This window comes from Parachryseolinea silvisoli (assembly GCF_021190955.1).
In the GTDB taxonomy this organism is placed as follows: domain Bacteria; phylum Bacteroidota; class Bacteroidia; order Cytophagales; family Cyclobacteriaceae; genus Ohtaekwangia; species Ohtaekwangia silvisoli.
In genome coordinates, this window is sequence record NZ_JAIOAO010000005.1 from 461,127 (window position 1) to 518,797 (window position 57,671).

General features: G+C 53.6%; 38 protein-coding genes (2 of these 38 cut by a window edge). 15 read left to right on the plus strand and 23 right to left on the minus strand.

Going from position 1 to position 57,671, the window contains the following annotated elements; genetic code table 11:
* The 8 genes from K7P01_RS27220 to K7P01_RS27255 form a co-directional block, all read right to left on the minus strand.
* A protein-coding gene (locus tag K7P01_RS27220) for a TlpA family protein disulfide reductase (protein WP_267297758.1) crosses the window boundary here: on the minus strand, positions 1 to 878 show its 5' end (the start). Its footprint begins 1,114 nt before the window's first position; only the first 878 of its 1,992 coding nucleotides appear in the window; it begins with the start codon at positions 876 to 878; its stop codon lies beyond the left edge, outside the window.
* Between the two features lie 31 nt (positions 879 to 909).
* A complete protein-coding gene (locus tag K7P01_RS27225; protein ID WP_267297759.1) occupies positions 910 to 2,466 on the minus strand; it encodes a PKD-like family lipoprotein in 1,557 nt (518 codons plus the stop codon).
* A gap of 14 nt (positions 2,467 to 2,480) precedes the next feature.
* Positions 2,481 to 3,236 carry a DUF4843 domain-containing protein gene (locus K7P01_RS27230; protein ID WP_267297760.1) on the minus strand — a complete coding sequence of 252 codons (756 nt, stop codon included), beginning with the start codon at positions 3,234 to 3,236 and terminating at the stop codon, positions 2,481 to 2,483.
* 18 nt (positions 3,237 to 3,254) lie between these two features.
* Complete coding sequence (locus K7P01_RS27235; protein ID WP_267297761.1) at positions 3,255 to 4,688, minus strand: RagB/SusD family nutrient uptake outer membrane protein; 1,434 nt, start codon at positions 4,686 to 4,688, stop codon at positions 3,255 to 3,257.
* A gap of 17 nt (positions 4,689 to 4,705) precedes the next feature.
* Positions 4,706 to 8,086, minus strand: a complete 3,381-nt coding sequence (locus K7P01_RS27240; RefSeq protein WP_267297762.1) for a SusC/RagA family TonB-linked outer membrane protein — start codon at positions 8,084 to 8,086, stop codon at positions 4,706 to 4,708.
* 216 nt (positions 8,087 to 8,302) lie between these two features.
* Positions 8,303 to 9,265, minus strand: a complete 963-nt coding sequence (locus K7P01_RS27245; RefSeq protein ID WP_267297763.1) for a FecR family protein — start codon at positions 9,263 to 9,265, stop codon at positions 8,303 to 8,305.
* Positions 9,266 to 9,449: 184 nt separating this feature from the next.
* Entirely contained in the window at positions 9,450 to 10,040 is a 591-nt protein-coding gene (locus K7P01_RS27250) for an RNA polymerase sigma-70 factor (RefSeq protein WP_267297764.1), read from the minus strand.
* 133 nt (positions 10,041 to 10,173) lie between these two features.
* The gene (locus K7P01_RS27255; RefSeq protein ID WP_267297765.1) at positions 10,174 to 11,172 is read right to left on the minus strand and encodes an AraC family transcriptional regulator; all 999 of its coding nucleotides are present in this window, start codon (positions 11,170 to 11,172) and stop codon (positions 10,174 to 10,176) included.
* Positions 11,173 to 11,319: 147 nt separating this feature from the next.
* On the opposite strand from K7P01_RS27255, the gene K7P01_RS27260 reads away from it, so the two are divergent.
* Complete coding sequence (locus tag K7P01_RS27260; RefSeq protein ID WP_267297766.1) at positions 11,320 to 11,703, plus strand: hypothetical protein; 384 nt, start codon at positions 11,320 to 11,322, stop codon at positions 11,701 to 11,703.
* Between the two features lie 165 nt (positions 11,704 to 11,868).
* Positions 11,869 to 14,100 carry a GH92 family glycosyl hydrolase gene (locus tag K7P01_RS27265; protein WP_267297767.1) on the plus strand — a complete coding sequence of 744 codons (2,232 nt, stop codon included), beginning with the start codon at positions 11,869 to 11,871 and terminating at the stop codon, positions 14,098 to 14,100.
* 159 nt (positions 14,101 to 14,259) lie between these two features.
* Here the strand turns inward: K7P01_RS27265 and K7P01_RS27270 are convergent, their stop codons facing one another.
* Both K7P01_RS27270 and K7P01_RS27275 read right to left on the minus strand, forming a co-directional pair.
* Positions 14,260 to 16,797, minus strand: coding sequence for a glutaminase family protein (locus K7P01_RS27270; RefSeq protein WP_267297768.1), 2,538 nt, complete (start codon positions 16,795 to 16,797; stop codon positions 14,260 to 14,262).
* A gap of 107 nt (positions 16,798 to 16,904) precedes the next feature.
* Complete coding sequence (locus K7P01_RS27275; RefSeq protein ID WP_267297769.1) at positions 16,905 to 17,657, minus strand: SGNH/GDSL hydrolase family protein; 753 nt, start codon at positions 17,655 to 17,657, stop codon at positions 16,905 to 16,907.
* A gap of 394 nt (positions 17,658 to 18,051) precedes the next feature.
* On the opposite strand from K7P01_RS27275, the gene K7P01_RS27280 reads away from it, so the two are divergent.
* Positions 18,052 to 18,714, plus strand: a complete 663-nt coding sequence (locus K7P01_RS27280) for an ATP-binding cassette domain-containing protein (RefSeq protein WP_267297770.1) — start codon at positions 18,052 to 18,054, stop codon at positions 18,712 to 18,714.
* Positions 18,715 to 18,722: 8 nt separating this feature from the next.
* On the opposite strand, the gene K7P01_RS27285 is transcribed toward K7P01_RS27280, so the two are convergent.
* Positions 18,723 to 19,595, minus strand: coding sequence for an SDR family NAD(P)-dependent oxidoreductase (locus K7P01_RS27285; protein WP_267297771.1), 873 nt, complete (start codon positions 19,593 to 19,595; stop codon positions 18,723 to 18,725).
* A 77-nt stretch (positions 19,596 to 19,672) separates the two neighbouring features.
* Between K7P01_RS27285 and K7P01_RS27290 the strand changes: the two genes are divergently transcribed.
* A complete protein-coding gene (locus tag K7P01_RS27290; protein ID WP_267297772.1) occupies positions 19,673 to 20,017 on the plus strand; it encodes a winged helix-turn-helix transcriptional regulator in 345 nt (114 codons plus the stop codon).
* A gap of 67 nt (positions 20,018 to 20,084) precedes the next feature.
* Here K7P01_RS27290 and K7P01_RS27295 read toward each other — a convergent pair whose 3' ends face one another.
* Both K7P01_RS27295 and K7P01_RS27300 read right to left on the minus strand, forming a co-directional pair.
* Positions 20,085 to 21,506 (minus strand): NHL repeat-containing protein, encoded by a 1,422-nt coding sequence (locus K7P01_RS27295; RefSeq protein ID WP_267297773.1) that lies wholly within the window; start codon positions 21,504 to 21,506, stop codon positions 20,085 to 20,087.
* Between the two features lie 381 nt (positions 21,507 to 21,887).
* Positions 21,888 to 23,360: an aminotransferase-like domain-containing protein gene (locus K7P01_RS27300; RefSeq protein WP_267297774.1), complete on the minus strand. Its 1,473-nt coding sequence runs from the start codon at positions 23,358 to 23,360 to the stop codon at positions 21,888 to 21,890.
* An 87-nt stretch (positions 23,361 to 23,447) separates the two neighbouring features.
* Here K7P01_RS27300 and K7P01_RS27305 point away from each other — a divergent pair, with 87 nt between their 5' ends.
* The 3 genes from K7P01_RS27305 to K7P01_RS27315 all read left to right on the plus strand — a co-directional run bounded on the left by K7P01_RS27305 (position 23,448) and on the right by K7P01_RS27315 (position 27,275).
* Entirely contained in the window at positions 23,448 to 23,849 is a 402-nt protein-coding gene (locus K7P01_RS27305) for a DoxX family protein (RefSeq protein ID WP_267297775.1), read from the plus strand.
* Positions 23,850 to 23,852: 3 nt separating this feature from the next.
* The gene (locus K7P01_RS27310; RefSeq protein WP_267297776.1) at positions 23,853 to 24,644 is read left to right on the plus strand and encodes an MBL fold metallo-hydrolase; all 792 of its coding nucleotides are present in this window, start codon (positions 23,853 to 23,855) and stop codon (positions 24,642 to 24,644) included.
* Between the two features lie 99 nt (positions 24,645 to 24,743).
* The gene (locus K7P01_RS27315) at positions 24,744 to 27,275 is read left to right on the plus strand and encodes a beta-L-arabinofuranosidase domain-containing protein (protein WP_267297777.1); all 2,532 of its coding nucleotides are present in this window, start codon (positions 24,744 to 24,746) and stop codon (positions 27,273 to 27,275) included.
* A 27-nt stretch (positions 27,276 to 27,302) separates the two neighbouring features.
* Here the strand turns inward: K7P01_RS27315 and K7P01_RS27320 are convergent, their stop codons facing one another.
* Positions 27,303 to 29,723 carry an ABC transporter permease gene (locus K7P01_RS27320; RefSeq protein ID WP_267297778.1) on the minus strand — a complete coding sequence of 807 codons (2,421 nt, stop codon included), beginning with the start codon at positions 29,721 to 29,723 and terminating at the stop codon, positions 27,303 to 27,305.
* A 127-nt stretch (positions 29,724 to 29,850) separates the two neighbouring features.
* Complete coding sequence (locus K7P01_RS27325) at positions 29,851 to 30,807, minus strand: glycosyltransferase family 2 protein (RefSeq protein WP_267297779.1); 957 nt, start codon at positions 30,805 to 30,807, stop codon at positions 29,851 to 29,853.
* Positions 30,808 to 30,945: 138 nt separating this feature from the next.
* On the opposite strand from K7P01_RS27325, the gene K7P01_RS27330 reads away from it, so the two are divergent.
* Positions 30,946 to 32,502: an ArnT family glycosyltransferase gene (locus K7P01_RS27330; RefSeq protein WP_267297780.1), complete on the plus strand. Its 1,557-nt coding sequence runs from the start codon at positions 30,946 to 30,948 to the stop codon at positions 32,500 to 32,502.
* On the opposite strand, the gene K7P01_RS27335 is transcribed toward K7P01_RS27330, so the two are convergent.
* Both K7P01_RS27335 and K7P01_RS27340 read right to left on the minus strand, forming a co-directional pair.
* Entirely contained in the window at positions 32,464 to 33,165 is a 702-nt protein-coding gene (locus K7P01_RS27335; RefSeq protein ID WP_267297781.1) for a phosphatase PAP2 family protein, read from the minus strand. The genes K7P01_RS27330 and K7P01_RS27335 overlap by 39 nt on opposite strands.
* A 185-nt stretch (positions 33,166 to 33,350) precedes the next feature.
* Positions 33,351 to 33,980, minus strand: a complete 630-nt coding sequence (locus K7P01_RS27340) for a lipid-A-disaccharide synthase N-terminal domain-containing protein (protein WP_267297782.1) — start codon at positions 33,978 to 33,980, stop codon at positions 33,351 to 33,353.
* A gap of 356 nt (positions 33,981 to 34,336) precedes the next feature.
* Between K7P01_RS27340 and K7P01_RS27345 the strand changes: the two genes are divergently transcribed.
* Complete coding sequence (locus K7P01_RS27345) at positions 34,337 to 37,273, plus strand: PKD domain-containing protein (RefSeq protein ID WP_267297783.1); 2,937 nt, start codon at positions 34,337 to 34,339, stop codon at positions 37,271 to 37,273.
* 164 nt (positions 37,274 to 37,437) lie between these two features.
* A complete protein-coding gene (locus tag K7P01_RS27350; protein ID WP_267297784.1) occupies positions 37,438 to 40,353 on the plus strand; it encodes a ligand-binding sensor domain-containing protein in 2,916 nt (971 codons plus the stop codon).
* A 103-nt stretch (positions 40,354 to 40,456) separates the two neighbouring features.
* Here K7P01_RS27350 and K7P01_RS27355 read toward each other — a convergent pair whose 3' ends face one another.
* From K7P01_RS27355 to K7P01_RS27370, 4 genes are all read right to left on the minus strand, one after another.
* On the minus strand, positions 40,457 to 42,400 hold the full coding sequence (locus K7P01_RS27355) for a sialate O-acetylesterase (RefSeq protein ID WP_267297785.1): 1,944 nt from the start codon (positions 42,398 to 42,400) through the stop codon (positions 40,457 to 40,459).
* Position 42,401: 1 nt separating this feature from the next.
* The gene (locus K7P01_RS27360; RefSeq protein ID WP_267297786.1) at positions 42,402 to 44,030 is read right to left on the minus strand and encodes a GH35 family beta-galactosidase; all 1,629 of its coding nucleotides are present in this window, start codon (positions 44,028 to 44,030) and stop codon (positions 42,402 to 42,404) included.
* 84 nt (positions 44,031 to 44,114) lie between these two features.
* Positions 44,115 to 45,947 (minus strand): RagB/SusD family nutrient uptake outer membrane protein, encoded by a 1,833-nt coding sequence (locus K7P01_RS27365; RefSeq protein WP_267297787.1) that lies wholly within the window; start codon positions 45,945 to 45,947, stop codon positions 44,115 to 44,117.
* A 17-nt stretch (positions 45,948 to 45,964) separates the two neighbouring features.
* A complete protein-coding gene (locus K7P01_RS27370; protein WP_267297788.1) occupies positions 45,965 to 49,090 on the minus strand; it encodes a SusC/RagA family TonB-linked outer membrane protein in 3,126 nt (1,041 codons plus the stop codon).
* Positions 49,091 to 49,315: 225 nt separating this feature from the next.
* On the opposite strand from K7P01_RS27370, the gene K7P01_RS27375 reads away from it, so the two are divergent.
* On the plus strand, positions 49,316 to 51,523 hold the full coding sequence (locus K7P01_RS27375) for an alpha-glucuronidase family glycosyl hydrolase (protein WP_267297789.1): 2,208 nt from the start codon (positions 49,316 to 49,318) through the stop codon (positions 51,521 to 51,523).
* A 3-nt stretch (positions 51,524 to 51,526) separates the two neighbouring features.
* Here K7P01_RS27375 and K7P01_RS27380 read toward each other — a convergent pair whose 3' ends face one another.
* Positions 51,527 to 52,537 (minus strand): glycoside hydrolase family 43 protein, encoded by a 1,011-nt coding sequence (locus K7P01_RS27380; protein ID WP_267297818.1) that lies wholly within the window; start codon positions 52,535 to 52,537, stop codon positions 51,527 to 51,529.
* Positions 52,538 to 52,716: 179 nt separating this feature from the next.
* Here K7P01_RS27380 and K7P01_RS27385 point away from each other — a divergent pair, with 179 nt between their 5' ends.
* Both K7P01_RS27385 and K7P01_RS27390 read left to right on the plus strand, forming a co-directional pair.
* Positions 52,717 to 53,739 (plus strand): LacI family DNA-binding transcriptional regulator, encoded by a 1,023-nt coding sequence (locus K7P01_RS27385; RefSeq protein ID WP_267297790.1) that lies wholly within the window; start codon positions 52,717 to 52,719, stop codon positions 53,737 to 53,739.
* Positions 53,740 to 53,843: 104 nt separating this feature from the next.
* Positions 53,844 to 55,493 carry a M28 family metallopeptidase gene (locus tag K7P01_RS27390; protein WP_267297791.1) on the plus strand — a complete coding sequence of 550 codons (1,650 nt, stop codon included), beginning with the start codon at positions 53,844 to 53,846 and terminating at the stop codon, positions 55,491 to 55,493.
* Between the two features lie 40 nt (positions 55,494 to 55,533).
* On the opposite strand, the gene K7P01_RS27395 is transcribed toward K7P01_RS27390, so the two are convergent.
* Positions 55,534 to 55,776 (minus strand): hypothetical protein, encoded by a 243-nt coding sequence (locus K7P01_RS27395; protein WP_267297792.1) that lies wholly within the window; start codon positions 55,774 to 55,776, stop codon positions 55,534 to 55,536.
* 274 nt (positions 55,777 to 56,050) lie between these two features.
* On the opposite strand from K7P01_RS27395, the gene K7P01_RS27400 reads away from it, so the two are divergent.
* Both K7P01_RS27400 and K7P01_RS27405 read left to right on the plus strand, forming a co-directional pair.
* A complete protein-coding gene (locus K7P01_RS27400) occupies positions 56,051 to 57,031 on the plus strand; it encodes a hypothetical protein (RefSeq protein WP_267297793.1) in 981 nt (326 codons plus the stop codon).
* Between the two features lie 12 nt (positions 57,032 to 57,043).
* Positions 57,044 to 57,671, plus strand: the 5' end (the start) of a protein-coding gene (locus K7P01_RS27405) for a M64 family metallopeptidase (RefSeq protein WP_267297794.1). 1,484 nt of this gene lie beyond the right edge of the window; 628 of the gene's 2,112 nt are visible here — the first part of the coding sequence; the start codon lies at positions 57,044 to 57,046; the stop codon falls past the right edge of the window.

Sequence of the window (57,671 nt, forward strand, 5' to 3'; positions counted from 1 at the left end):
TCGTAATCGAATGCTCGGTCTGCCTGCGTTTCGGGATAGTCGCGCAGGAACGTATGGCACATCGCGCACTTCTTCGCCACGTCGCGCTCTTGCTCAATCTGTTTGTAAATTTGCAGCTTGGCCTGATTTCCTTTCGGGAATTTGGCGACAACCGCTTTGCGCACGGAGTCGGCATGCACTTGATCTTGCAATTGCTGCTGATACACCTTCGCCACCTGGATCATCTCTTGTTCGGTTACGTCCGGCTGCGAAAGAATATAGTCCACCTCTTGCTGTATGCGGGGCTTCTTCGCATCGCCCTCTACTTTCGCCAGCAGCACCATGGCCGGGTAAAAAACGCGGCGGCGGCTTGTCGGGTGATGCATCAGTTCCTGCCTGATCCAGTACAAAGCGACCTCATCGGCAATGGCCGCCTCCGGATTGTCATAGCCCGGCAAACCAAAACTGCCGCCCGTGGGATTACGCAGGAATGCCCATCCAATGAATGCGCTGGGCATCTGCCCTCCTTTCGGGTCGGTGATCATATAAGCATAAGTAGTCTTTCCACCGTAGTCGACCACCGTATCGGCCTGAAACACGCAGACGGTCAGCGCACCGTCCGCAGGCACTGTATACGAAGAGGTCCATTCACGGCCGTTCTTGCGCAGCGTCAGGTCGTTGCCCTCCCATTGAAAATCATGGAATAGATACAAACGGCCGGTAACACCGTCTTTTCCTTCCAGGGGGGTGCCCGCCGGATTGTAGTGTACGGTAATAGTCGTGCCCGGCGTTGGGAGCTCGGGTGTAATGTAAAATGTTTTGGTGGAGTCCTGTCCCCAGGCAATACCGTGTAAGAGCAGGAACATAAATGTTCCTGCTAATAGTGTTATATACTTCATGAAATAGTTGGTTGTTTTTACTTTCTCTCCGTCATCCTCTTACCTTCCGGCACATGTCCATGATCTTACCGTCGAAACCTTCGAAGACATTCAGCGGCGTTGGTGTGATCGTCCCGCCATTGGCGTCGATGGCAAACTCATAGAGCTTCGCCGTCTGACTCGCCTCGTCCCACGTCGCTACATACAGCAGCCGGTTGTTGACATCTTGTAAGTTGTTGAACAATTTTGGTTTGTAAATCTTCATACTGGTGATAACCTCACCACCGGCAAAGCCGTCGTAGGCCACCCGGGTCAGACCCGAGCCACTATAGTCAAACGAGTAAATCGTTCGGTCTGTGGCATAGTATAGCAGGTTGCTAAGGTCACCGCACTGGTAGAACTTCGCATTGGCAATATCGGGCAGACCGGTCATATCATAGACTGCCTTGCCAACGACGCCGGCATCGCTGTTGTAAAAGTCAGCGATATACAGCCAGCGGCCATCGCCCGTCACATCCCGAAAGAATGCGTAGGTCCGGTCCTGGTACGCGCGTTCCATATAAAGCAAATCTTTGCCGACATTGTTCACGTCGAAAGCAGCGCCCACTTGTGTTGTGAAGGCGGTAATGACCGGCTGCGAAAACGCTAATGGCACACGCACAAACTTCCGGTTCTGGGTATCGTAAAATACACCGCCATTGGCGCCCGACGCTCCCGTTGTGCCGGCGGCCGTCGTCAGATCGACCACAAAGGGAGCCAGCGTGCTGGCATACGCCACGGGCGCATAGTACCCGATCGTCGCCGGCGCTCGGATGGCGCCAATGCCATAGTGAATCATGTACAGCGACCCGTTGGAAATATACCCTTCAAAATAACCGTACGCCGCGTGGGCCTGCGAGCTCACCGCCATCGGGCCGCGCAGGAAAATATCCGACGGGTCGTTGACCTTAAACAGGTCGGTACCCGATGCGCGTACGAACGACGACGACGTGCCGATGTTGACGTAATTCAGATAGTAAATCGAGTTGCGCGTCTGCGTGATAAAGCGGCCTTCACCGGCCAGTGCTTCGCCGTTGGCACCCGAATACATATTCCGCAACCACTTCTCGGCCGCGGCCGTGGGGAATGCGTTTTTGGTGACGATAAAATCGACGTCGCTATGTCCGTCGCGTGAGTGCAACACCAACCAGCCGATATCGACCGCTGCCTGGATCGTTACGGTAAAACGCATGTTGTTCTTGATACCCGTCCGGGTGTCGGTCACGACCAGCTCGACATAGTAGCCACCCGGTGTTTCGTTCATCGGCCGATCGAGTGTACGCGTCGAGGCAACAACGCTCGACGGCGGGGCCTGCGACGATGTATTGTTTGTATAGAGCAGCCACTCGTACGAGAGGTTCTCCGTGTCACCCCCGTATTGAATAGGAGGATCGATGACCAGGTTCTGAAATTGTTCGACGGCATAGGTCACCACAAACCCCGTGGTATCGATCAGTGGTGTATTAATGTCGGTGTAGTCGTAGTTTCCCTTGTCGTCGTAGCACCCTGCCACACCCAGCATGACGCCGATGCAAAACAGGATAGAGGAAAGTCGTATGGTTTGCTTCATAGCTGTTTTACAGTTTAGGGGAATGTTACCAGGGCGCCGGTTTCGTCCGTCATGTCGGGGTCGTGCGAGTCATTATATGCCTGCAGCGCCTCCTTTAGACGCGACCGGAAGTCATACATATCACCCGTTGTAAATTCACCCGTGGGATTGAAACGCGAGTATATCGTAAACTCCGCAACCCCCAGCACATCAATGACGAACTGGTATTTGGCAGTGCTATAGGGACCGAAGAAAAAGGAAAGCGATGTATCCCAGTTGGCGGGCTTCACCAGGCGGTCGCTCCAGTATACGGTAAAGGAAAGATTGCCGGGCGTACCGGCCCGGAGGTCATAACCCTCGGTGTCGACGATCTTCAGCGTTACCTGAAGGGTGGTGTCCTGGATCCACGCGGTGCGATAGATCAACAGGGGCAGGTAGCCATTCACCTCGCCGGCCGGAATGATGCCGTCCAGCACCTCGTAGTACACGGTATCGTCCCGCACGGGAACGGCGGAAGAATCGCCCACCACGATGGCCTTAAAGCGGCGGTCGGTATCGGCCGCATAGCCGATCACCTTCGAGGCCAGCCACACAGTATCTTGTAAGACCGACGACGACCGGCCGGCAAACGAGTAGCCGCGTTCGGAAATCTCCGTAAGCTGGCCATTCACCATTATTTGCTCGTTAAAGTACACACTCGGCTCACCGGAGAACGGCAGGCGCTCATTCTCTTCACAGGCGGTCAGCATCAACGCTGCCAGGCAGCCCCATATATAGAATATAGCTTTCATAAGAATGCTCGAGGTGGGTTAGTTACCGAATTCAATTTCGTTATCAGGACGGGGCAACACATAAACAGCATCGCCCGCCACCGTGCCACTGAATCGCATAGACATGGCGTTGACACGTTTGTAGTAATAGAAAAGCTGCCCTTCCAATAGGAACTCCTTTTCATATTCCTTAAAGATCTCCTCTTGGATCTGCTCCGCGCTAAGCGCGGGCGACAGGTTGTCCAGTATGCCGCGTGCCGTGCGCACCGCGTTCAGGTAGCCGATGGCCTGGCCGGGATCGTTATCTTTTAAACACTCCGCCGCGATGTAATACATCTCCGACACGCGCAGCACCGGCATACGGTTGGCGTATGCGGTCGGTATACCTTCCGGCTGGTCCAGCTTCACGGCATAACGTTCTGTGTTGACCAGACTGGTCAGCACCCGGAACCGGTAGTCGGCCGCCGTGGCATCATCCTGCACTTCGTACACAGTGCGATACTCATCGGGTGTCTTGCCGAGCTGCTCGAGCGAGCCATCGATCAGCCACGACGCCGACAGAGTACCCAGGTTGGTCACGTTCAGCGTAAAGATCAGCTCCGGGGTAAACACCCGGTTGGCCGACGCCGGCACACCCACCACCACCTGCGAAGCAGGCACGAACGGAAATGCATTGGATTCGATCACTTCCCTTGCACGGGCCAGGGCAGTAGATTTGTCGTTGGCATACAGGGCGACACGCGCCTGCAGCGCCTTCGCGGCATAGTAGTTGAACTTATAGGACCGGTCGCGCAGGTAGTTGTCAGACGTCGTCGTCGTTTTACCCGGAATCACCGGATCTTCCGCCAGCGCGGCCACCGCCACGTCAAGGTCGTCCTGGATCATATTCAACACCTCGCCGACCGTAGACGAAGGCGTCACCGTCAGCCCAAACGTATTGACGTAAGGAATGCCCATCGCCCCCGTTCCGCCCGACGAAGGCGCCGTCGCGAACAACCGCAGCAGGTCGAAGTGCAGGAACGCCCGTAACCCGTATGCTTCACCACGGATGATGTTATAGTTTTCGTTTTCGAACATCAACGGATCGGCTATATCAATATTTTCGATCAGGTTGTTGACGTTGGCGATGGCGTTGTATTGCGACGTCCAGACATCGTCGATCGCTGTTTCCGCCGTATCGGATTCATAGTTGAACACCGACAGCTGGTAGTAGTTCCGATCGTTGGCAGTGAAGCTGCTGTATTGATTGCCCAATACGTCCACCATACCAAAGGTCAGCTGACGGCCGTAAACAGGCTCGCCGGTCATCAGAACATAGATACCCGTCAGGGCATCTTTAAAGCCTTGCTCGCTTTGAAAGTTATCGTCGGAGCCGATCTGCGTCTTGGGGTCCACCGCCAGCCAGTCGTCACACGACGTGAGCGAAGACAGCGCCACCAGCAGGGCCGTTATGGATAGTATAATTCTTTTCATAATCATGGTCATCTTCGTTAAAAGGTTGCCTGAACGGAGAAAGAAAGCGTGCGTGCAAAAGGATAGCTCAGACCGCGCTCGGTCTTCATCGAGCTGATGCGGGCCAGGTCGTTCATGTTAAAGCCGACACGCACGTTGTTGATCTTCTGCCGCGCCAGCACGCTGCGCAGGTCATACATCACGCTCACCGAGGAGAACACCAACTCGTTGAGATCCTCCACAAAACGCGTGGTGGGCTTGGTCACGGTCAGGTCGGCAATGTTCTTGTAGAAGCTTGCCTGGCCCGGCTCCTTCCAACGTTCGCTCAGGAAGCGGGCGTCGACGTTCCAGGAAATGTCCGCATTCTCCACACGCTGTACCAACGTGGTATTGTAGGCTTGTCCGCCTGCCTTGAAAGTGAAAGCCACGTTGGCCGTCAGGCTGCGGTACTGGAAGTTGGCACCGAAGCTGCCCATCACGTTGGGCGCAGCATCGCCCGCGGCGATCTGATCTTCCGAAGACCACAGGTAGGTAAGCGTGCCGTCTTTCTTGCGGAAGATTTCCTTGCCGTTGGCAGGATCTATACCGAGTGATTGTACCGCCCAGATGGTCTCGGTCGACATACCCTCCTCCAGACGGATGGAAGGCGTCTGCCGCTGCTCAGGTGTGATATTGCCGGAGTTGCCGTCTTTGTCGGCATCCTGCTCTGCATTGAGCTGCTTAAAACCGTTCGATACTTCCTTGATCTTATTGGCGTTGTGCGCAATATTCACAAACAGGTTGAGGTAGCTCTTCTTCTCGGCACTGACATAGGCCTTGTAGCTCACCCCCAACTGGTACCCGACGTTCTCGGTCCGGCCGATGTTTGCCTTGTACGACGTAAAGCCCGAAGACGGTGGTGTGGTGACATCGGACAGCAGGCTGTTAGTGCGCGACAGGTAGTAGTCGGCGCGTAGAATCAGGCGACCGAACAAGCCCATATCAACGCCCACGTTATTATCCTGCGTCTGCTGCCACTGCAGGTATGGGTTCGGCAGGGCCTGCAGCGTAAGGCCGATATCGCCATTGTACGTCTGCCCGGTGTTGTAGCTGTACGACGCGACCGACATATACGAGTTGAAATTCTGCGAGCCGGTATAGCCGGTCGACGCGCGCAGCTTGAGCTGGTCTACGTGGCGCAGCTGCTTGATGAAGTTCTCATTGTGCAGGTTCCAACCGGCGCCGACACCCCAGAAACCACCCCAGCGGTTACGCGCGCCGAACTGCGACGAGCCGCTGAGCCGGTAGGAAAAGTCGGCCAGAAAGCGGCTGTCATACGCATAGTTGGCGGCAAAGGTCACACCCAGGTTACGGGTGGTATTTTCGGATCCGGTAGGCGAGCTACCTTCCAGGTATTGGTTGGCCATCGAGATATCGTTCATCCGATCGTTGGGGAAACCCACCGCCATCACCTGCGTAACGGACGAGCTCTGCTGGCCGATGCTATAGAATGCGTTCGTGTAAAGCGCGTGCTTCTTGCGCTCGACGTTATACGCGATACCGATGTCGGACGTCACGTTGTTGTCCACGCCCGTGCCGATAGTATATTCGCCGCGATTTACATATTCTGCCGAGGCGGACGAGATGGTGGCATACCGCGAGTGTGTAGCCGGCAGGAAGTATTCCGTGCGGCGGCTGGCGTGGTTAACACCAAGCCTGGCCGTGGCGCGCAGGTTTTTGGTAATGGCCCACTCGCCGTAAAAATTCTCCGTCACCGTCAGGTATTTGCTGAAGTCCTTTGTATTCAATGTGGCATCGTACAGCGGGTTGAAAACGCCGTTGCCATAGCTGCGGATCAGGCGTCCGTTTTCATCATGGATGCGCCAATAGGGGTTCATACGGGCGTACAGGCTGAAGTCTCCGTAGGGCGAGTTGACAGACTTGTTGTTGTCGATTGTCAGCAGGTTACGGAACGACAGGTTCTTATAGCGGTAGGAAAGCCCCGCGGTGCCCGACAGCGTGGTGCGGTCAGAGCCTTTCATGACACCTTTAATATTGTTGTAGCTTACGTTGACGGAATAGATCATAGCGTCGTCGCCACCGTCGAGATACACGTTGTGCTTCTGCCCTACGCCGGTGCGCAGTGGCTGCGACAGCCAGTACGTATTCACGCCGCGCTCCGCTTCCGCCAGCCGCTCGCCGTACAGGGTGGTGAGCTCCGCCTGTTGCATGGGAGCGCTGCTGGTATAAACTCCCGCGAGCAACTCGGCCTGAATCTTCTCGTGCGAGTTGGTCAGATCGTAGCTGGTCAGGTCGGGCGCCTGAATGTCGACGCTGCCATTATAATTGATGCGCATCTTGCCTTCCTCCGGACGCTTGGTTTCGATCACCACCACACCGTTGGCGGCACGCGAGCCGTAAATGGCTTTGGCGGCAGCGTCTTTTAAGATCGTGATGCTTTCCACAAAGTTCATGTTCAGATCGTACACCTGCTCCATGGTAGCCTGGAAGCCGTTCAGGATAAAGAGCGGCTGGTTGGGATTGGTTTGATAGTCGCCCCGTAAGTCAGGCACGCCGGCCTGACCACGGACCTGTACGTTCGGCAACTGATTTGGATCGGAGCCGATGTCAAGATTATCGACAATGCGAAAGGAAGGATCGAGAATAGCCAGGCTTTGCAGCACATTTTGATTACCCACCACGCGCAGCTCGTCTTTGGAGATCGTAATAGCCGCTCCCGTAAAGCTCTCAGCCTTGCGGGTATAATACCCCGTCACCACCACGTCGCTGAGTTGCGTAACGTTCTCGTGCAGCACGACATTCACCACGTCGCCGTTCACTAACATGTCCTCGGGGTCAAACCCGATGAAGGAAAATGTGAGGACATCGCCGTCACGCGCTTCGATGGTATAACTACCGTCACCGTCGGTCGCGGTACCGATGTTCGTGCCCACGATCATGACATTCACGCCGGGTAGCGGCTGACCATCCTTGTCCGTCACGCGCCCCCGCACACTCCGCGCTTCCGGCGGCGCCGTCAAGGTACCGGGTTCGGTCGCCGGCAGGTCGACCGACGTGTCTTTCTCTTTTTTGAGTACGATATAAGCGTTGTTCTTGACTACGAACTGGATCGCGCGCGGCTTCAGCACCGCGTTCAACACGGCACCGAGCTTTTCGTCCGATGCGTCGACCGTGATGCTCTCGGTCAGGTCGAGGGCACTTGTACTGTACACAAACTTCACCTGCGCTTCATTCTCCAGTGTCGTCAGCACGTCTTTCAACGAGCGAGCGGTGAGCTTCACCGACACCTTGCGATCCAGAAGGCCCTGCGCAAAATTGTCGCCGGCAAACGCGACGCTAAGCGTGAGGACAAGCAGTATGAATTGAGCAGCAGTAATTCGCATAATCTTACAGGTATTCTCCGTAAAGAATTTTTGCATATTTTTACACTGTTTTTTGTTAGTTCTTACTAGGAATTGGGCAAAAGGCAGCCATGTTCCCCGCCTGGCGGAGAATGCTGGTATTGAAGACAGGGGTGGTAATGACACCTCTGTTTTCTTTTATAGTGGGGAAAGAATCAGGCTATGCTTTCATAGGCGCTGGTATTAGGATAGGTTAGGTATATGTTTTCGTTAGGTGGTACTGTGTTGTAATCGTCATTGACACCCGCTGCCTCGCAGCACAACGACATCCTCTTCGATTGTATAGGTAGCCGTGACAGTTTCGGCAATAATATCAAGCGTATTCGACAATGACTGGTCCGTAAAGTCTGCTGTGATCATACAGCCCTCCAGCGGTCCTTCCAGGGTCATTCGCACATTGAACTTACCTTCAATGCGCCGGGCGATCTCGCCAATAGTAATATTCTCGAACAGCATGCTATACTCGGTTCCCTTGATATATACCTCGGCTTGTTTCTCTTGCTGCTTGCCGATCTTCTGCAATTGCCGCGTGGCATGCGCGTAAACAACCGACTCGCGGGGCAGCAGCTCGACATTTTCGCGTGTGGGCTGCGAGGTCACCGACACCTTGCCGGTCAGTACGAATACTTCGGTGTGCTCCGGTGTACTTCGAATGTTAAAGCTTGTTCCGAGCACGGCTGTCGTCAGCTCGCCGCAGTGAATCAGGAACGGATGCCCTGCGTCCTTGGCCACTTCGAACAGCGCCTCCCCTTCCAGCGACACTTCGCGCGTGCTACCAGTAAAGCGGTCGGGATACGTCAGGCGGCTGCCGGGCTTTAACCACACCAGGGTCCCGTCGGCAAGCATGACCTTTTCGATCGCGTCAGGCTTGCTCGCGCGCATATGCGTCGCCTCCACACGCATGCCAGGGCCAGCGTAATACCAGACACCATAGCCCGCAGCAACCAATAGCAGCAGCGACGCCGCGACGCGCCAGACCGTCCACATCGGAATCGTGCGGGATGTACGCATAGAAGTCGACTGCCGGATGCGTGTTAACAATAGACTTTCGGTCGCGGCGCGTTCTGCCTCATCGGCAAAAGCGCTGGGCTTGCCAGTGCGGCCATCCAGCCAACGTTCCAGGCGAATGCGTTCTTCAGGCGTACAGGTGCCATGCTCATAGCGCGCCAACAATGCTTCAAATTCGGAGGTGGTCATCGGGGTATAATTCCTGTTCTACCCCTGAAGTACTGCCGGCCACCCCAAACACACATACAGATCAGCATTTTTTTTAGAAAAAACAGAATTAAATAACAGGAATGGCGCTGGAAAACACGATAAAATTGGGATCAAACAGGATTCAAACGATAGCAGGCCGAGCCAAAAAATAAGCAATAGCTACTCAGGAAGCCGCCAGGATAACAGCTACCGCCAGCGACATGTTACCAAGCGACATGCGCAGGTGTTTCAGCGCATGGGTAAGCTGATTCTCCACCGTCCGGTGTGAGATGTTGAGCTGCAGGGCGATCTCGCGGATCGACTTATGTTCACGGCGGCTCAGACGGAAAATCTCCTGGCAACGCGCCGGGAGCTGTTGCAGGCTGTCTTCAATAGCTTTCTCCAGCTCGCGCAGGTGGATGCCTTCTTCCGTGGCGTTCCCTTCCACGGGCACGAATGAAAGATAGTCTTTGAGGTACGCGGCCTGCTGCTTGCTGCCTTGGATGTGTTTAATGATCTGGTACCGTACAGCAGCAAAGAGATATCCTGACAGGGACGTTTCCACCTGCAAGGTTTCGCGGCGCGTCCAAAATGAAACAAAGATTTCGTGGACGATCTCGAAGGCAAGGTCCTTCGATTGCAAATTGTGAAAGGCGTAATGGTAGAGACGCTCCCAGTAGCGGGCGTAGATCTCATCAAAGGCTTCCGCCTTTCCGCCTTGGTACAGCGCGAAAAGCTGTCCATCGTCGTACGCACGCAGCCGCCCTCCTTGCATCTTATGAATCTTTGATCCTCTAAAATTAATATTTGGTTAACGATTATGAAAGCTCCCCGTGCATCTCTAACGCCTTCCGCACCCCCGGGAGCCATTCAATCGTTTACGCCTGAAGCAGCGGCCTGCCGGTCGTCTATGCCTGATATTCGATAGGAGTTTTACCAGTCCAACGTTTGAAGGCGCGGCTGAAGGCGCTAAGCTCATTGTAGCCGAGAATAGCCGAGATTTCCTTCACGGGATGGCTGCGTGTTGACAGGTAGCGTAACGCAAGCGACTTTCGTACAGCATCTGCGAGTTGTTGGAAAGACACGTTTTCTTCTTGAAGCCGACGCTGCACGCTGCGGGGGCTCATGTTGAAATTGGCAGCGACATCTTCGAGGGTGAAGATGCCCAGATAGCTATGACCTTCCAGGCAGGCTAATACACGGTCTTTGAAGTCAGGTGTTGTCGTAGCCGACAAATCATCTATACCCGCTCGTTGCAGCAGTATTTGCTGCAACGCATGGTTCGCCGTAATGATAGGCTCGTCCCAGTAATGGGCATCAAAAGTAATCGTACACGGCCCAGCCTTTCTCGTAGGCGCACAGCGAAGCACGCGTGTATATTCGCTTGCCGGCACAACAGCGTCGGGAAACGTAGCAGAAAGCGGCTGCACCTTCTTCAGCAGCAAGCCATCGAGCTCGTGAATCATAAACACCATTAAAAAGTCGCGCAAATGCCGCGTAGTCGGCGAAAGCTCTTTTACCGGCACAACGGGTTTCAAGCAGGTAGTAAACGCCGCACGCGTCCGCTTAATCTCGACAGTATATTGGTCCGTCACCAACGCCGTAAGCGGCGCCACGGTTGTCAACGCCTCGCCCACCGTACGGCTCGTCTGTATAATCTGTCCCACGATACCCAGTGCTGTCAATTGAATGGACTCGCCGAAGTGCAATCCAAAGAGCGGGTCCTGGCACAACTGTGCGGCGTGAAACCACAGATCGTCATATTGCCGGGAGGTGATCGTAGCGGTGCCGTTTTGCATAGCCGACAAGTCCACATGTGCTGCCTGGGTAATCGTTTCCGGCGCTACACCGCGTTGCACGGCGTAAGCCAACAAGGTCATCAATAGAGAATGGCGTCGTTCTTCCATAAGCGTAAAGGTAAAAGCAAAAACATGGCATGCTACAATCCGCAAACCCGGTGGCGTAAAATGATAAACGCTTGGCGCATAAAGGTAAGCCTCCGGCCCCGAGCGAAGGATACCTTTGAATCATCAAAAACAAAAACACATATACATATGAATAGCCTGTTTAATCTCCGCAATGTTCTTTTTCTGAATGGTATCAGCTCGGGCGCTACCGGTGCACTGCTAGCCGTGTTCGCCGGTACGTTCGCATCCTGGTTTGGCGTAACCACTCCCACACCTTTTGTTGAAGTAGGCCTTTTTCTGGTGGCGTTCGCCGCGCTGGTCGTCGCTGCGGCGTTGCTACAACCGTCGGCCCCGGGGCTGGTGCGCCTCATTATTGTGCTCGACATAGCGTGGGTACTGGTGAGCATCCTGGTGATCGTTTTACAGCCTTTTGCTCTTTCCCTGATCGGAAACCTGCTCATTCTGGGCGTGGCAGCCTGGGTGGCGGCCATGGCGGGCCTGCAATGGCGCGGCCTGCGCCAACCCGCGTAAGATTGATGAGCAGGGTTGCATCTGAACGTTCCCCTCGTTACTTTTGACGCGTAGCTAAACCCTTTTAGCTTAGCGCTGAGGCCATTTTTCTACGCCCCGAGCCCTTCCTTCGGAAGGTTCGGGGCCTCATCATTTCAGTAGGGAACAGTTTAAACGTGCAGGGTCATGACCAGAATTTCCATTTTCACTTTCGTATGTTTCATATTTTTTACGGCCGCCCATGCGCAGGAGCCGCTCACGCCGTACGTAAACCCCTTGATCGGCTCAGCCGGCCATGGCCACGTGTTTGTGGGGGCAAACCTGCCCTTTGGCGCGGCCCAACTCGGCCCCGTCAACATCTTCGAGGGCTGGGACTGGTGCAGCGGCTACAACTACTCCAGCAACACCATCATCGGCTTCGCCCACACCCACCTTAGCGGTACGGGTATCGGAGACCTGAACGACATCGTCATCATGCCCGGCACCGGCGCCCCGGTATTGGAAAAGGGAACAAAAGAAAATCCCAACCAGGGCTACCTGTCTACATTTTCGCACGCAAACGAAGTGTGCCGCCCGGGATACTATAAAGTGCTCCTGGACAAATACAATATCCAGGCCGAGCTCACCACCACGGCGCGTGTAGGCCTGCACCAGTATACATTTAAAAAGCCCTACGAAAAACCTCACGTGCTTGTCGACCTGATCGAAGGCATTGGTTGGGATGCGCCGGTAGAAGCCTATATCCGCCAGGTGGACGATAAAACGCTTGTTGGTTATCGTTTTTCAAAAGGCTGGTCTTCTGACCAACGTCAATACTTTGCCATTAAGCTCTCCCATCCCGTCGCATCGGTAGCGTTATACGACAGCGCCGTGGCTGCGGGCAACAAAGCGGAAACAAAAGGCAAACGCATTCAGGCGGTTCTGAATTTCCGCGATATACCGGGCGAAGTGCTGAAGATCAAAGTTGGTCTCTCGCCGGTGAGCTTCGAAAACGCCTTGCAGAACATCGAGTCGGAGCTACCGGGATGGGACTTTGCTGCCACCGCAAAAGCCGCCGATACACAATGGAACAATGAGCTGAGCAAAGTGCGCATCAAAGGTCCGGATGAAACCAAGAAAGTTTTTTATACCGCTCTTTACCACACCATGATCGCCCCTTCCCTCTTTAACGATGCCAACGGCGACTACCGCGGCACCGACAAGAAGGTATATACAAAAGCACCTTTCACAAACTATACTACATTCTCCCTCTGGGACACCTACCGCGCGTACCACCCCCTCTACACCCTGGTGCACGGCGACCGCGTATCGGATATCATCAACAGCTTCCTAGCCATCTATCAACAACAAGGCAAACTGCCCGTATGGCACCTGATGGGCAGCGAAACAAACACGATGCTAGGCTACCACGCCGTACCGGTCATCGTCGACGCCTACCTGAAGGGATATCGCGGCTTTGATGTGAACCTGGCGTACGAGGCCGTGAAGCAGTCGGCCATGCAAAAGACAGAAGGCATCAACTATGTACAAAAGCTACGCTACATTCCGGCGGACAGCATGGTGGAATCTGTGGCAAAAGGATTAGAATATGCCATCGACGACGGCTGCATTGCCCGCATGGCCAAAGCGTTGGGTAAGAAAGAAGACTACGAATACTTTTCGAAACGCGCAAAACTATACACACAATACTTCGATCCGCAAACACGGTTTATGCGCGGTAAATTGAGCAATGGCCAATGGCGCACACCCTTCGACCCCATCGCGTCTAAACACCGCGAAGACGACTACGCCGAAGGAAACGCCTGGCAGTACACCTGGCTGGTATCGCACGACGCCCCTGGTCTTATTAAGCTCTTCGGCAGCCGGGAAGCATTCCTGAGCAAGCTTGATTCGCTGTTCACAATCGACTCAGACCTGGGCCACGGCAGCTCACCCGACATCAGCGGCCTGATCGGCCAATATGCGCACGGCAACGAGCCCGGCCATCATACCACATACCTGTATGCCTATGCCGGTGTACCGTATAAAACTGCACCACTCATCCGCAAGATCACCAGCACCTTCTATACGTCCAAGCCCGACGGCCTGTGTGGTAACGAAGACGTTGGTCAAATGTCGGCCTGGTATGTACTGTCGGCACTCGGCTTCTACTCTGTAAATCCCGCAGATGGCCAGTATGTCTTTGGCTCACCACTGATCGACCATGCAGTCATTCAAACATCCGGCAAACCGTTTACGATTGACGTAGCCGGCAACAGCGCCGAGAACATCTATATCCAGAAGATGGAGCTGAATGGCAAAGCCTATACAAAATCGTTCATCCGCCACACAGACCTTACAGCAGGCGGCACCCTAAAAATCTACATGGGCAAAACCCCCTCAAAGTGGGGAACCGGCAAAAACGACATCCCCCAATAACACGCGCTCTGCGCCTGGCGCAAGTCTTCCGACCGAAGGGAGGGCGTTCCGATAGCTATCGGAATGTGCCTACCATGGTGCCAGTCTGGCGAGGAGCCCTATCAAAAACAAAAGGCCATCCCACACCGGGATGGCCTTTTAACTTCATATTCCTAAAACTTATTGCTTAACCTTCGGAGCTTCCTCCAGCAACTTAATAAAATACCCCCCTACAACAGAGCGAGCCTGAAAGCCCACCTGCTTCCCATCAGTAGTCTCATACCAATCCGACATCGGCACCCGCGTAGGCGTCTCCGTCACATACATATAAAGCGGATCAATAATCTTCTTGAACGTCGTGCTGTCATTCGCCAGTGTAGCGGTCCAAACAATCCAATCGGATTTAGTATACGTACGACGACTGTCAAGCGGCAAACCGTACGTATTCTGCTTCGTGAGATAATACTTCAACTCGCGTTCAGCCACTTCCTTTGGGAAGATATTGAAGCCAAGCAGCTTATCCCACACCATGTTATACTTCTGACTCCAGGTGCCCGGCTGATCGAACGTGAGGCGGTAATGATCACCGTCGTTCGCCATCTTCACCCACTCTTCGGCCATACGCGCAGCTTCTTCTTTGTACAGCTTGGCGGTATCTTGCTTGTTCAGCATCTCCGCCAGCATGCCGTACGAGGCAATACCCATGATGGCTTTGATCGACAGGTTAGTATTGTGCGCCAGGTGACCGGCGAAGTCGTCGGTACAAAGCTGGTTTGCCGGATCGAGGCCATTCTCGCGCAGGTAGCCCGCCCACGTCGTGAGCACCTTCCAGTGCGCCTTGGCGTAGTTTGCATTACCCTCACGCTTGGCGATAGCGCCCGTCAGCACGAGCATGTTACCGCACTCTTCCACCGGCATGTCTTCACCATAGGTCTGGCCGTTGGCCAGCGGGTACGTGCCAACGTCGTGCGCCGCGAAGGGCTTCGTCCACTTGCCACTTTCCGAGTAATAGAAGATCGGGTTCATCATGCCCTTGAGCAGCTCGGGATTGTATTTCAGGAACAGCGGTGCGGAAGGATATGTTACGTCCACTGTACCGATCGAGCCATTGCTGAAGTTCTCTTTCGAAAGAAAGAGAATGTTGCCGGCGGAGTCCTGGGTCAGCTTGTGCGCCGCAATGGACTGGCGGAAAGCCAGTACACAAATATCGGCATATTGCTTACCACCGGCTTGCAGCGTCTCCTCATATACTTGTTTATCGAATGCATTACACTTCTCCTTTACCTCCTGGTAGTCGGCTTGTGCCTCGTTCAGGATGTCGTCGATGGTGGCGTTTTTCGTTTGTTTCCACCAGGCCGGACGGTTGTCGCCAAAATATTGAATGGACGATACGTCGTCGTAGGCGATCATGATGTAACCCGACGATGCCTTGGTACCTACCTTACCAAGATTGTGCACGTAGCTCATCGCGGGTGTGCTCTCGGTCAGTTTGGCCTTCGTCTCGCCGGCGCTGGCCGCCAGGTCTCCGTTGTTACTGAATTGCTCTTTCGCGGCGACAGCCGACGCGCCGATTCCCAGTTTCGTTTGTGCCGGCTGTGCCGATACCAGGTAAGCATACCCCCAGTCTATACGCACGTTGTCGCCTTTACGCTTTAATACCGGTTGTTCGGTTGTGCCTGCACGCAGATACGCTACATTGCCGGCTTTACCCTCCGTTACGACAACCTCCTGATTCAGGCTGTTCACCGCCCAGCTCGGCGTCATTTCAAAATATACTTCTACCGCGTGTTCCTGACCGTCGTTCGACGTCACGCTGTAATCCACGAAGCTGATCGGACGCGACAGCAGGTTGAGGTCGGTGGGCAGCAGCGGCGAGCGGAATGTCACTTGCAATCCAACCCCACCGCAGGTAAAGTTATAGCGCGTTTGAGTGGCCGATACCACTACGCCATCCTGTTTCGCAGTTTGTTTAAATACTTCCGGTTGAGCGGAATTGGTATACAAACCAAAATCAAGATACGCCAGGCCACCGGTATCTTTGCAATGGCCTGCCAGGACGTTGGGGCCGTCTTTGCGCAACAACGAAGCGTCAATCTTTAACAGCACGTCCATGCGCGCCGCGGCGCCGGTATTAACAATCTCCTGGCCGTTGAGATACAATTCGAAATTATCGTCGTGCGAATAGATCAGATATACAGCCGAGTCGATCTCAGACAATGTAAACGTACGCCGCACCCAGATATCGTCGACGTCCCAGAGTGTGGCACTGGAATTAAAATCCTTCGTGCCAAAAGCCGCTTTGCCACTTTTCCAGCCGCCGGTCGGTTTATACTCGGGTTTTTCCCATCCCGCAGCGGGGGCTTTGGTGGTGTACTGGCCTTCCCAAACCTGATCTTTGGCCATGGGAACAAGGGCCTTTAAGGGATATTTTTCCTTACCCAAAAAGCGATATACCGTACCGTCTACGCGCACGGCACCGGTTAACGCGTGGATTTCCCCGGTCCAGTGGCGCACAGCATCATCATACAAGTTGTCGGCCATCGACCACGCACTGGTATAGGGATCGATCGTCACCAACGGATAGGCCGGTGCGTGAGCGCTGGTAAATTGTGCGGACGCGCCGTCCGTAGGTGTTGTAGGCTTGGATTTGTCGCAGGAGATCAACCCCCACGTCAGGCAGCACATGGCTACCCATACATACTTCGTCTGGTATCTCATCAATTATGTTGTTGTAGTATCGCAAAATAAGAAGATCGCCGAACTTTCATAGCCTGTACTGTCATGTTCGCTCACGTCAGGCCAATATTTAGGGCATTCGCACTTCGTCACCGAAGCTGGGGCACACGCTTTCCCACTTGCCGCAGCCATTCACGCGCCATCAGCTCATGTCCGGGCACCGTGGGATGTATACCATCCCAGATCCAATAGTCGGCCGGCGCCTTTTTACAAGCATCCTGGAACACCTGCTGATAGCCTACAAACACGGCGTTAAAACGCTTCGCCAGATTGCGTACAATTGTTTGGTGTTTCGCGACCGCGGGCTGCCACGCCGACAGATTTTCTTTAACCGGGTCTACGGGTAGTATAAACGGTTCCCCCAGCACGAACACGGCGTTGGGCAATGCCCGCTGCGTTGCGGTGAGCAGCGTTGAATAGTGCTCGCCAAAGCCACTGCCCTCGGGGTCCTGCTGATTCCGCAAGGAAAACAGTACGTCATTCACACCGACGAGGATACTCACCACGTCAGGTTTAAGGGCTAACGCCTCCGTCTCCCAGCGCGTGGCCAGGTCGGTAATAGTGTTACCACTGATACCCTTGTTGATAAACCTGAGATTTCGTTCGGGATAATCGGCGCCCAGGCGGCTGGCAATGCTGAATGCATAGCCATGGCCCATGATATGATTCGGGTCATCTGTCCGCCCACGGTTGCCGTCTGTAATAGAGTCGCCCTGGAACAGCACGGTAAACGGCTGACCGTCGCCCGCAGGTATATTCTCATTAAAAAAATGGCGCGGCAAGGGCAGTGCTGCAGTGGCCAGGGTGGCCTGGTGCAAAAAGAGCCTTCTGGTAAGTGGCATCGTGGTGGCGTCTAAATTTGCCCCAATATGCTATAATTCGGTGGTCCATAAAAGCCGGTGGAGCCACACTATAAATTGGCATATACTTTGCCCTTTCATCTTCCATGCTTGCCATCTTTACCTTCTACCGAAACTTTCTGTACCCTTCGACAGCCGTCAATCTTTTTAGTTGTTACATAATCCTCGACAACGGATCGGGCTTCTACGGATTGGCGCTGTTCTGGTTGAAGGTCTTTACCATTCCTCTACTCGGTGCCTTGTTTCACCTCTCTCATGCCGGGCGACTCTATTTCTTTCACAACCTGGTATACTCAACACCCCGATTATATACGCTTACCGCATTATTTGATCTGACTATTTGGCTTTTTCTCATTATCCTAACCGCACAGTGCGTATGAGTGATCTATTAGAATTCGACGGCATCGAGCTAAGCTACGGTCCGCAAAGGATTCTCTCGGGCATTTACATGAAATGCCCGGTAGGCAGTATCACCGGTATATTGGGACGCAATGGCTGCGGTAAGTCCAGTTTGCTAAAGGTCGTATTTGGCAGTCTGCCGGTACCCGTCCGGTCGGTACGCATCAACGGGCAATACTTGGCCGGCGACTATATGAAGAAGCGGATCATTGCCTATCTGCCGCAAGAGGATCTGATCCCCGCGAATATGCAACTCCAGCAGGCCCTCCGGCTATTTGCTGTAGACCCGCGGTCCATTCTCGAATACTTCCCCGAAGCAGAACGGTTTTTGCCGCTCCGGTCCCGCGAGCTTTCCGGCGGCTACCGCCGCATCATCGAAGCCATGATGGTTCTGCATTCCCGGGCCACCTTCTGCCTGTTAGACGAACCTTTTACCGGCGTAATGCCCGTGCATGTGGATACACTCCGGTACGTATTGACAAAAGCGAAAGAACGGAAAGGTATTATCCTTACCGACCATCTTTATCGCCAAGTATTATCCGTGGCGGATCACCTCTATGTATTATCCGATGGACGTACGTTTGCCATAAAAGATCATGAAGACCTCGTTACGCGGGGTTATATCCACACGATGGACTAGCAGTTCAGCTATCGTACCGCTTCCACCGATGCCATCACGCGTGCGCAGTAATCCCAAACCTTTTTCCGATTCTCTATTGAGTCGTACTTCCTGCTAACCACCGCGGGCTTCAGGTCAATAAAATATTTCCCACGTACGCCTTTCACGACGGCATCGGCTGCCAGGTACACCAACGTCTCCGCGCCTTTCTCCGGTGTCCGGAAAAACAACCGCGCTACTTTCGACAACGCATTCAACACCGGCCCCAGGTCACTCTGAACACCAAAGCCCGTAGCCACCGCTCCGGGGTGCATGGTATTGACCGTAACATTCTCAATACCTTTCCCACGTAAGTCCTCCGACAACATTTCCGTCACGAACATAATAAACAGTTTGGAATTACCATAAGCCCGCAAAGGATTGTATCCATTCACCAATTCTAAATCGCTAAAATCCGGCTTCGCATTAATCCGATGCGACGATGACGAAACATTGACGATCCGTCCATCCTCACTTTTCCTGAGCAGCGGCAACAGCTCCTGCATCAGAACAAACGGCGTAAGCAAGTTGAGCGCAATAGTCGTCTCGTGCCCCTCAGCCGTCAACGCGCAGATATTACTCATGATCCCGCCTGCATTATTAATCAACACATCTAGGCGCTCATAGCGGTCTATCAGCGCATGCGCAACCCGGCGTGCTTCTGCTAGCAAGAAAAGATCGCCCACGATATAGTCGACATGTTTATTCCTCGTCGCCTCCATGATCTCCTGCTGCACACGCTGCGTGCGGCCTTTATCCCGACCGTGTATAATAACGCGGTGTCCCTGACGCGCCAGGGCAAACGCTGCCGCCTTACCGATACCACCCGTGGCACCGGTAATAAAGATTACCTTCTCCTGCATGATCTTCTAAAAGTTTTATGTAAAAGTACAGCCTGAGTGGTATACATTTGATGCCAGTTACCTACAGGATACCAGCGATGAAACCAAAAGACCTACCCATCGAACAGAAAATCAAGTATGTACAAGACACATTGTACGTCATCAGTGGCAAGTGGAAATTGCCGATCCTGCTGGCCATGAACTTTGGCGCCCGTCGTTTCCGCGACATTCAACGGGCGGTGCCAAAAATCACGACCAAAGTATTATCAAAAGAGCTGAAAGACCTGGAAACAAACCTGCTGGTGATTCGTACGGTCTATGACACATCGCCGGTAACGGTTGAATATACGGTCTCACCGTACTGCAAAAGCCTCAAGCCCCTCGTGGATGAGATGATCCTCTGGGGGTACAACCATCGGAAAAAGCTGATCACCCAGCCTTAAAAGACCCATCATAGGCGCGAGTCTCCGTCCGAAACAGGCTGAGACTCGCACCCCGGTGGGCTCTATTTCAATTGCTATAAGACAAATCCGCCGACCAGGAAAAGCCCGCGGGCTTGGTAATAATCCCATCAAATATCTCACCGGGGATATTATCCTCATACAGCAGCGCATTAAATCCGTGCGAGCTATGTGTATCGTTCGCATTTACGCTGCTTTGCAGTAAGTATACATTTCCATGAGAATCGACCGTCATAGGCAACCCGAAATCGTGGGCACCCGGCTCAAACGTCACGCCATCGTTGGTGTGCAAAGTCGACACCTGTGTATGCGCGGCATTGATGATGCGCACGCGTTTGTTACCACGGTCGTATACGTATAGGGTGCCATCGTCGCCCACAGCAATAGCCGCCAGGTCTTCGAAGCGCGCATCGCCCAGTGCACCATCACGGTTGCCCGCCTCAGTAGAACCGGCGAACGTCGTCACTACACCGGCAGGTGTTATTTTACAAATACGGTTGCTGTCGGCTACGTAAAGATTGTCCTGACCGTCGATGGCAATGCCCTGTAAGGTCTGAAAGGTGGCTGCCGCGCCTGTTCCTTCCGTGCTCCCACCTACATCGCTACCGGCAAACCGTGTAACGACACCTCCGGAAACTTTATGAATATAGTGACGTTGATGCTCAACGGTAAACAAATTCCCCTTCGAATCACTTGCGAGGCTGGATACCCGGCCGAGTTGCTCGTAATTAGCCGACGATGCATAAAATTCCGGCGTATAATGATCGTTTGTCAACGTCGCTGCCGGCACCATCATGATGTTATTCCACTTTCCGATGCCTGACTTGTCACCCGCACGCAGGAAGTAATAAAGCGTTTCACCATCCGGACTGGCGACCATGCCCGCGCCGCCATGTTCATAGTCCATCATCTCCATCGAATTTTCAAACTCCGTCTGATTGATCATTGATCCGGTCACGTCGAAAACGGCCTGGTGCACGTTAGACGTTGACGTAAATCCTGAGTATTTCAGCAATTTCATACCCATGTCCGTGCCGTCAAAGAATGCCATCACATCATTCGGCAATCTTGTCATTTCACTTCCCAGGTAATACTGACTCAAAAACACGCGCACATACTGTTTGTTATAGGTAATGGTAGGCCCCTGTTTCTCTCCATCAGCATTTTTTAATACCAGGCGACCGGAGCCGACACGCGGCGGGATCACAATGCGGACGGTCGTGTTGCCGTCCTTTGTTTCTAAGACCTCTGGTTTAATCGTGACGTCGTTGAGCGATAACACATGGAGTGTCGCATCAAAATCCTTGATCTTTATTTCAAAGCTGTCGCCCGCATAGGCATTGAAAGTGGCGCCAGCATCGGAGAATTCCGCGTCGCCCACCGCGGGAGTTGGATCTTCGTCCGAACTATCGCTACACGAAGACAAGGCGAACACCGTCAGTGCCGCCAAAGAAAGTACAAATTTATTCATAAAACCTTGGGTATAGTTACAACGACGCAAGATACGTCGACCCGACAGATGTCATCGCGGAATATACAAGCAAAACATACGTTGTATTATTCGATAACAGAGCCGGCCCCTACAACCATATACCGATTACCCAGCCATATGTCCGCACCGTCCGAATCCGGAAAAACATGCCCCCGATATACACGACTTGCCGTCAAACACAACCTTTCCGCAGCCCCACACAACCCAATGACCATTGGTACGAGCAACAGCACAAATGCACAATGACCGCCTACGGTCATTGTGCATTTTCTTTGTAAACTCACACTGCTACCCATCGCCTGGAAATCGTACAAAAAAGTGCCTCCACGACGATTTAAATTACATGTCCCCTGACTTCCATTATACCCTATCCAACACCTCTTTCAAAATCCCCACCGCCTGCCGCTGCTCTTTCAAATCAAGCGAAGCAAACCCCAGTCGCACAGCATTATACTTTATCCTGCCCGTATCGTAGCTCGTCCCATCTTTAATAACAAGCCCCTTCTCCAACGCCCGCGGCGACACCATCTTCAGGTCAGCATGAAACCGTGCCCATACAGACATTCCCCCGTCTGGAATCGTAAAATCAAGGTGCCCCGGCAGCTCGGTCTTCAGCAAATCGCAAAAGTGGTCACGGCGGTCACGATAAAGCTTCACAGATTTCTTAATATGCCGCGCCAACGTACCATCCCGGTATAGTTCAGCAATGGCATGTTCCATAAAACTATCCCCCTGAGTATCGACCGTCTTGCGGAAGTAAGTAGCGGTTTGAATAAAGTCCATCGGCGCCACAACAAAGCCAAAGCGCACGGCCGGCGCAAACGTCTTAGTCAGTGTACCAACGTAGACGACATTGCCCCGCCCATCATGACTGGCCATGGGCATGATCGGGCGGCTGGCATAATGAAAGTCGTAATCATAGTCGTCCTCCAAAATGGCAAATTTATACTGTGCCGCCAGGTGCAGCAGGTGCATCCTCCGTTCAGGCGATAGCGTGACCGTGGTAGGGTTGTGATGGTGGGGAATGACATAGAGCAGCCGGATCTTTTTCCTTTTACACAGTTGTTCTACTTTGGCCGTATCGATTCCTTCGGCATCGACGGGTACTTCGTTCAGCCGTGCGCCTAACTGCCGGAAGGTAATGTTCGCCATATCATAGCCGGGTGATCCAACAATGACCTCGTCACCAGGTTTTAAGATAACGGAGCCCGCAATAAAAATACCCATCTGGGCGCCTTTCGTAATGAGTATATTCTCGGGGGTCACCGCCAGGCCACGCGTATCGCATAAAAGCTCTGCCAGCGTTTGCCGCAGCAGCAGCGTACCCTGCGCCCCACCATACTGCAGATACTTCCGGTTAATGCTCCGGCGGGAAAGATTGCGAATCGCCGCTCCAAGCGCTTCAATGGGCGCCAGCCGGATGTCCGGAAAACCATCGTTGAATACCAATTTATGAGCAGACTGAAAGTCGGAAGTAGCAACGGGAAGGATCCGTTTTTTGTCATAACTAAAGCCCACCACCTCGGGAAAACCTATAGGCGTCGCCTGCCGCATGATCTGCGCCGGCGCTAACAACGGCGGCACAGCCTTAACAAAAGTACCCTGGCGTGCGCGCAGCTCGATCCAGCCCTGTGCGTCGAGTTCCTGAAATGCCGCGACAACCGTCATACGATTGACCTCCAGCAAACCGCCCATCTCCCGCGTTCCGGGCAGCTTTAATCCTCTGCGCAATTTACCCTGCCGGATACCGGCGATGATCGCATTGCTGATCTGCAGGTATACCGGCACCGACGATGCCGGGTCGATCTCAATCAATTCTTTTAGCAGTTCCATGGCTGGATGAGGTCTTTTGTTAAAACTGGATTATTTCACTCATCCAGTAAACATATAGTTTTGATGCGTAACATTCAACGAAATCCTATGCAACAACTTCTCTTACGCCTGGCATTATCGGCTACGTTCCTTTCCGCCGTGGCCTCGCGGCTCGGCCTGTGGGGCGCACGCTCAAGCGGCTGGAAAGGTTTTCTGGACTACACAGCCCAAACCTGCTCCTGGGCACCCACCGGCTGGATTCCATTCCTGGCCGTGACGGCCACCGTCCTGGAAATAACACTTGCCCTGCTCCTGTTCGCCGGCTATCAGACCGCCTCGGCGGCCTTGTGCAGCGCGGCACTAACATTCCTCTTTGCGTTATCGATGGCCTGGTCGTTCGGCCTCAAAGAGCCGCTAGACTATAGCGTCTTTGTATTTTCAGCAGCCGCCCTGCTGTTGGCCAGCCTGAAAGACTTTCCCTGGAGCATCGACCAACTTTTAACCCGCTGAGCCATGAACCCGCAAACCCTGTGCAGCACCTGCGGCACGTATTATCCAAATGACAGCGTGCCGGCGCTTTGCACGATCTGCAACGAAGAGCGCCAATACATTCCCGACGGCGGCCAGCGCTGGACGACTACCGGGGAATTACACCGCAAACATAGCATGAAGGTGACCAGCCTCCGGGAAAACCTATACGAGCTCGAAGTCAATCCCACGTTCGCCATCGGCCAGCGGGCGCTGTTGGTACTCTCGGAACACGGCAATATCCTGTGGGATTGTATTCCCCTGCTCGACGAGGCCACCATTGCCTTCATTCATGCCCACGGCGGCTTGCAGGCCATTGCCTTCTCACACCCGCATTATTATAGCAACATGAACGACTGGGCCGACGTGTTTCAATGCCCGGTATATATCCACCGGCACGACGCGATGCACATCGTGCAGCAAGGACCGCATATTCAACTTTGGGAAGGCGACGAGCTTGCCCTCTGGGATGGCATGAAGCTGTTCCTCATCGGCGGGCACTTCGAAGGTAGCAGCATATTGCACGTACCGTTCTTATCGCCCGAGGGCAGCGTTTTATGCGGTGATACCTTATTTCTCTCGCCCAGTAAAAAACATTTCTCGGTACAGCGGAGCTATCCCAACAAAATACCGTTGCCCACACAGGAAATGCGTCGCATTCACGCGCGACTGGCGGCAATCCCCTTCGATGCTTTCTACGGCTATATCAACACGCAAAACCTGTTTGAGGACGTAAAACCCACCCTGCACGATTCCATGCAACGTTATTTTGCCTAATGTTATGCCTCTATTCGCGCTCGCCCTCCACACACACACTGTTTTTTGCTTTTCGTCTTGCGAAATAAAATTGTAAACTAGCAAGACAAAACACGCATCATGAGATCGAAGACCATTGTCCTGCTGGCCGGGGCCTGCCTGTGCCTGTATGCAGCGCACGCCCAAAACGCGAACTACATCTCCAACCGGGCGCCGCTGCAACCTACGCCATTCGTAGCCCTACCGTTGGGTAGCATTACCCCCAAGGGGTGGCTGGCGACGCAGCTAACACTGCAAAAGGACGGTCTGACGGGCCATTCCGAAGCGCTTTATGCCGAGCTGAAATCAGACGCCGCCTGGCTGGGTGGCAAAGCGCCCGACTCTGACTGGGAGCGCCCTACCTATTATTTGCGGGGGCTGGTCGGGCTCGCATATTCCCTGCACAACGCCGAACTAAAACAACGCGCGCAAAAGTGGATCGATTGGGCACTGAACAGCCAAGCCGCCAACGGCAGCTTTGGCCCCACCACCAACAGCGACTGGTGGGCCCGCATGCCCCTGCTCTATGCCCTGTGCGACTACCAGGAAGCCACCCAGGACGCACGTGTTGTTCCCTTTCTGACGCGGTACTTCCAATACCAGCTGGCAGAGCTCGACCAGCGTCCGTTGAAAGAATGGGCCAGCGCGCGCGCCGCCGACAACGTCGACGTGATCTTCTGGCTCTACAACCGCACCGGCGATGCCTTTCTGCTGACACTGGCCAGCAAGATCAAAGCACAAGCCTATAATTATACCGATATCTTTTCGCAGAACACATTCCTCACGGACTTCCACAGCGACTTCTTCCCCAAGCACGGGGTAAACGTAGCACAGGCCTATAAATACGGACCGGTCTTTTACCAGCAAACACACGACGCCAAAGACAAAGATGCTTTCCTGAAAGGCATCAAAAACCTGCAGCCGTATCATACCCACATCACCGGCATGAACTCATGCACAGAGTTTCTTTCCGGCAACGCTTCTATACAAGGCGTAGAGCTTTGCAGCACAGCCGAGCGCATGTTCTGCGACGAGATCGCGCTGCGCGTTTTGGGCGATGCCGTCATTGGTGACGAGCTGGAAAAGATCACGTTCAACCAGCTGCCGGCGGGCATCAGCCCGGACTTCCGCCAACACCAGTATTACACGCTGCCCAACCAGGTGCAAAGCAAAGATGCCCCCAATGGCTTTGGCCAGGACTACGCGAACGGCGTCGTACCCGGCCCCTATTCGGGTTACCCCTGCTGCCGCTTCAACCTGCACATGGCATGGCCCAAATATACCCAGCACTGCTGGATGGCGACTCCCGATAATGGCCTGGCAGCCACTGTATACGCACCCAGTAGTGTACAGGCGAAAGTGGCAAAAGGTATACCGGTAACAATTACCGAAGAGACCGCATATCCCTTCGAAGAGCAAATACGGTTTACCATTACAATCGACCGTGCCACGTCCTTCCCGCTGCAATTGCGTATACCGGCCTGGTGCGCCAAGCCGGTCGTAAAGGTTAATGGTAAAGTACAGAAGGACGTCACTCCGGGAACGTATTATACCATTAAGAGAACCTGGGAGAACAACGACAAGGTTTCCCTCGACCTGCCCATGACATTGCAGACGTCAACCTGGGTTAACCACTCCATCGGTATTGAACGTGGTCCGTTGGTCTATACCTTACAGATGAAGGAGCAGTGGAAGCGCAAGAACGAGCACACCTTTGACGGTATTGATTTTAGCGAATATGAAGTGCTACCCGCAAATGACTGGAACTATGGTTTGGTGATCGACCCGCAGTCGCCTGCCAAAAGCATCACACTGGAGCGTGCCGCCATGCCGGAGAATCCTTTCCGCCCGGAGACCACGCCCGTACGGCTAAAAGTAAAAGCGCGGAAAGTAGCGGATTGGGGACTGGCCGCAAATGGTGTCCACGCCGCCGAGCCACCGCTCAACCCACAACCTACCGGCCCGGAAGAAATCGTCACCCTGGTACCTTTTGGAGCACAGCGTATTCGCGTCACCTACTTCCCGTTGATTGGCCCAACGGTCAAGCCGGAACAACAAACCTTCACCGACCCGTTTACAGCCGATGGAAAAAATCCCTGGGTCAACTTCGGTGGCGGCTGGCAGCAAGCCGGTGGCAAATACTTCTCGGAGTCCTATAATATCGACGGTGCCAAGTCGGTTGTCACGACAACAAGCTTCGACAACCTTACCATGGATGCCACCGTCACCATCCTGAACGATGTGACCGAAGGTGGTGTGTTATTCCGGACATCCTCCCCTACTATGGGCGTCGATGCGTATAAGGGTTATTACGCGGCCATCAGTACGAAAGGCAGCTTGATTCTGGGCAAGTCCAACAATGCCTGGCAATCGCTGCAGGAGATTCCGGCCACGATCATCAAAAACAAAGCCTACCACTTACGGGTTGTTGCCCAGGGCAATCGTATCCAGGTATACCTGGACGATATGAAAACACCACAGATCACGGTGTCAGACACTACGTATGCCTCAGGCGCCATTGGCCTGCGGCAGTACAGCGGCACCGACACGAGCGACCCGTCCGGTAAAACGGTGATCTACGAGAAAATATCGGTGCAGCGTGCCGGCCAATGATCTATACTTTGTCGGCGTTGCGTGACCCTATTGGTCACGCAGCGCATCGACAGGGTTACCTGACGCCGCCCGGATCGATTCGAAACTGATCGTCAATACAGCGATGAGCAACGCCACCCCACCGGCCAGCGCAAACAAGGTCACATCCGGCGAAACTTTATAGGCAAAGCCTTCGAGCCATAAATTGATACCATACAACGATAGCGGCACGGCCAATACAAACGCAATCAGCACCAGCCGCACAAACTCGCCCGACATCATCACCACAATCTGCCGCACGCTGGCGCCCAGCACCTTGCGCACCCCAATCTCGCGGAAGCGTTTCTCCGCCATAAAGCCCGACAAGCCATACAACCCCAGACAGGATATGACCATTGCGATAACAGTAAAAGTATTGATGACCCCGGCGACACGCTTATCGTCGGCGTATTGTTTCTGAATATTCTCGTCGAGGAAGCTATACTCAAACGGCGCATCGGTAATGACCGACTTCCAGGCGCTTTCAAACGCGGCCAGCGACTGCTCCATGTTACCTCCCTTTACTTCGGCAATGAGAAAGTCGTGTTCAACTTCGGACTGTACGCGCAACAGGATCGGGTAGATCTTTTCACGCAAGCTGATATGATGATAATCCTTCATAACACCAATCACTTCAAACGTGTACTGTTCTCCCTGCCAGTCGAAATATAAGTTATCGCCTACAATCGATTCATTAGAGAGGCCGAGCTGTCGCACCGCTTCTTCGTTTACAATGACCTTCCGCCAGGACTCTTCATTGCGCGTGGTGGGAAAGTTATGCCCGGCAATCAACGATATCCCCATTACCTGGAGATAATTAGGCTCTACCCAGCTGTTGTGCACCAATACAGCTTTATCCATATTGCTCCCCGCCGGGTACAATCCGAAGTCGGAGAAGATGGGACTGCCCGGTAAATACGTCGTACCCGTTACACCCGACACCCCCGCCATATTCTCAATCGCCTGGCTCAACGGCTCGAAGCGTTTCTTGCCGAGGTCCGTGCGCAAGGGCAGAACGATCTTATGATTTGTATCAAAGCCCAGGTCTTGCGCCTGCATAAAGCTCAACTGCCGCGATATGACAATCATACCGCATACCAGCGTAATGGCAATGACAAATTGAAACACCACCAACGCCCGGCGCAGCAGGCTGCCCGTTGTCGGCAAAGCTGCACGGCCTTTGAGAATGCCTGCCGGTTGGAAGGAAGATAAATAAAATGCCGGGTAGCTCCCGGCCACCAACCCGGTAATGATCGTAATCGCCAGCAGGCAAAGAGCCGTCAACCCCAGGCCGGATGTTTCCAGGTGGATTGCCTTGCCCGTAAGCTGATTAAAGACCGGCAACACCAGCGGCACCAGCATGCAGCTGATGATCATGGCAATCGCAACGATCAACAACGTCTCGCTCAGGAACTGGCGGATCAGCAGCCCGCGCGGCGCGCCAAGCGATTTACGCAGGCCCACTTCGATAGCACGTTGAGCGGCCTTGGCGGTCGAGAGGTTCATAAAGTTTATGCAGGCTATCAGCAGGATAAAGGCAGCGATAGATCCCACCACGTACAAGTAATGAATACGGGGCGTCTTATCGGTCGACGAGTACAGGTATATATTCTCCAGAGGTTCCAGGCTCAGGTTCTTTTGCACACCCAATTGCTTGAGGTCTGACGCCCCATGCTTCTGAAAAGCTGTATTCATCTTAGCAATAACATCTGACAACGAATACCCCGGCCGCAGCTTGACATAGGCATTCATAAAATTCTGCCCGGCCCATTCATCGGCCACATCGTCCTGGCGTACATACGCACCCCAACCGTCGCTTGTCATGGAAGCGAAGAAGTTTACCCGCAGGTGACTGTTCGCCGGTGGCTGCATCACCCCCGTCACCGTGAAATCCACCGCCGGGCCGCCCTGATTGATGTTCAATACTTTACCAAGGGCAGACTCATTGCCAAACAGCTTGCGGGCCATGGTCCCACTAATAACCACACTGTTGGGATGTGTCAGTGCTTTCGTGGGATTGCCTTCTATAAACGGAAACGTCAGCACCGACATAATGGTCGAGTCGGCCAGGTATCCGTCAGGCTCATAGAACATTTTATCCTCATACCGCACCAGGTTGAGCGTAACGTTGGGCGGGCTTACAATCCGTGCTACCGTCTCAAACTCCGGCACCTCGTCTTTTATCCCCCAGGCAATGGGCGGCGACGTACGCGGATAAGGTTTAAAATCGCTCAGGTTTGAGCTCGACGTGATACGAAATACGCGCCCGCCGTCGCGGTGATAGGTATCGTAACGCAGCTCATCCTGCACATACAATACCAGTAACAGGCAGCAAGCCACGCCGACAGACAGGCCGACGATATTAATCAGGGAAAAGACCTTATTGCGCCGCAGGTTGCGTAGCGCCACGATGATGAAGTTACGGAGCATGGGTTAAACGTTTGGGTACGATAAAACAATTACCCTGCATTTACGCCATGGTTACAGAAGCAACATAATTTATTTTGAAAATTTACCGGGTCGTTTTCAGACTACCGGGCCAGCCGCCACAGCCCCTTTAAACAAACATCTCCTCCACCTTGTCCTGTTTCTGAAAGATCTCCCGGATATGATAGGTCTTCTTATGCTGCGATTCGTAGTATACGCGCATAATCAACTCGGCAATAATCCCGAACGTCAGAAATTGGATGCCCGCCAGCACCAGCGTCACACCCAGGATCAGCAAGGGACGCCCCCAGATCTCGTTCCCCAGCAGCTTAAGGACAAGGAAGTATACACTAATGGTCGATCCCGAGAAAAAACAAAGTATACCCAACGGACCAAAGAAATGGATCGGACGTTTGAAATAGAATTTAAAAAACCACATCAGGATAAGATCGCTCAACACCTTGAATGTGCGGCCCAACCCATATTTCGATTGACCAAAGCGCCGCGGGTGGTGTTTGACATCCACATCCGTAATTCTTCCACCTTCGAGCACCGCCAGGATGGGAATGAAGCGATGAAGCTCGCCGTAGAGTCCCAGGTTCTTGGCTATCTCTTTGCGAAATACCTTGAGTGTACAGCCATAGTCACGAATGGTAATACCGGTCATTTTGCGAATCAACCGGTTGGCCAATTTGCTGGGAAGTTTGCGCAGCAACTCGCCGTCCTGTCGATTCTTACGTGTGCCGGCGACCATGTCCCAACCTTCCGATTTTAATTTCTCCAGCATAGCCGGGATATCGGTGGGGTCATTTTGCAAGTCGCCATCCATGGTGGCAATATATTCGCCGCAGGCTTCTTGTATACCCGCCGCCATAGCCGCCGTCTGACCGTAGTTGGCGTTAAAGATCACGAGCTTTACATGCGCATCGGCATGTAGTTTTACTTCGGCCACCGTACGGTCGGTGGAACCGTCGTCGACGATGATGACCTCGTATTCATAGCCCGGCAGCGCCGCGGCAAGCTGCTGTAACAACGGCCGAATATTTTCCTGCTCGTTGAAGACGGTGATGACGATGGATAATTCCATAGTTGCAAAGAAACAATGTTGATTTTTACCCTTCGTGAATTCGCTGTTGTGATGCCATTAAGTAATTTCACGATTCGGTAACGCAGCTGTTGCAGCGGTGTGGTAAGTTGGTGCTGAATTCTGGATTAATTCTGTATTATGAACAATCGTCTCCTCCTGCTGGTGATTCTGAGCGCCCTGGTGTTCTTTGCTAACCTTGGTGGCACCTCCATTTATATCCTCGACGAAGCCCGCAACGCCGGCTGCGCCATGGAGATGTGGCAGCGGCACGACCCGATCGTTCCTACATTCAACGACGTACTGCGCACCGACAAACCACCCTTGCATTATTTTTTTATGATGCTGGCATATACCATCGGTGGCGTTACACCGTTTACAGCACGACTGTTCTCCGCGCTCGCCGGCGTTATGCTGGTGGTGTTTGTATACCGCAAAGTGCGCACCGCTTTAAACGAACCGGTCGCCTTTTATACTGGGCTGGTGTTGCTCAGCTCCCTGCAGCTGGCCATTCAGTTTCACCTGGCTGTGCCCGATCCGTATCTTATTCTGTGGATGGCCGTCTCGCTCCTCTCCTTTTATACAGGATTTGAGGAAAACCGCCGCGCGGACATGCGTTGGTTCTATGTTGCGGCGGCACTCGCGTTTCTCACCAAAGGCCTTATCGCGATTGTCTTCCCCGGCATAATCATTTCGTTTTACTTACTCCTAACCCAGCGTGTCAACCTGACATCGTTCCGCAAGTTACGGCTGCACTGGGGAATAATGTTGTTCCTGATCATTGCCCTGCCGTGGTATATCGCGGTGGGATACCAAACGGATGGCGCCTGGTTGCGCGGTTTCTTTATCGAGCACAACCTGGACCGTTACACCCGCACCATGGAAGGCCATCGCGGCTTTCCATTGGCGCCCTTCGCAATCTTACTACTGGCGCTATTGCCCTTTTCCGTATTTATTATACAAGCCGTGAGGCTTGCACTGCGTCAGCGAAAAGAGCATCCTTTTTTACTATACTGCCTGATCGTTGTGGTAACCATTGCCGGCTTTTTCAGCTTCTCAAAAACTATTCTGCCCAGCTATCCGGCTCCGGCTATTCCTTTTCTGGCCGTCGTGCTGGGCTACTACCTGCACGCACTGGTGGAAGGCCGCCATACGCACGGGACACTCGCTTCCTTTATTGCCCATGGCCTGCTGTGCCTCGCGATTCCCATCGGGGTATATATCGCGCTGGGGCAAGAGAAACCCCTGGCTCCGCTACAATGGACGGCCTGGCTGTTTGTGGCGCTGCCCGTGGGCTGTCTGACGGGAATGCTCCTCTATTTCCGCGGCCGGCGCGCGGGACTGATATATGTATGGAGTGGCGCCTGGATGCTGGCCACGCTGTTGTTTTTCTACGTTGCCTTCCCGGCCGTGGATCAAAAGAATCCGGTAACAGAATCACTCCCAATCTTAACATCGTATCCCGATCATGAGTTTGTAGCGTACCGACGTTTCAACCCGGCATTTGTCTTTGCGCTGGGCCGAACCCTGCCGATGATCGATTCGCCGCAGCAAGTCGAAAACCTCCTGAAAAAAAAGATCATAATCTTCTCCCGCACCCAATACCTGGACGACTTTAAAGATTATCCTTCGCTGAAAGTGATTTACCGGGGGCGCGATCTATTTGAACGAGGTGAAACCGTCCTGCTCGCGAACTGAGAGCTCGCGGCCGGCACTCCCCCAACGAATAATGATCCAGCGCATCATCCACTCGGGCTTGCGCATATAGGCAACGCCGTAGTAAGCAGCGATCCCCACCACATTGCCGATCAGCGCTCCGGCAGCTACATCCCCGACAAAATGCTGCAACAGATAGACGCGCGAAAGCCCAACCAGCACCGACAGGATCAACAACAGGACCGTAACAAAACGATTGCTCGAACACAACGCCAGAAATACACACAGTCCAAAGATGGTAACAGTATGGCCGGAAGGAAAGCTATACACTTGGTGCAATGCTACGCCTGGCACCAGGTGTACCGATTGGCCTTCGAGGAAGGCCGCGGGCCGCAGGGTTCGGGGGAACAACACCCGTTTGAACAGACTGACAATCAAACCTTGCACTACACCGTTAGCCAGCATGGCGATGGAATTATACACCCGGTACAGCAAAAGCACGATGGCAGCCAACACGACAAAGGTACCATCTCCCATCAAGGTGATACCGGAAAACAATACATCGAGCCAGGGATGATGCAACCCATTGATAAGAAGAACGGATTCTATTGGCGCATAGACAATGGCAATCCCCGCCAGCACGAGCACGGGCACAAAAAACAACACCATCGTATCGACATTAAAGCGGTCCTGGGTTATAAACATAGGCATAGTGGTTCTGCTCCAAAGCTACCGTTGGATTGCTTCTTTATCGTGACTGGAAGGTAAACGAAGATTTAAGTTCGTGGTGTATAAACGACAGGACTACAGATTTGCAACATGTTCCGATAATACTGCTTTCACGAATTCATAAAGGATAGCGCGGGCACACCTTTATACCGGTATACTTTTTATGAGTCGCTGGTGGCGTTTTTTCCCAACATGATATTGCGCGTGTAGATCACCACGCCCAATGCCTGCGCCAACAACAGCACAGGATCAACGCGATAGATGGCATATATTAGCACCAACCAGGCGCCGACCAGGCTGATACCCCAAAACCCCAGCGGAAACACGGAGGCGCGAGCCTTCTCGGAAAAATACCATTGGTATATAAAACGAAAACTTAAAAATCCTTGTCCTATCGCGCCGGCGATCATAAGTGGATGCAAGAAATCACTTTGCGTCAACAACAACGTTCCGTAGTCATGCCCCGCCAGCAGCAACCACACCGCGAGCACGACCGGCATCGCCACTACCAACACGCGGAAAGGTAGCGGAATGCGCCGCCAGGCATCTTTCAACTGCAGGTTGCGAATATAAATACCGTAAGAGGTGAGCTGCCCGGCAAAAATGACCACGTCACCGCGCAGAATGCCATAGAGCAATAACAGGAAGGACGCCACCAGACTGGTCTGCCAAAAAAAGGTAGGCGAGATCACCCGACCGGCCCGCTCCGACTGAATCCACTGCACAATCATGCGGGCGGCAAACAACGCCTGGGCGAAAAACCCTAAACCGAAAATAAGGTATGTCTGCATGCAATGGTTCTAAAAGTAGTAAAGCCCTGGCGGGTGGCCGTACGTGTGGATGTTATTTTATTATTACCGCAAAAACTTATCGGTCTTTGCACAATCGATCGCGAAGCTTTTACAGATTAGCAATACCGGTTGGTCTTTATTTCGAAAATAACAATACACAATCTGTTTGTTGGTAATTCTGAAAAATGCAGTAGTGTTGACGTAGTACCGGCGTAGTGTTGTGCAGTCTACTTTTTTCGTTTCGGCCGCAGTAAAAAACATCTTTGACGGGGCAGCCATGCTGTGATGCAATATACCTGACTTATCCGGTATAGCGTGCGGCAAGCTTCCTGAAAAATTCTTAAACAACTACGCGTATGAGACACTTTTATCGGATTCTATTTTTACTGCTGGCCGCCGGTGGGTCGCCAGCCTTTGCGCAGACCCTGGTGTGGTCGGACGAATTTTCGCAGCCGCGGCTTGACGCCGAAAAATGGACCTACGAAGTAGGTGGCAGTGGCTTTGGCAACGGCGAGTTGCAGTACTACACTTCGGGCGAATCGAACGTCTTTGTCGGTTCCAAAACCAATGCCGCCGACACCGGCTACCTGGTGATCGAAGCCCGCCGCGAGAACTACGGCGTGCCCCCGGAAAATCGCCAGTTTACTTCCGGCCGTATTGTCACCTCCGGAAAATTCAACGTCAAGTACGGCACCATCCAGGCACGCATCAAACTGCCCAACTTGCAGAACGGCCTGTGGCCTGCCTTCTGGATGCTGGGCGCCAACTATCCGACCGATGGCTGGCCACGCTCCGGTGAGATCGACATTCTCGAAGCCGGTTTTCAAACCGACTGGCAGACCAACGTCGCCAATCACAAGAGCCACTCGACGGTACACTGGTTCCAGGACAACTTCCAGGTAATAGACCCCAATGCACCGGGCAACGGCTGGTGGGGCAATGCATCCGCCACCGGCAGCAATACCATTGCGGGTAACTTCTACGACGATTTCCACATCTTCAAAATAACGTGGACACCGACACAAATTCTCGGCTACGTCGACAACGTACAGTTTTATACCTTCAACATTCCTGTCGGCGATCCGAACTTCACCGAGTTCACCACGAATCCCTATTACGTCATCATGAACCTCGCGGTCGGCGGCAGTAACTTTGTAGGCATCACCGACCCTGCACAAATCACCGCGCCGATGCCGGCGCAAATGATCGTCGACTATGTGCGTGTATATGCAAACGCCAACACCCAAACATTCCAGGCCAAGAACCTGCCACGGCAGACCGGCACGTTTGGTGTCTTTACCGAAACGACACCGGTAACAGCCTCCCTCGGCGCCAGCCCGACGATCGATGTATGGAGCAACCTGACAGCTGCACCTACAACACCACAGGAAGGATCGGCAGTGCTATCATTCACCGCCAACCCGGGTAACTGGTTTGGTCTGGGCATCCCTACAGGCGCGACAAACGTCAAGAACATGCAGAACTTCATTGACGGTACTATGCGCTTCCGGATGAAGACCACATCGTCGTGGCCCCTCTCGATCGGCGTGATCAGCACGGCCAACGGCAACGCCCAGGCGAGCACACAAAGTAAAACCGTACGCCTCGACCCGGCCGGCGCCAATCAGTATGGCCTGGTACGCGACGGACAGTGGCATGAAGTGGTGATCCCGATCAGCGCCTTTGGCAACGTCGAGTTCCGTTCCATCAACACCATGTTTTACCTCGTGGGTGATGCTCCTTCGTCTGCCGTCACGTTTGCCGTCGACAACATCTATTGGCAGGACGGCACCAAGGTCACCCCGCAAAACGGCAACTATATACTGTACAGCGACACGCAAACCGGTGTAGACCGTTTTGACCTCGGCACCGACGGCAACTTCTTTGTATGGGAAAATACATTGACCCCGCTGGCCACGACACCTTCGGAAGGCAGCAGTGTATTGTCGTTCACCCACAACAACAAAGGCTGGTTTGGCGCGGCCTTTACGCCGAACAACGTACACAACCTCACGGCGTACAAAAATACGTCGGCCCGGCTGGTGCTGTCATTAAAGACGTCGGATACCACCACGCCTTTTTACCTGGGCATGAAGAGTGGTACCCGCGACGGCGAAGGCCAGAAGTGGATTGCGTTTGAACCCGGACAAACACCGTATGGATTCGTACGCAACGGCACCTGGCAAACGATCCAAATTCCGCTGAGCCAATTCTATGAATCGGTCAACCTGATGGAAGTTACGCAGTTGTTGCAAATCCTGGGAACAGGCAACATCGCAAACATCGCGCTGGACAACATTTACATCACGGGCGGCGGCACGGCCGAACCCGACAACGGTGGCAGCAACGTAGCCCCTGTCGCAAATGCCGGTGCCGACAAAGCCATTACGCTCCCCACAAGCAACACAACATTCAACGGTAGCGGTACCGACAGCGATGGTACCATCAGCAGCTATGCCTGGACACGCGTCAGCGGTCCCAACACACCCACCCTGAGCGGCGCTACGACAGCCACGTTATCGGTGAGTGGTACAATCGCCGGTACCTATGTGTTTCGCCTGACCGTAACCGACAACGGTGGACTAACGGCCAGCGACGATGTAACGCTTACAGTGAACCCCGCCGCGACCGTCAACCTGGCCTTATTGAAGCCTGTCACCGTTTCGTCTATCGAAGCCGTTGGCACACCCGGCAGCGCAGCCGTGGATGGCGTGGCGACGAGCCGCTGGAGCAGTGTATTTAGCGACCCGCAGTGGCTGTATGTAGACCTGGGTGCCACATACTCCATCTCACAAGTGAAGATCACCTGGGAGGCCGCCTATGGCCGCGACTATGTTGTTGAAGTATCGCCGAATGCATCGACCTGGACGCCGCTGCGCACCGTGACAGGCAACACCGCCCTTGTCAACGACCTGACGGGATTGTCGGGCTCAGGCCGCTATGTACGCGTATATGGCACCACCCGCGGCACGCCCTACGGCTACTCCATCTATGAGCTGGAAGTTTACGGCACAGCCGCCGGCGCCCGCACAGCCGCACCGGAAAGCATCACACCCATACTGGCTGAGGAAAACCCGGTCTTCTTTTATCCCAACCCGGCCCACGACGTCCTGCGCATCGAAGGCCTGGCCGATGGCACAGAGGTCGGCTTCCTGTCGACGACAGGGGCGCGTCAGTATACACAGCGGGTGGAAAACCAGGCCGTGAGTATTGGCCACCTGCCCGCCGGAATCTACGTGGTACGCTACCGCCATGGCGCCCGGGACGTGCAGAAGAAACTGATTAAGTTATAGTCTAACCTACCTTCCAGCCGGAGGCGTTCGTATCGTGCGTCTCCGGCTTTCTTTTTTACACCGGCCGGAAATTCAGCTCATTCCCTCCCCGCGCAACAGGCCGTTCTTCGCTAAGAAAGTAAACGAATTGCTGCGTATTTTCAGTACGACAACCCGACCACGTTATGGACCACTTTGTTTTTCCGGTTATGCACCGGAGGCTCGTCTGCTTTATTCTTGCCGTATGGCTGCCGGCCATGGCGCCGGCTTTCGCCCAGGCACCACCCGAAGGGATTCCCTACATTCGTCACTACAGCCGCCAGGACTACGGCTCATCTCCGTTTAATTGGAACATTGTACAAGACCGTCGGGGAATCGTGTACGTGGCAAACAACTACAACCTGCTACAGTTTGACGGCAACACCTGGCGCAGCACGCCGCTCCCCAATCGCACGGTAGTACGCTCACTCGCGCTCGACAAAAATGGTACGGTATATTACGGCGGTCAGGCCGACTTCGGTTACCTGCAACCCGACGCCCATGGCGAACCGAGCTTTATGTCGCTCCGGTCGCGCATCAAGCCCGCAGACCAGGCCTTTGCCGACGTCTGGAAAATACTGGTCACCGAACACGGCGTCGTATTCTGTACCACCGCCGGACTCTATACCTGGCAACATGACTCCATCCAATTCTTCCCGCTGGACCCGGAAGCTGCGGGACTCACCTCCTACTTTTATGTAAGCCGCCGTTTATTCGTCTGCCGGCAGCGCCAGGGGATTGCAGAGTTCAAGGACCAGGAGCTTGTAACGGTGCCGCACAGCGAGGCCCTCGCACGCCACAACATCACGGGCATGCTACCCGCCCCAGGCAACCGTATGCTGCTGGCGACGCAGCAACAAGGACTGTTTATGTACGATGGCTACAGCGGTTTTACACCATGGTCACCCGAAAGCACACCCTTCTTCCGCAACAATACCGTCGTATGCGCCGCCGCCGTATCCGGCGGGTACATCCTCGGATCGTCCCACCACGGCATGCTGATGCTGAGCAACGATGGCACCCCACGACTACATTTGCACCGCGACAACGGCCTGCAGCACAACGGCATCGAGTATATATACCCCGACAATCATGGCAATGTATGGCTGGCCTTGCGGGATGGTATCGACTACCTCGAGATCAATTCTCCCTTTACACGTCTGTCGACAGCGAGCGGACTGGCAGGTGCCGGGTTTACTTCCTGGGTAGAAGACAACCTCTTCTATGTCGGCACAAGTGAAGGACTATACTACAAGCCGTGGACTCCGAACAACAATCCACTCACACCTTCACCCTTCCGGCTGGTAGAAGGGACTGCCGGCCAAACCTACAACTTACAAAAGATCGGCAATACGCTGCTCCTGACACACAACAACGGTGTATATACCGTGCAGGGCCAAACGGCACGACGTTGCGAGGGCCCTGCTGGAGCGTGGCTGGTACAGCCGCTCGCAAAGCGGCCGGGATATCTGCTCTGCGGCGCCTACGACGGCCTGCGCCTGTACCAGATGATCGGCGACCAGCCAACATTCCGCTGGAAGATCCGAGGCTTCGACGAGTCGTCGCGCGTCATCGAACAAGACGCTGCGGGCAACCTTTGGGTGGCGCATGGCTACCTGGGGCTATACCGCATTGCCCTGACCGAAGACTTGCGCCAGGTGCGCGATGTACAGTTCTACAACGCACGCAACGGCTTCCCGTCAAATGTCTTTATCAATGTCTTTCAAGTCAACCACGAGCTGGTCTTTACCGGCCAACGAGGTATCTATTCGTACGACGCTGGCCGCGATACATTTGTACCCCACGCCGCGCTGGTGGAAGCTCTTGGCGCCGGGGGCCACACACGTAAGCTGGTAGAAGACCGCGAAGGCAACATTTGGTTTGCCTCCGGTGACGACCTGGGCATCCTGCGCAAACGCAATGGCCAGCATTATGAAAGCACACGCACGATCTTCAACAAACTGCAGCGTCGTTTAGTCGGCGGCTTTGAACATATCGCGCCGTATAATGCCCGCCATGTGATCATCGGCACAGACGACGGCTTTGTGCACTTCGACCCGGGCTTCGTTTTCGACACAGACCACACCTTCACCACGTTGATCCGCAGCGTGACCATCACCGCCGGCGGCGACTCCCTCCTATCGGGCGGCTCGTCCGCTGATGCGACGGCAGCTACGTCTGACGATACACCCGCGCTACCTTATGCGCGCAATGCCCTTCGCTTTTCCTTCTCGGCAACGTCGTACGAAGATCCCGAGCATGTACAGTATCAGTATAGATTGGAAGGATACGACGCACAATGGTCACCCTGGACGAAACACACCGCGCAAGCGTATGCTGACCTGCCGGAGGGGCGTTATACCTTTCATGTGAAAAGCCAGGACCTCTACCACCGTGCCGGGTCGGAAGCGGCCTATACTTTTATTATTCTTCCTCCCTGGTATCGTTCTTACTGGGCATACGCGGGGTACCTGGTCGTATCGGCGTTGCTGTTACAGTGGAGCTACCGCAGCCTGCAACGGTCGCGGCAAAAGGCGTTGCGTCTGCAAGAGGCCACACATCAGGAAGCCGTGCTGCGCGCAGAGAAAGAGGTCATCAAGCTCAACCACGAAAAGCTGGAACATGCGCTGGCCCATAAGAATCAAGAATTGGCCTCGTCGGCGATGCATATCGTGCATAGCTTTGAAACGCTGCAAAAAGTAAAGAGTGATCTATATGCGGCGTTGGAGGCGGTGCAGGATCCCGAAGCACGCGGACATCTAAAAAGAATCCTGCGCGCCATTGCCGGAGAATTGACGCTAGAAAACCGCTGGGAGCAATTCGAGCATCACTTCAATCAAATCCACCAGGACTTCCTGGCGCGCCTGCGGCGCGAGTATCCGGGGTTGACGCACAATGATATTAAGTTGATCTCTTATCTCAAGTTGAACTTAGCAACAAAAGAGATTGCACCCTTACTAAACCTAACGGTACGCGGCGTAGAAGCCAGCCGTTACCGAATCCGAAAGAAGATGAATCTGGATCCACATGTGAATCTGACAGATTTTATTTTGCGATACTAATATCGAGTTTGCCTTGGGTGTTACTATATTGGGCTGTCCACGGCAGTCTGAAGACTGGCGGGCAGTATTTGTGAAGTATGAATTAGACTCGCGTATTAATGTGTTACTTGTTAAGCTCCGTCAACCGCTCCTCAAACGGCGAAGCCGGCAACCCTTCACGATTAATAAGATTCGCCCTCGCAGGATTATCCCCCCAAGCATACCGAATATATACCGGCCGTTCAACAAGCTCACAAGAAACCACAACTTCGTTATTATTAACGATCCTGGCCTCAGCCCATTTAAATACCTTGTCAGCACCCGCTACAGCAAACTGTCCCGGCGCCTCGCCATCACGCGTCGTCAATCCTGTACCCGTCTCACGAAACGAGAGAATAACCGATCGCCCCTGCACCCGCGCCTGTTGAAATACAGGCCCCGAGCTCACAACTTGCTTATCATCATACACCAACCTCCGCGCCGCCAATGCCAATCGCTCACCAATAGGCCTTTTATTACCGGGATGGATATCATTCCATTCTCCCAGATCGATCGTAACAACCATTGCGGTACGCGGCACGCGCAGCGTCTGACGCTGTGCCTCCCGCAAAGAAGCCCACTGACTCTCCGCCGGCAGGTAGTTCACTTCGTTAAAGTTGGGGAGCTGCACAAACAAAAACGGCAGATCATCACGCTGCCATTGGTGACGCCAGTCGGCCATCAATGCTGAAAGAAGCCCGCTATATTCCCCGGCACCGCCGGTATTGCTCTCTCCCTGGTACCAAACTACGCCCTTAATAGCATACGACGTCAGCGGTGCCACCATCCCATTAAACAACGCCGCGGGTTGAGAACGTAGCGGTATCGTTGCGCCAACGGGTTCGGGTACATGAAAGACGACGTCAACCGTATATCGCCAATAGCCTGTCAGATCGACCGTGTCATTCTCTACGATCAGTCGATACGGCTTATCCGGCACGAAGCCGCCTTTGCCATGATAGTTCGTCACACGCACTGTCAATGTATTCAGGCCTTCCTTTAACACCCCTGCAGGCACCCGGTAACGGCGCTGCGGATATTGATACCCCGTATGGCCAACAACCACGCCGTTGACATCCACATCATCGGCATCAACGATACGTCCCAGCGCCAAACGCGCCGCTTTTCCGGCAGCCGATGCAGGCAACATGATCTCCCGGCGATAACGTACAATACCATCAAGATCCTGGATTCCTTGATCCTCCCAATATCCAGGCACATAAATCGTACGCCAATCCTTTGGCTTCGTCTCGCCCGGCGCCGTCGCCGAAAATCCAGCCTCCGAACGAACAGCACGCTCCCAGGCATCGTGACGCGCTGCTGCATCCCGGTTCATACGATTAACGTATACGCTATCTTTATTTTGCTGAAGAATAGCCGTTGTTGTGGGAAATGCACGCAGTCCTTCTTCACTCGTCCATGCTTCAACCGGCGTTCCTCCCACACTGGTATTAATGATCCCGATCGGCACACGATATTTTTCGTATAATGCCCGCGCAAAGAAGTAGGCAACCACCGAGAAGCCCTTCACATCGGATGGATTCGCGGACTTCCACCGGCCACCCGACAGCGCTTCACGAGGTCCCTGTAGAGCGGCCGCCACCGGCACCGTGAAGTTTCGAATCTGGGGATAGTTTGCTTGTCTTATCTCTTGCGCATAACGCTCCTCGTGTAACGCCAGGGAGTGCACCATATTGGATTGCCCTGCACAGAGCCATACATCACCGGCCAGGATATTACGCAAGGTGATCTTATTGCTGCCTTGAATATAGAGCGTGTAGGGACCGCCCGTCTGTAAGGGCGCTATCCAAACCGCCCACTTACCGTCCACCCCCGCCGTCGCGTTGTATCGCTTCTTGTTCAGCATCACCTGTATACGCTCCCCCGGCGACGCCCATCCCCAAATCTTTAACCGGGTGTCGCGTTGTACGACCATGCTGTCGCGTACGATGGCGGGCAATCGTACCTGTGCCGATACCTGCAGGTTGCTCAGCAGACAGATTGCAAAAACAACGATGATCCACCGCATCTTATTTATACTGGTATAATGACAATTTCTGTATTCCATACTCGCCGACGGGAAAGCGCAGATGCCGCCCCTGGTGGCTTTGATCACCATTCATCGTGCGACCGGGTACCCAACGGTCCCCGCGATATTCACCCTCTTCGATGCTGAGAATGCCGGCTCTGCCTTTGTTCGGTTGCGCCGAAACAAAGCTAAGAACAATACCGGTGCCGGCCACAACAAACTCATCGGGTGCCGTTTGGATAATCAGCCCACCCGCCTGAGGCCAGGCCGCCTCCTTCGCACCGGGTGACCATCCCAATGTATAGTCATGCTTTACAATAAAGGTATAGTTCCCAAACGTGAGCGTATCGGTATCCGCGTGCTTATCGAGCAGCACGCCATCCAGTGTCGGTTTGCCCTGGTGCTGGCAGAGCAGTGGCATCAACTGGTTGAGAACCTGGTAGCTCTTACCGATCGGCTCGTTTTCCGGTGTATCGGTCGACTCAATGGAGAACGGCGAAAAGCCAATAGCCTGGTAGTGGCCGAGTGCATAAAACACCTTCGCCGACACAGACGGTTCGAACCGTATCTCCGGAATAAACAACGCATTATCCGGACGCGTGTACAGGTCGTTCCAATGGATAAAATCAGGATTATAAAAATCGGGGGACAGCAAGTCGATGGCAGGCGTGGCCGCCTTCCAAATGTCGATGATGTGCGGCAGCGGGCCTCCACTCGGATAATCACCCGGTTTTACATTGGGCCGGTTTAGCGCGGCATTGACAAACATCGGCAATGGGTATACTTTCTTACCCTCCAGCGCTACCTGGTTAGCAAAGATGGCAAAATGCCAGGCGATAAACATTTCGTCAGTTGCCAGGCCCTTTCCAAATACTTCCTCCCAGGTGCCGGTTGTTCGGGAACCGTTCTTTCTCCAGGCTTCCGCCAACGCTGGTGTGAGATTCTTTTTGTGTTCCTGCAGGTATTGCATCAACGGCGCAGGTACAGGCTGGTGAAAAGCCTTCGTCGCTTCCGGATGATGATCGCGGGCACTGGGCAACATACCGATCTCGTTCTCCACCTGGATCATGATGACGGTTTGGTATTTCTCATCCTGTTCACGGATGTGCTTCATCAGGGCGCGAAAGGCATCCACGTCGGCGCGCAGGTTGTTGGCGCTAAACGGCGTAAGGATCTCCTGTGCCTGACCCCGTTCGCTGTATGCACGGGGGTACGTCTTGTAATCTTTCTTGACCCACGCCGGCACATAGCACGACATGCTATTCTTCCAGCTACCAAACCACAGAAAGACCAGCTTTATACCATGCTGGCGTGCGCCGACCAGCAAACTATCGACCATCGTAAAATCAAATTTTCCCTGGGCCGGCTCGATCAGCTCCCAATATACCGGTGCGAGCACCGTGTTACAGTGCATAGCCTGGAGCTTTTTCCAAAGGGGACGCATGTAGTCGGCGCTGGACGCGCTGGAGTTGCCTAATTCGCCACCGAGTACTAAGAAGGGTTTTCCGTTTACCACCAGGTGGCCGGCGGAGCCCTGACGCCGTAAGGACGGCAGCGGCTGCGCCCCGGTGGTAACGGCCGCGCCGGCAAGTATAACGAGTATGCAGTATATAAACAGCTGTTTCACCATAAGGAAGATACGTTAAAAAACGTGAAGGAAGGTAACGACCTTCCTTCACACTAAACGCCAAAGGGGTAAGCGGTAACAGTTCCGTTAATATAGGGGGTTTTGATATTTGGCTTTGTCCGGGTCGGATATCCGGTCAAGCTGACTTTGCGGAATCGGGCGCAGCACATGGTGCGGCTGAATATTGGCCGCATCGACGTTACGCGTCGGCACGCGGTCCAGCAGCTTGCCGCGGGCCGCAAGATCGGGCCAACGGGAATGCTCGCCGGCCAGCTCGCGGGTGCGCTCATCGAGTATAAAGTCAATGTTTATATCGTCAGCGGTCACTTCCATGGCGGAATAACGATTATCGATCTCCTCCGGCGTCAGTCCCGGGCGATACGCCGCACGGCGCTTCAGCACGTTGATCAGGTCGGCAGCCTCGCCCGGCTGGCCCAGAAGCATGGCCGCTTCGGCCGCCAGCAGATAGGTCTCTGCAAAGCGGCTTACCGGCAGCGGTCTGCCAGACGCATCCTGGAAGTTAGCCCGCTGTACACTTTGAAACTTCTTGAGACTCGGATAGATCAGGTTGGTCCGGTTGGTGTTGGTATAAAATTCACCTGGACCAAAGACCCGATATTTTTTCTTTTGGACACCGGTCAACGCTTTCAACGAATCGGCCTCGCGGTCCGTCTTCGTCAGGTAAAAGGCGGTGTCGCCAATCGCTAACCCGATTACATTCAGTCGATTCACGTAAGTAGCGGGCGGCGTAGCCGATACAGACCGTGCATACCACACCATGCGGAAGGAATTGTCAAAGCGGCTGTCGTTCTTCTTGTCGGCAAAAGCCGTCTCGAAAAGCCATTTGGTCGGCGCGAACCGGCGCAGGGGACGCCCATACTCCAGCGGGCGGCCATCGATATAAGCTTGCGTGGACGGCGGCGTAGTCGTAGGATCAAAGACAAAGATCGGCCCCTGGTAATTAGAATTAAACATGTTGTTAGTCATATTCGCCTTGTTGGCGAAGTCGGTCGAGGGGTCGATCATTTCGTTCGCGGTATTGTTCTTCGGCAGACGCTCGACGGCGTACATAATCTCTGCGTTGTAGTCATTCCCTTCGCGGAATACATCGGCAAAATTCTCCAACAACGCCACACCATATGTGTCCTTACCGTCGATCAGTTGTATGGCCGTATTGTATGCGTTCTGAAAGTCTGAAGGCTGTCTGGCGGCGGAATAGCCCCGGTATAGATATACCTTTGCCAGCAGGTGCAGCGCGGCGGATTTCGACAAGCTGAAGGCTCTTTCCGGACGCTTCGCCGGCAAGTTCTCCACAGCGAAGGTCAGGTCGTCAATCATAGCCTGGTAATTCTTTACCAGCAAATCGTCCACCGGCAACCGGTTAAAGGCGGACGTCGGCAGGTCGTTAAACTGGAGCTCGCCCGAACCCAGGTCGAGCGGTACCGCACCGAACTGCGTTACCAGCAAATAATAATAATGCGCACGCAGGTAATGGGCTTCCGCTACCCAGGCGAGTCTGTCCGCCTCCCTCACGTCAATGAGCTCTTCCGGTTTCAGGTTAATGATCAGGTTGAGGGTATTGATGTGCCAGAAATTGTTATTCCAGGGCGTAAGCAAGTCGCCTTCGGATGTACTGACGTTATAGACATTCAGCGGCGAGCTGATAGCCTGGTCGCCGTTGGTCCATTCGTCGGTACCAAATACGTTGATGTCCAGGGCGCCGATAGGCCCATAGTTGAAGCGCATGCCTGCATACCCGGTAACGACAGCCGAACGAAAACCGCCCGAAGTCTTAAAGTAATCCGCCGTAAACGTGGTATAGGGATTTTCCTCCAGGATCTCATTGCACGCCACGGTCGACAGCAGTGTTACCAACACCAGGCAGCGTGACGAGGGTATAAGTTTATTCAAGAATTTCATAAACCAATATTTTTGTGTTAGAAGGTAATGTTAAGGCCCAACGTAAACGACCGCGTGGGCGGCGAGCTGAGCGCTACCGTCAGCGCGCGGTCAGGAATATTGCCACCGTTTTGTACAAAGCCGGTTTTACCGGTGCCGGTTGCTTCTGGATCGACGCCACCCGCTTTCATGTACGGCGAGTACAGCACCACCGGGTTGATCACCGTGGTATAGATGCGAATGGAACGCGCCCGGATTCGCTCGGCCACCGCCGTCGGAATTTTATACCCAAAGTTGATGCTCCTGATCCGCACAAACGACGCATCGTGGTAACCCAGGGTTGTCCAGGCTGACGTAGCTTGTGGCGGGGTAATCGTTGCGAGGGGTGCCGGGAAATCGTTCGTCGGATTTTCCGGTGTCCAATAGTCGACTTTCAGCTGATTGCGACGGCCGTCGTTGATTGTCAGGTAGCCTGCCAACGGCTGGTGTATAGCACTGACTAAGGTTCCGCCGTAGCGTGCATAGGTCACAAACGACAAGTCAAAACCTTTATAGGAAAAGCGGTTGGTAATACCTCCCTGCCATTTCGCCTGGCCACTGCCGATGATCGTACGGTCGTATTCGGGGTTGATCTTACCATCGGGTACGCCTTCGGGCCCGCTGATATCACGTATCTTGAGCTGACCGGGTACCTGTCCAAAGGCCTGGGCTTGTGCCTCTTCACCCAACTGCCAAATGCCGGTTTTATCAAAGTCATAAATCGCGGTGAGTGGCTCGCCAATGTGCAACCCGTTCTCAATGTTGCGTACAAAACCGTCGTCGAGGAAAAGAAGCTTATTCCGGTTCCAGAAGATGTTGAAGTCGGTGCTCCACTGGAATCCGCCCGGCGATTCAATGTTAATGGATGAAATAGCGATCTCCACACCTCGGTTTTGCATTTTACCGATGTTGGTGGCATAGTCGCTGTTCACACCCGACGTGGCGGGCAGCGTACGGTTATAAATAATGTTGTGCGTACGCGCGTTATACCAGTCGATCGAACCGGTGATGCGGTCTTCAAACAATCCGAAGTCGATGCCGATGTTGGTAGTCGCCGTAAACTCCCACACGAGCTTCTCGCTGGCGATGCGGCTTACATAATAGCCGTTCTGGAGTTTTGTACCAAAGTTATAAACGATCGGAACATTGTTCGTACCATTGCGCCAGGTATTACTCACGCCACCGATCAGGCTGTAGGGATCAACGGCCTGGTTGGACGTATTCCCCCATCCTACCCGCAGCTTCAGGTTTGACACGGGCCGGACGTTTTGCATAAAGTCCTCCTTGATGATATTCCACCCACCCGACACTGCCGGGTAGCGATGCCATTTCTCTGAAAGACGGGAAGAACCGTCGATGCGTCCGGTCAGCGTCAACAGGTATTTGTCTTCGAAACTATAGTTGATACGCCCCATATAGGACACAATGCCCCATTTTGCTTCTTTGCCATCCAGACGACGGTTGGCGGTTTCCACCGATGTGCCCAGATTGTAATATTCCACAAAGTCACTCGTGATCGAATCCTTGCGCACAAAGGTGTTATGCTTTTGCGATTCCTGGACACTATACAGGCCCGTGAATTTAACGTGGTGCTTCTCCGCGAATGTCTTCTCATACATCAGAATGTTTTCCACGGTATAGCTCCATTCTTCCGTATTGTCTACACTGGCGTAGTTGCCGGCATTCGGTGTAAAGTACGTATCCATCCCGCGGAACTGGCTATTTTCCTCCTGCGAGTAATCCAGCCCGACATTTAAGCGATAGGTCAGGCCCGGTATAATTTCGGCCTCACCGTATAAACTGTTGAACGTGCGAATACGGCGAATGCGATCGACCCAGTCATGGTCGTTGCTTTTCAGGTAGAGCGGACTATACGTATTGGCCCGGTCGTCGTCGTTGCCGGCGGGAGCCTTGACAATCGTACCATCGGCTTCATACGCCGGCATCAGGGGACTGAGCGATAAGATCGGGAACATGGGACTGATGTTCGAGCCATTGCGAATGCTATAGGAGTTCATGGAATTGAAGCCGAACTTCACACGGTCGTTTAGCTGCAGGTCTTCTGTGAGCCGCAGGCTGAGGCGCGAAAAATCCTGCGCGGGCAATACACCTTTCTCTTTGAAGTATCCGCCCCCTACCGAATACGTGCTGCGGTCGCCACCGCCGGAAATCGATAGATTGTGATCTGTAATATAACCGTTCTCATACATCAGGTCCTGCCAGTCGGTAGACCGTCCCAATTGGATCGATTCAAGCTCCTCGGGCTTATAGCCGCCGAGGTATACGGACCGGTCACGCAGGTTTTCATACCCCTTGGCATCATATACCGGGTATTTCTTGGATACAGTACTAATACCGTAGTAGCTATTGAACGAAAGAATGTTTTCACCCTTCTTTCCCCGTTTCGTTGTTACCAGGATCACGCCGTTTGCACCGCGCGAGCCATAGATTGCCGTGGCCGATGCATCTTTTAATACCTCAATGGAAGCAATGTCGCTGGTATTAATATCATTGAGACTTCCCTGGTACGGTATCCCATCGAGTACAATGAGTGGATCGTTGCTGCCCGATACGGAGCGTTCACCACGAATGCGGATTTGCGCGCTTGAGCCAGGTGTGCTTCCGATGCGCTGCACCTCCACGCCGGCAGCACGCCCCTGGAGGGCATTCTGTACGTTGGCCACCGGCACCTCGCGCAGCGACTCGGAGCTGACAGACGCCAGCGAGCCGGTGATGTCACTCTTCTTTTGGGTACCATATCCCACCACCACTACTTCATCCAGCGACTGCACACTGGCAGCCAACGCCACGTCCACACGCGTGCGGTCGTTGACGGCCACTTCCTGCGTGGCATAGCCGATAAAGCTGAATACCAGCACCGCATCGTTGCCGCTGACGTTCACCGAAAAATTACCATCGGCATCGGTCGTTGTACCCAGCGACGTGTTCTTGACCACGACGTATACACCGGGCATGCCGGCACCGCTCTCATCCCGAACAGTACCCTGCACGGCTGTCTGCGCGTTCGCCACGGAAGCGAGCAACAAGAGGCCCCATAGGACAGCCCCCGGAAAGCCCCGCCCCATGCCTGAACCTGGGAAATTGGGTAGAAATAGAGTTCTCATAGGTTGTTTATTTAAGTGGATTAGTAATTGGTCTGGTCCTGGGATTTCCCGGGTGTCAGGAAATGCACGAATCGAAGATGAGTGTTTTTAGCAATTCTTGCAACCGATTGCATAAATTTATCTCAACAAATCACTATTTTAGGCCATTGGAAGGATATAAATCGATATAAATGAATGATACCGATGTATTGAAATGCCTTCAAAATGGCCTTATTTCTATCTCTCATGAGCATAATTACCATCGACTTCGCAAACGACACCAGTATCCGACCTGCTACCCTTCTGACGACCGGCCGGGTTCTCGTGCTACTTCTCTATCTAATGGTTCCGTTCCGGTTGCAGGCGGATGATGGCTATGAACTTTGGTTGAAGTATACACGCATAGCCGATCCAACAGCAGCTGCGTCGTATCGCCGTCAACTCCAGGGCTGGCGGGTGGTATCGGAGGGCGCCACCGCCGAGGTTGCACGAACGGAGCTCCGACGTGCATTACCCGGATTGTTTGGTAAGACTATACCGGAGGCGGCCAACGGCGTAAACCACCAGCTCGTCATTGGCACTTCGCAGTCGCCGTTGCTCGCGTCGCTGCAGCATACGGTGGTCGGGCTGGCGCCGGATGGCTTTGTTATTACACACACGCGTATTCAAGGCAAGGAATCCATTGCAATTGTATCAGCCACGGAAACGGGTATGCTCTATGGCGTCTTTCATTTCTTGCGCTTGTTGCAGACCGGGCAACCGTTAGCAGAAGTCAGCAGCGCACCGAAAACAAAAGTCCGTATCCTGAATCATTGGGATAATCTCGACCGCACGGTAGAACGTGGGTATGCCGGCTTCTCCCTGTGGGATTGGCATAAGCTTCCCGGTTATATCGACCCACGCTATACGGACTATGCGCGGGCGAATGCCTCCATCGGCATCAACGGCACGGTGCTGACCAACGTCAACGCCAATGCGTTGGTGCTTACACCGATGTACCTGGAAAAGGTCAAAGCCCTCGCCGACGTATTCCGGCCCTATGGTATTCGAGTATACCTCACGGCCCGGTTCAGCGCCCCCATGGAGCTTGGCAACTTACCGACGGCCGACCCCTTGAATAAAGCGGTACGGGCCTGGTGGCAGGACAAAATTCGCGAAATCTATACCTATATACCCGACTTTGGCGGCTTTACGGTGAAAGCCAACTCCGAAGGACAACCCGGCCCGCAGAATTACGGACGCACGCATGCCGATGGTGCCAACATGCTGGCCGAGGCATTACAACCGTACCACGGCATCGTGATGTGGCGTGCCTTTGTGTACGACCACCAGGTACCCGAAGATCGTACGCGCCAGGCCTATAATGAGTTCAAGCCCCTGGACGGCAAGTTTCTGCCGAATGTGATGGTGCAGGTAAAGAACGGGCCGCTTGACTTCCAACCACGGGAGCCGTTCCACCCACTCTTCGGTGCGATGCCCGCCACGGCCCTCCTACCCGAATTTCAGCTCACACAGGAATACCTGGGTTTCGCGACCCATCTCTTTTACCAGGCGCCGCTGTTTAAAGAATGCCTGGACGCTGACACCTATGCCCGCGGCAAAGGCAGCCCGGTATCGCGCGTTATAGACGGTACGTTGGATCAGCATACGCTCACGGGCATGGCCGGTGTGGCCAATATCGGCAATGATCGAAATTGGTGCGGCCACCCCCTTGCCCAGGCCAACTGGTACGCATTCGGCCGTCTGGCGTGGGACCATCAACTTTCGCCGTCGGCCGTTGCCGACGAGTGGATCCGCATGACGTTGCACCAGGATGCCGTCGTCGTACAAACCATCCGCGCCATGCTGCTGGCCACCCGTGAGACGACAGTACGCTATATGACGCCGCTGGGGCTACACCACATCATGGGCTGGAACCATCACTACGGGCCTGCACCATGGATCAAAGACAAAGAACGCGCAGACTGGACGTCGGTTTATTACCATCGTGCCGACGCGCAGGGCATCGGCTTCGACCGATCCTCGCGCGGCAGCAATGCCCTGGGCCAATACCACCCACCGGTACAGGCGCTGTACAACGATCTGCAGCAGTGTCCGGAGTCGTACTTGCTGTGGTTCCACCATGTGCCCTGGAGCCATACCATGCGCTCGGGCCGTACGTTGTGGGACGAGCTTTGCTATACGTACCAGCAGGGGGTCGATTCGGTGGCCTGGATGCAAACGAGGTGGAAGACGCTGCACGGAAAAGTGGATGATGCTCTTCACACCCAGGTGACAGCGTTGCTCGCCGTTCAACACCAGGAAGCAACCTGGTGGCGAGACGCGTGTCTGCTTTATTTTCAACAGTTTTCAAAGCAGCCCTTGCCGACGGGAATTCCTAAGCCGGCAAGGACGCTGGAAGATTATCAACGCCTCGAGTTTCCGTATGCACCTGGCATTCGCCCGAAATGGTAACGCTCAGTCGAGATACGGCGAAATGGTTTGAATGGTGCCATCGGCATTGTACTTCAGCTCGGTCATCTTGATGTTCCGCAAGTGTGTTTTACCGCCCGACAAGGTGCTGTCGTGATAGAACAAATACCACTTGCCTTTGAATGTGATAATGGAGTGATGATTCGTCCAACCCAGTACGGGCTTTAAAATCACGCCGCGGTATACAAAAGGGCCATACGGATTGTCGCCGGTGGCGTAACAGATCAGGTGCGTGTCGCCGGTAGAATACGACAAGTAGTACTTACCTTTGTATTTGTGCATCCAGGCGGCTTCAAAGAAGCGGCGGTTGTTATCGCCGTTCAACAGTTCTTTCCCGGCGGTATCAACGATCTTCAGGTTGCGTACGGGTTCAGCGAACGCCGTCATGGTATTTGTAAGTTTTGCCATGCGGGGGCCGAGGGCGGGCTCCTGATCTTGCGGCAGCACGCCGGCGCTGTCATATTGCCCGGTGCGCCACCGTTGTAACTGTCCACCCCAGATGCCGCCAAAGTACATATAAGACGTACCATCGTCATCTGTAAAAACACAAGGATCAATGCTATAGCTGCCTTTTATAGGTTCGGGCAACGCCTGAAAGGGCCCCGCCGGTGACTTGCTCGTCGCGACACCGATGCGAAAAACACCTTGTTTGTCTTTGGCCGGAAAGTATAAATAGTATGTACCGTTGCGGACAGCGGCGTCGGGTGCCCACAGCTGCTTTCCAGCCCAGGGCACTTGTTTGATATCGAGCGCAACACCATGATCCTGGATCTTTTTGCCGGGCGCTTCCAGCGAATACACATGATAGTCGCGCATGTCGAAGTGGTCGCCGTTGTCGTTTTCCGGCACGCCGGCGTCGATGTCGTGCGAAGGATAAATGTAGATCTTACCATCGAACACATGCGCCGAGGGGTCGGCTGAGTAAAGATCCGTGACCAGCGGCGGTGAAAGTGGTTTTGTGGGAGCTTGCGCGAACAACGTCGCGCCGGAAAACATGCAAACACAATAAAGAATCAATCGTCTTTTCATAGTTCATCGGTCGGCCTGAAAGCCTGGGGTTTGGTTGATTGTCTCTAAAACTAGTAATTTTTGCAACCGATTGCAATATCATAACACAGAGAGATGGAATTTTAGTTATTTTTGAGCATCAGATCGCGTGTAAGCGATTGTAAAATATGGACGGAAAGAAGGAAGTCACGATCTACGATATTGCAGAAAAACTTGATCTGTCGCCTGCTACCGTTAGCCGCGGACTGAAGGATCACCCTGCCATAAGGAAGGAAACACGCAAGCGCATCAAGGATACGGCGCAATTGATGGGGTATCAAAACAATCTGTTTGCCAGCAACCTCCGCTCAAAAAAGACCAATACCATCGGCATCATCATCCCCCGCATCAACAGCTACTTTATGTCGACGGTGATCTCGGGCATCGAGCACGTGGTCAATGCCCAGGGCTATAGTCTGATCATTAGCCAATCGCAGGAGACCTTTGAAAAAGAGATCAAAAATGTCACGACGATGTACAACAGCCGCGTGGATGGTTTGCTGGTGTCGCTTAGTTATACCACCGAAAACATCCAGCACTTTGAAGCCTTGCTGCGCAAGAAGATACCGGTAATCTTTTTTGACCGCGTCTTTGATGATCCCACGTGCACGAATGTCGTCATCGACAACACAAAGGCAGGGTACGACGCCACGCTGCACTTGCTGGAGCAAGGGCGCCGGCGCATTGTACACCTGTGCGGCCACCTGAACCGCAATACCTACGCGGACCGGCTGAAGGGTTACCGCATGGCATTACAAGAGAAGGGCATTGCGTATGACGAAACACTTGTCATCGTTAACCCGCTGAACGAACAAGGCGGCATCGAGGCCGCGCAGCGGATCTTACAACTTGATCCACATCCCGACGGTATATTCGCAGCCAACGATTCCTCGGCGGTAGCCTGTATGCAGGAGCTTAAAGCCGCCGGTATCCGTATTCCGGAAGACATCGCTGTAGTAGGCTTTAACAACGACCCCATCGCCCGCGTGATCGAGCCTAATCTGACCACTATACATTATCCCGGGTATGAGATGGGGCAGATCGCCGCGACAACCCTGATCAACACGATTCATAACAGCCGCACCTCTCCGATCAATACGCTGGTGTTAAAACACGAGTTGTTAGTGCGCGAGTCGTCACGCATAAAGTGATCCACCTTTTTACCGGCAGACCAGCCTATCGGACGGGCGGTAGACTTTTCTGTGTACATTCTCAAAAAAAACCTTTAATTAGGTTTTCTTAACCCCATCGTCCTATGCCTAAAAGTACCGTTTGGTCTTTGTCATTATTCATTTTAGCCATCGTTTCGTGCACGCCGAAACAATCCGATCCACAAGACGGCCTCGCCAGCTTTACCGAGGCAGGTTACGCCCGGCACGTAAAGACCCTCGCCGCTGACGATTTCCAGGGCCGCAGGCCTTTTACCGCAGGCGAGAAAAAAACACTGGCATACCTGGTGAACGAGTTTAAACACCTGGGACTGGAAGCCGGTAATGACACCAGCTTCCTGCAGGAAGTGCCCATGGTTGAAATTACCACCACCGCCGACTCGGTCATGAATCTCACCGGGCCAACCGGTAAAACAACACTATCAGGATTTAAGGACTATGTACTCTGGACACAGCGCACAGACTCGATTATCTCCTGGCGCGACGCCGGGCTGGTATTTGCCGGCTTTGGCGTAGTCGCCCCGGAGTATAACTGGAACGACTATCAAGGCCTGGATGTGAAAGGCAAGATCGTTGTTGTATTGGTAAACGACCCGGGCTTCGGCGGCAACGACACGACATTCTTCAAGGGCAATACCATGACGTATTACGGACGTTGGACCTATAAATACGAAGAGGCAGCACGTCAGGGCGCCCGCGGCTGTCTGATCATACACAACACCGTGCCCGCAGCCTATCCGTTCGGCGTGGTCCAGAACAACTGGAACTCCCCGCATCTTTATCTTGACCAACGGGGACACGAGTCCTATGTCTGCGAAGGTGTAGGTTGGGTCTCCTTCCCGGCGGCAGAAAAACTATTTCAGCTGGCCGGTCTTAATCTCAACGAGCTGCAGACACGGGCGCGCAAGCCCGGCTTTACGGCCGTGGATATGAACGTAAAAGCGTCCACAACCTTGCGCGTCAAGACACGTTTTGATAAATCCTACAATGTCATTGCCAAACTAACAGGGAGTGAAAAGCCAAACGAGTATGTTCTGTATAACGCGCACTGGGACCACTTAGGCATCGGCAAACCCAATGCTGCCGGCGACAGCATCTACAACGGTGCACACGACAATGCCAGCGGCACGGCCGCCCTACTGGAAATTGCAAAGGCCTTTAAAGGCTTGCGTGAAAGACCTCGCCGCACGGTAGTATTCCTGGCGGTTACAGCCGAAGAGCAAGGCCTGTGGGGATCGGCCTACTACGCTGCGCACCCGGTATACCCTGCCACGAATACCGTTGCCAATATCAACATGGACGGTATCAACCCCTACGGTAAAATGAAGGACGTTGTCGTCATCGGCAAAGGCCAATCCGAACTGGAAGATTACCTCGCGGCGGAGGCCTCCAAACAAGGTCGTTATGTTGTGCCGGACAGCGAGCCGGAAAAAGGTTATTACTTCCGTTCCGACCATTTCAACTTCGCGAAGATCGGCATCCCGGCGCTTTATATCGGCACCGGCAACGACCATGCTGAAAAAGGTAAGGAATATGGTGCCCAGTTAAAAAGCGAGTATACCAAACTATACTACCATCAACCTACAGACGAGTACGACAGCACTCGCCTGAACGCTGTCGGCGCCCTCGATGACATCAAACTTTTATTCCAGGTTGGCAAACGTTTAGCGGCAGAAGATGCCTGGCCGGCATGGAAAGAAGGTTCGGAGTTTAAGGCCATGCGTAATAAACACTGACAGCATCCATTGTCCAGCCCTCCGGGCTGGACAATGCGCGTCACCGAATCATTTCAGGTTTAAAAATTCTTAAAAAGTGCCGCATGGTGCCCGTCAGCGCCATGCTCACCACACCCTGGGTCTTGACCTTATCCAGGGATGTTCTACCCTCTATAGTAGTAGAACATCCGTGGTTCATGTGTGGAACATCTATGGAAGAACCCCGTGTCAGACTCGAAGGAAGGTCGTCTTTGAAGACCTTTTTAAAGCCACAGTTTCGATCCTCCACGACAATCCTTTCCATACCGTCGTCGCCATAAAGTAACGAAAATCATTTCTTTTCATCCTGTCACATCTGATACAACCGGTGGTTAACATGTGATCGGAAGATGATACCAACGCAATCGGGACACACCGACACTTCTGTTCGGGGATTTTTCCGGTGCTTTGCCACGCTGCTTGGCATTCCTGCTGAAAAGAAATATATTCATATATCTATTGCAGAAGCCCACCCACAGCTATCCCTATTGGCTGTGGTGGGCTTTTTGTTTTTTGTACACTATTCTAAAAACCCGCTTATGAATGCTACACTCTTTAAACTACGCATGATCCCCTTCATCCTGATGGTGGTCATGTCGTGCAAGCCACGCAGCGATCTAAAAGTGCAATGGAACGAGGATAAAAGCCTTCTTTCCATTCATGCTCAAAAACAAAAGCTATCGGCTGTGCTCGATGAAATTCAATCAAAAACTTCCTTTACCGTTTTTGTACCCGGAGGCGATCCGGACTCACTCGTCACTGCATCGTTCGAAAACCAGCCGCTGAACGCGGGCCTCGACTTGCTCATCGGCAAACACCGCGGGTATACATTCGATACGAAGGGGAAAGAATTTTCCCTGGCCGGTAAAGAAGGAGTAAAAGTCGGAAGAAAGAAACCGGATAAAACGGCCACGGAACGAAAAAATAAACCCGACACAGCGGAAGTTTTCGTTCCAAAGGACCGGGAAAGATTAAAAGGTAAAATAGATACACTACTGGCAGAAAAGCCCACGGGCCGTATAACAAAAATAGCGCCCGAGAAAGTCGAAGTACCGGAAAAGAAATCGAAGACGGAATCCCGCAGTCCGCTCGAGCCGCAACAAGGGCAGTTCTATAAACTACGGTTACGCTTCGCCGATGACGCCATCACCATCGTGAAAGCAATCAGTGTAAAAGGTGCACTCCAACAAAACGAAGCGCCCAATCGCGACTACTTAGTCGCCTTTGAGTCGGATAATACGTTGTTGTCATTCGCTACATTTGACGATCCGCTGATTCTACACAGTTACGATCCCGATCCCAACGCCGAGCACAAGGAGCTCAAGGCAAAGCGCGCAACGGTGGACGTTTCCCTACCCGACACCTTTAGCGAGCGCGAAAAAAATAGTATCGTCGTCTCGGTCTATCAAATCACAAAGCCTCTCCCGGAGAATATTACTCCCGATACCTGGAAGAAATTCAAGCCCACGCTTAAGCAACGGGCCTCCTTTCGCCTCGCTGAAATTATCAAGAAACAATAAATCCACGTAGATATGAAATTTTATCTGCTCGTGCTGTTGAACTTCATCAGCATCCATTTTGCCATGGCGCAACGCACCACCCTTTTACGGTCGGGCACTGCAGGCACAAAGTTTGACTTAGTCATTATTGGCGACGGCTTTCAAGCCGGCGCAGATCAAACTACTTTCAATAACTACGTTACCAATACCATCGTGCGACAAGCATTTGCCGAAGGGCCGATGTGGGAGAGTCTAAACGCTTTTAATATCTATCGACTCAACCTCACATCACAAGAATCCGGCGTGACGCGCGTCAACGCCGACGGCGAGGTTACGGTAGAACGAAATACGGCATTGGACTACCGGTATAGCGGCGTCTGGGACCGTTGCTGGATGGAACCCGGTGATAACTCCGGCGATCTGATCAGTGACGTACTGGACGAAAACGTACCGGGATGGGACTTTGTTGTGCTGGTATTAAATGAAGCCAGTGGCGGTGGGTGCCGGCGCGGGAACCAGCTCGATGTCACGCTGGGCAGTTCCTGGTCGACCGTCGCACATGAGCTGGGGCATATGGTTGGCAATCTTGCTGATGAATATTGCCGCGCAGGCTGCTTTTCGGGTACCGATGGACAGGTTAACGTAACCACCACCCAAACAC

Bases quoted from the DNA above. Each gene is read 5' to 3' on its own strand.
- K7P01_RS27325 (WP_267297779.1), bottom strand. From the start codon at position 30,807: ATGGAATTATCCATCGTCATCACCGTCTTCAACGAGCAGGAAAATATT.
- K7P01_RS27315 (WP_267297777.1), top strand. From the start codon at position 24,744: ATGAGATCGAAGACCATTGTCCTGCTGGCCGGGGCCTGCCTGTGCCTG.
- K7P01_RS27380 (WP_267297818.1), bottom strand. From the start codon at position 52,537: ATGTTTTCCGGCGCGACGTTGTTCGCGCAAGCTCCCACAAAACCACTT.
- K7P01_RS27310 (WP_267297776.1), top strand. From the start codon at position 23,853: ATGAACCCGCAAACCCTGTGCAGCACCTGCGGCACGTATTATCCAAAT.
- K7P01_RS27265 (WP_267297767.1), top strand. From the start codon at position 11,869: ATGACCAGAATTTCCATTTTCACTTTCGTATGTTTCATATTTTTTACG.
- K7P01_RS27280 (WP_267297770.1), top strand. From the start codon at position 18,052: ATGAGTGATCTATTAGAATTCGACGGCATCGAGCTAAGCTACGGTCCG.
- K7P01_RS27285 (WP_267297771.1), bottom strand. From the start codon at position 19,595: ATGCAGGAGAAGGTAATCTTTATTACCGGTGCCACGGGTGGTATCGGT.
- K7P01_RS27365 (WP_267297787.1), bottom strand. From the start codon at position 45,947: ATGAAATTCTTGAATAAACTTATACCCTCGTCACGCTGCCTGGTGTTG.
- K7P01_RS27385 (WP_267297790.1), top strand. From the start codon at position 52,717: ATGGACGGAAAGAAGGAAGTCACGATCTACGATATTGCAGAAAAACTT.
- K7P01_RS27225 (WP_267297759.1), bottom strand. From the start codon at position 2,466: ATGAAGCAAACCATACGACTTTCCTCTATCCTGTTTTGCATCGGCGTC.
- K7P01_RS27300 (WP_267297774.1), bottom strand. From the start codon at position 23,360: ATGGAACTGCTAAAAGAATTGATTGAGATCGACCCGGCATCGTCGGTG.
- K7P01_RS27230 (WP_267297760.1), bottom strand. From the start codon at position 3,236: ATGAAAGCTATATTCTATATATGGGGCTGCCTGGCAGCGTTGATGCTG.
- K7P01_RS27250 (WP_267297764.1), bottom strand. From the start codon at position 10,040: ATGCAAGGAGGGCGGCTGCGTGCGTACGACGATGGACAGCTTTTCGCG.
- K7P01_RS27370 (WP_267297788.1), bottom strand. From the start codon at position 49,090: ATGAGAACTCTATTTCTACCCAATTTCCCAGGTTCAGGCATGGGGCGG.
- K7P01_RS27335 (WP_267297781.1), bottom strand. From the start codon at position 33,165: ATGTTTATAACCCAGGACCGCTTTAATGTCGATACGATGGTGTTGTTT.
- K7P01_RS27355 (WP_267297785.1), bottom strand. From the start codon at position 42,400: ATGCGGTGGATCATCGTTGTTTTTGCAATCTGTCTGCTGAGCAACCTG.
- K7P01_RS27245 (WP_267297763.1), bottom strand. From the start codon at position 9,265: ATGACCACCTCCGAATTTGAAGCATTGTTGGCGCGCTATGAGCATGGC.
- K7P01_RS27270 (WP_267297768.1), bottom strand. From the start codon at position 16,797: ATGAGATACCAGACGAAGTATGTATGGGTAGCCATGTGCTGCCTGACG.
- K7P01_RS27235 (WP_267297761.1), bottom strand. From the start codon at position 4,688: ATGAAAAGAATTATACTATCCATAACGGCCCTGCTGGTGGCGCTGTCT.
- K7P01_RS27290 (WP_267297772.1), top strand. From the start codon at position 19,673: ATGAAACCAAAAGACCTACCCATCGAACAGAAAATCAAGTATGTACAA.
- K7P01_RS27330 (WP_267297780.1), top strand. From the start codon at position 30,946: ATGAACAATCGTCTCCTCCTGCTGGTGATTCTGAGCGCCCTGGTGTTC.
- K7P01_RS27295 (WP_267297773.1), bottom strand. From the start codon at position 21,506: ATGAATAAATTTGTACTTTCTTTGGCGGCACTGACGGTGTTCGCCTTG.
- K7P01_RS27305 (WP_267297775.1), top strand. From the start codon at position 23,448: ATGCAACAACTTCTCTTACGCCTGGCATTATCGGCTACGTTCCTTTCC.
- K7P01_RS27275 (WP_267297769.1), bottom strand. From the start codon at position 17,657: ATGCCACTTACCAGAAGGCTCTTTTTGCACCAGGCCACCCTGGCCACT.
- K7P01_RS27350 (WP_267297784.1), top strand. From the start codon at position 37,438: ATGGACCACTTTGTTTTTCCGGTTATGCACCGGAGGCTCGTCTGCTTT.
- K7P01_RS27260 (WP_267297766.1), top strand. From the start codon at position 11,320: ATGAATAGCCTGTTTAATCTCCGCAATGTTCTTTTTCTGAATGGTATC.
- K7P01_RS27320 (WP_267297778.1), bottom strand. From the start codon at position 29,723: ATGCTCCGTAACTTCATCATCGTGGCGCTACGCAACCTGCGGCGCAAT.
- K7P01_RS27240 (WP_267297762.1), bottom strand. From the start codon at position 8,086: ATGCAAAAATTCTTTACGGAGAATACCTGTAAGATTATGCGAATTACT.
- K7P01_RS27400 (WP_267297793.1), top strand. From the start codon at position 56,051: ATGAATGCTACACTCTTTAAACTACGCATGATCCCCTTCATCCTGATG.
- K7P01_RS27375 (WP_267297789.1), top strand. From the start codon at position 49,316: ATGAGCATAATTACCATCGACTTCGCAAACGACACCAGTATCCGACCT.
- K7P01_RS27360 (WP_267297786.1), bottom strand. From the start codon at position 44,030: ATGGTGAAACAGCTGTTTATATACTGCATACTCGTTATACTTGCCGGC.
- K7P01_RS27345 (WP_267297783.1), top strand. From the start codon at position 34,337: ATGAGACACTTTTATCGGATTCTATTTTTACTGCTGGCCGCCGGTGGG.
- K7P01_RS27390 (WP_267297791.1), top strand. From the start codon at position 53,844: ATGCCTAAAAGTACCGTTTGGTCTTTGTCATTATTCATTTTAGCCATC.
- K7P01_RS27340 (WP_267297782.1), bottom strand. From the start codon at position 33,980: ATGCAGACATACCTTATTTTCGGTTTAGGGTTTTTCGCCCAGGCGTTG.
- K7P01_RS27255 (WP_267297765.1), bottom strand. From the start codon at position 11,172: ATGGAAGAACGACGCCATTCTCTATTGATGACCTTGTTGGCTTACGCC.
- K7P01_RS27395 (WP_267297792.1), bottom strand. From the start codon at position 55,776: ATGGAAAGGATTGTCGTGGAGGATCGAAACTGTGGCTTTAAAAAGGTC.